The following is a 42,498-nucleotide window of genomic DNA, read 5'->3' as shown; positions in this document are numbered from 1 at the left end:
TCGCACCTGCGCCCGCGCCCGCGCCCGCGGCGGCTGTCGTGCCGCCGGCGCCAACCGAGGGAGAGAAACCGATGAATGCGGTGGCAGAGAAGACGGAGACGGACGAACCGCCGCGGCGGTACGTCACGTTTCGGGTGGCGCAGGAGACGTATGCACTGGACGTGCTGCGGGTGCGCGAGGTCCTGCGCTCCGCGGAGGTCGTGCCCGTACCGGGCGCGCCGGACTCGGTGCTGGGCGTGATCAACCTCCGCGGCAGCATCGTCCCGGTGGTGGATGCGCGGCACCGGCTCGGCCTGGCGCCGGCGCCGCCTGATACGCCGAGCCGCGTCCTGATCATGGAGAGCGGCTGGCAGGCCGTCGGCCTGCGCGTGGACAGCGTGGCCGACGTCACGACGGTCACGGCCGACGAATGCGAGGCGCCGCCGCCGATGGGGCACGGCGAGCAGTCGCGCTGCCTGCGGGGCGTCGTGCGGCGGGACGACGAGTTCATGATCCTGGTGGATGTCGATGACCTGCTGCCGCGCACCCGGGAGGTGACGGCGGAGCCGCTGCGGTGAACCCCTTCCGGCCGCTGGCGCCCGTCGAGCCGGTGTGGCCGCGCAAGCCGCCGGCAGAGCGCCGCGAACGCCGCCGGGAACCCGGCGGCAACCCCGCCGGGAAGGGTCCTGCTGCAGAGGAACCGCAACCTGAGCGACAATCCGACGATGTGAAGCCCCCCGTCCCGGGACGCATCGTGGATGACTACGCATGATTCCGATGAATGATCACCAGGTTCTCGCCGCCGTCGTCATCGTGCTCGTTTTGGCGTTGGCGCTGTGGTTCTCGCTGCGAGGCCTGCGCAAGGCGGAGGACCTGGAGCGACGCCAGGCCTTGCTGGAGGCCGAACTCGGCGCACTGCGTGCGACCGTGGACCAGGCGGCGACCGCCAGTGATGAACTGGCCGCGGAAGCCGGACGACGGCACGCGGCGCTGGCGGCGGAAATGACGAAGATTGCGGAGCAGCAGGAGCAGCTCCGGCTCATGGAAGAGGGCAGCGGGGGCTACAGTCATGCCATCCGCCTGGCGCAGGGAGGCGCGAGCGCAGAGGAACTGGCGCGTGACTGCGGCCTGAACCGGGGCGAGGCGGAATTGCTTGTCTCGTTGCATGGCCGTCCCGACAACGACTGAGGCGGACTCATGCCAGAGTCCCGGCAGGCGCTAGACCATGAGCCTTTTGCAGAGCCGTGCGAGTTACAAGACCGGAAGGCGGATCGTCATCGATCTGCAGAAGGCGGAGCGCGCGCTCAACGACGGTCATCATAAGGACGTCGAACAGCTTTGTGCCGCCGTGCTCGAGGAGCGCCCGGAGAGCGCCCAGGCCTGCCAGGTCATGGCGGAGCTGCGTTTTCGGCAGGATCGCATCGACGAGTGCCTGGCCTGGCTGGAGCGCGCCCGCACCGTCGAGCCGAAGAACCCCCGCAGCCTGAACCTGCTGGGCTGCGTCCTCGATCTGCGGGGTGACCCGGGGGCAGCGGAGGATGCGTTTCGCCAGGCCGTCGATGCGGCGCCCGAATACCCGGATGCGCTCGGCAATCTCGGCCACCTGCTGTTGCGTGCCGGCCGCGTCACCGAGGCAGAGGGGTATTTTCGCCGCGCCATTCTTTTCGACAGGGATCACGGCCGCTCGAACCTCTCGCTGGGCGCCATTCTTCATGCGCAAGGCTTGCCCGCCGAGGCCGTTCCCTACCTGCAGGCGGGAATCCAGCGTGAACTGACGGATCGTGCCGGACAGTACACGCTGGCCGCGGCACTGCGTGAACTCGGCCGGCTCGACGAGGCGATCACCGCGTATCGTCGCCTCGTGGCGGCGGGCGACGAGGACCCGGATGTCTTCAGCGGCCTCGCCTCGGTGCTGGAGGCGATGGGCGAGTTCGAGATCGCGACGGCCGGCTTCGAGTCAGCGCTCGAGCTGGCCCCCGATCATTCCGAGGCGGCGGCCGGGCTGGCACGCATCATGACGGCGACCGGCAAGCCCGACGCGGCGCTGGCCCTGCTGGCGCCGCATGTGGATCGGGGCGACTCGCCCGCCTGCCTGCACATCGCCCGCGCGGGTGCGCTGCAGGTCGCCGGCCGCCGTGACGAGGCGTTGCTCTGCCTGGCCGATCTCGTCAAGCGGCCCGGGTCCGCGGCGGATCTCGTGCCGGCGCACGTCATGCTCGGCGACCTGCTGGACCTGCGCGGCGATTACACGCTTGCCTTCGCCCAGTATCGCCACGCGCGCAAGCTGCGCCAGCGACGCTACGACGCCGCCGCCCAGGAAGACTTTGTCCGGCGCATGATCACCAGTTTCACCCGCGAGACGATGCAGGACATGCCGCGCGGTTCCCGTTCCACCTCGCCCGTGTTCGTGATCGGCCTGCCGCGTGCCGGCGGCGCCCTGCTCGAGAGGCTCATCGCGGCACACCCGCTGGCGTCCGGCGCGGGCGCCCTGCCGCACGTGGACCTGGGCGCGGGCCGCATCGGCCGCTACAACAACGCCGGGCTGTCCTATCCGGAGTGCGCCACCGTGATGCGCGAGCGCGACTTGCGCGAATTGTCCGCGGCCTATCTTGCGCACCTGCTCGGACCGGGCGACCGCGGCCGTCGCACCGTCGATTCCAAGTGGCTCAACTACCTGCACGTCGGGCTGATCGAACTGATGTTTCCCCGGGCCCGCCTGGTGCACTGCTACCGCGCCCCCGTCGACGCGGGGCTCGGCTGCTACTTCCACGCGCAGCCCGAGTTCGGCGAGCCGTTCACCGGCGAACTCGCCGACGTGGGTCATTTCTATGGCCAGTACCGGCGCCTCATGGACCATTGGCGCGCGACCACGACACTGCCGATGCTGGAGCTGGACTTCGACGCCCTGTTGCTCGACCCGGAGACCGAAACCCGCCGGCTGGTCGATTTCCTCGGCCTGCCATGGGACCCGGCCTGCCTCGCCCTGGCCGAACACGCGGCGGGTACCGGCGCGAGTACGCCGCAGCCCCCCCTGCCGGGCATGACGTCGGGCTGGTCGCGCAACTACGAGAAATTCCTCGATCCTTTGCGGGCCGGGCTGAACGCGGCCGGTTATCCGACGGCATGAGGCGCGCGTAAAAAAAGGCGGTGACCCGGGGGTCACCGCCTTCTCGTATCGCGAAGCCGATTTCAGGTCGCGGGCGTGGCCTTGCTGGCGGGCGCCTTCTTGCGCGAGGTGGTCTTCTTCTTGCTCGCGGCGGCCTTCTTGGCAGCAGGCTTCTTCTTGCTGGAGGTCGTCTTCTTCTTGCTTGCCGCAGCCTTCTTGGCGGCAGGCTTCTTCTTGCTGGCAGCGGCTTTCTTGGTCGCGGGTTTCTTCTTGCTCGAGGTTTTCTTCGCCGCCGGCTTTTTCTTGCTCGCAGTGGCCTTCTTTTTCGTCGCGGCCTTCTTCTTGCCGGTCGTCTTGCGCTTCTTCGCGGCGGCGACCGGGGCCGGTGCGCCCGTGCGTCGCGCCCACTGGTTCTCCACGGTCGCCACGGCCCGTTCGATGCCGCTCACGCGACGGAAGTAATCGTAGGCACGTGCCGCTTCGGTCTTCAGCCAGCGCTGGTCCTTGCTGACCGCATCGAGTTCCTGCCGCGCCTCGGCGAGCATCTTCTCGATCCGCTTGGCCTGGGTGGCCGCGGCCTTGGAGCCCTCGTTCACGGCTTTCTGCGCCTGCTCCTGCAGTCGCTTCGCGAGGTCGTTGACCCGCTCGGCCGTCTTGTTGGCGCGGTTGGTGAGCTTGTCGAGTTCGCGCCGCAGACCTTCGTAGGTGCGTTGTGCGGCGGTGAATAATTCATGCCGCGCGTCCTGGAAGGCCTTCTCGATTTCTGTCAGCTGTCTGTCCATTGGATTTCCTTCGCATAGAGCACAGGGCGCGCGGTGCGCCGACCAACTCGCACTATAATCCGTTGCGCCCGCCGTGCCAAAGGTTATCCCTTTCGGATTTCCGTTATTCGATGCGCCGGACGCGAATGCTGCGATTCAGGCCGTCGGGGGAGAGCATGAAACTTCCGAAGGCCGCCCGGCGGATCGTGACGGGACGGTCCGGACCGGCGTAGGCGAATCGCCCGGGACCCTGCTGTTCCCAAACCTGGCCGTTGTCCAGCCGGAAAACCGCGCCGGGTTCCCAGCCAGCGAACCCACCGACGACAGAGGCCGTGATCGAGTCGACGGCGCCTTCCCGGCTGTTCATTTCGTTGCCGAACGCATCCTCCGGTCCGGCCGGCGCTGCCGGCGTGGCGGCCTGCGGAGCCGCTCCCGTGGCGGGCGGTGCATCTGCGCGCGACGTGTCGGCGCCCACCGGCGAGAGCGCTGCGCCCGGCCCCAGTTCCACGAGTGCTGCGGCGAGGCGGTCGTAGCAGCCCAGCCGGGCCTGGTCGTCACGCATTTCCAGGCATTCCAGGAAGCCGCGCATCGGGTTCTCGGCGGCGCCGCTCGAGGCATTCAGCATGAGGGCCGCCGCCAGGGCGGCAGGGATCCATGCCGGGGTAGAGGTGCGGACCGTTCCCTTGATGCTGCGAACGGACCTGGATCTTTCGTGTTGAAGTTTCATGTGTGCCTGGCGATTGAGTTGTCCCGTAAGGGTTGATTCTACAAGGAACGGCCGCGATGAAGTGATCGTTTCCAGGGCGGCCGGCCAACTGGTCTCCGGCCACCGAATGCGACTACAGTATGCCCCCCGCGGCAAAGTCATGACGCCGCATCGCCCATGGCCGAACAAGGAAACCCGGTGCACGACGAACTGCTGGTCACTCACCCGGACGCCGTGGTGCTGCAACGCAAGGGCGTGCTGTACGCGGGGCGGCTGAGCGGCTCGGTGGCGTGGATCCCCCTGGCGGGCCCGGATCTCGTCCTGCTGTTTCCCTTCCTGTCGGGCGCTACGCCCGCCGAGGCCGCGTGCGCCCTGATGACGGGTGAACTGTCGGGCTATATGCCGGCCCCACCGCCCCTGAACAACGTCGTCGCCCGCGTGGACCAGCTGCAGAAATCGGCCGTGCTGCAGCCCGGTGCGCAGCGGGGCGACGCCGGGCGCGTGTTGCAGTTGCCGGCGCCGGGCCAGCCTGCGCCCGACAGCCTGACCGCTTCGTTCAGGCTGCCGGCGAACTTCCTGCTCCGGCTGGTCCCGGGCGGGTTCGAGGTCTGGAACGCGGCCCGGGACCGGAGCTACCGGCTGGGCCTCGATCTTGCCCTGCTGCTGGTCGCGTTCGGCCAGGGACAGAGCCTGAAGTCCGTGGTGCGCGAATGCCGGGCCGTGGGTGACCCCGCGGCGCGGCGCCGTGCCGTGCAGTGGCTCGTCGACGAGCGGCTGGTCGTGCCGGGCCGCGTGTCGTCGTCGGCGACGCCGGACGTCGCGGAGGACGCCGGCCGGGGCCGTGATCGCCCGGTGGGGCCCGAAACGGCCAGCTGGCGGACCCTCGAGCCCGATGGCCGCATCCCGGTCTACTTCGTGCCGCACATGGAGAACCACTACCCGCTGGCCCTCGGGATGATCTTCAGCGCGCTCTCGGCGCATGACGGGGGCGCATTGCTGGAGCGTTACCAGCTGCTGCCGATTTCCTTTCATCCCACGCCGAAGGACATGTTCGACGGCCCCTACCGTAAATTCGGCCCGGGGATCTGGCTGTTCTCCAACTACATGTGGTCCATGCAGAAGAACCTGGCGGTCTCCGAGGCCATCAAGGGGTACGATCCGCGCAACCTGACCGTGCACGGGGGGCCCAGCACGCCCGGATACGACAAGGCCTGCCGCGCTTTCATGGCCCGGTATCCGTCCGTGGACATCGCGGTGCACGGCGAGGGCGAGGTCACGATCACGGAAGTGTTCAGCCACCTGGAGCGGAGCGATGACGGCGGGATCCGCTATCGCCCGGAGGTCCTGTCCGACGTGTCGGGCATCTCCTTCCGCTTGCCCGGCGAGGACAAGGAGGCGATCGCCCGATCGCTGCCCCGGCCGCGGCTGCGCGCGCTGGACCAGATTCCCTCGCCCTACCTGCAGGGGGTGTTCGACGGCTACGAGGGGCGGGTGGACGCCGCGATCGTCGAGACCAACCGGGGATGCCCGTTCGCCTGCACGTTCTGCGACTGGGGTTCGGCGACGAACGGCAAGGTGGTCAAGTTCGACATGGACCGGACCCGGGGCGAAATCGAATGGATCGGCAGGAATCGCGTTCGCGTCCTGTGGATCGCGGATGCGAATTTCGGCATGTTGCGCCGCGACACAGAGATCGCGGAGTGGATCGTGGACGTCAAGCGCCGCTACGGCTTTCCCCAGGAAGTGGTGGTCAATTACACGAAGAACGCCACCAGCCGCCTGGCGGACATCATCAAGACGTTCACCGAAGGACAGATCATCAGCCAGGGGATCATCTCGATCCAGACCAGCGACGCCCGGACGCTCGACGTGATCAACCGGGAGAACATCAAGACGGACAAGTACGACGAGCTGATCGGCGTGTTCGACGAGGCGGGCCTGCCCCTGTCCACCGACCTGATGATCGGCCTGCCGGGCATCACCGTGGCCGCCTTCGACCAGGACCTGCAGCGCTACATCGACGCCGACGTCCAGGTGAAGGCCTACCCGACGCAGCTTTTGCCGAACAGTCCCATGGCGGACCCCGAGTACATCGAGAAGTACCGGATCGAAGTGGACGAAAATGACTTTCTCGTCTCCTGCTTCAGCTACTCCCGGGACGAGCTCAAGCGGATGAAGGCGATCTACGAGGTCTATGTCGCCACCGAGGGCTACGGCGCCCTGCGCTACGTGATGCGCTTCCTGCAGTGGGAACACGGCAAGCGGGCCATCGATTTCCTGCACGAGCTGAACGATGCGGTGCGGCGCGATCCCGGCCGTTTCCCGTCGATCACCTGGGTCCTGGCCTTCTTCAACACCAACAAGTGCATGCCGGGCGGCTGGCGGCGCTTCTATGACGAGGTCCGGCGGTTCATCAGGGAGGACTGCGGGATCGAGCCGGATGCCGCGCTGGAAGTCGTCCTGCGGGCCAACGAGCTGGCCATGCCCGACGAGTCCGTCGTCTATCCGCGGCGCGAGCGACTCCGGCACGATTTCGTCGCCTGGTTCCGCGACCACAACGTCCGCGTGGGCCGCCCGGAGGTGGTCCGGCCACTGGCGAGCTATCCCCCCGGGACATTCGAGGTGGACGACCCCGACGGCATGGCGAGCATCGACCTTGAATACCAGCAGTACGATTCGCACCAGTACTTCTGGGAGCTTCGTTCAGCCGTCGCGCGCTCGCAGTCGAGCGCCGACATCAAGGGGAAGCGGCCGTCGTTCAGCGCCATGGCGTCCTGACACGGTCGCCGCCCGGGGCGCCTCCGCAGCCCGGATCATCCTGTTGCCCAAAAACCACAAACCAGCTTTCGGGTAGGAGAATAAAGCAAATCCGCGCTTTCCCGGCCGTGTGTTTGCCGCAACAATCCAGTTGACGCAGGGTCTCCGCTCGACTAGGCTCCACCTGTCCAATCACCTGGATATCCACGGGGAATGATGCGCTGCTGCGGTTTGGCTTGGCGAACAAGGCAAGACTCCGCTCGTTGAAGCCTTCACTCCGATCATCGTTCTTGGAGGGAATTAGATAATGAAATTCAGACGAGACCCTATTGCTGCCGCAGTGCGTTACGCGCTCTGCGCCACGGTAGCGGCTGGCCTCTCCGTTCCGGTTCTTGCGCAGGCGCAGGAAGAGGAAGCGGCAGACCTTGACCGCGTCACCGTAACGGGCTCCCGCATCAAGCGGACCGACATCGAAGGGGCGCTGCCCGTCACGGTCATCGACCGCGACCAGATCGAAAACAGCGGCTATTCGAGCGCCGGCGAGTTCATTCGCCAGCTGCCGTTCAACAGCTTCGGCTCCTACCGTCCGCAGTCCGGCAGCTCCTTCGCCGGTGCCGCGCTGGTCAACCTGCGCGGCCTGGGCGCCACACGCACGCTCGTGCTGATCAACGGCCGTCGGCTGCCGAAGGCTCCGCAGACCGGCGCCTCCAACGACCTCAACATCATCCCGCTGGGTGCTGTCGAGCGCATCGAGATCCTGACCGACGGCGCCTCGGCCATCTACGGCTCCGACGCCCTCGGTGGTGTCGTCAACGTCATCCTCCGCAAGGACTTCCAGGGTGCCGAGCTCATGCTGGGCGCTGCGGATCCGAGCATTCCCGAGGAAGGCGGCGACCGTACCGAAGGGTCCGTGGTCTTCGGCGCCTCGTCGGCCACGTCGAGCATCATCGCCGGCGCGTCCTGGGACACCCGCGACATCGTGTTCGCGCGTGACTACCCCTGGACGAGCCCGGGTGCGTCGTTCTACGGCAATTCCTTCGTCCCCGTCTTCCCGGGGTACTCGCCTTTCTCGCTGACATCGATCCCCGGCGGCTGCGGTCCGGACACGTTCAACAACCCGGACGCTGCTGTTCCGGTTGGCAGTCCGGGCGGCCTCGCAAACAGCGCAGGTGACCAGTTCCGCTGCGGCTACGACTTCACCCTGGTCTCGGCCGACGAAGCCTCTTTCGACAACAAGTCGGCCTTCGTCCGTGCAGAGCACCAGATCTCGCCCGACTGGACGCTGTACTCCGACATCCTGTATGCGCGCTCCGAGTCGTTCGGCCGTTACGCCCCGGTTCCGGACACCTCCGAGCCCGCCTTGGGCGGTAACGGGATCCCGCTCTCCGTGGACAGCCCGAACAACCCGACCAACCCGGACAGCCCGTTTTTCGATCCGGCCTTCCTGACCCAGCTCCCGGACGGCGAGCCCACCCCGGTGCACTGGTGGCACCGTTTCGACGCCCTCGGCAATCGCGACGACACGACCGGCACCGAAGTGACCGACCTGCTGGTCGGCGCACAGGGCATGATCGGCAATGTCGAAGTGGACTTCGGCTGGCGCGACACGGACAACCAGTTCACGAGCATCGGCCGGAACTATCTCGTCCGTACCACCGCCGCAGACTTCCTGGAGAGCGGTGCATATAACCTGCAGAACCCGCTGGCGAACGACCCCCAGGTTCTGAACTCCATGAAGGCCACGATCTCGCGCATCAGCATCTACGACCAGTGGGAAGCCTATGCCACGGCGGCCTGGGACTGGCTGGAGACGGACGCGGGTGCGGTGCAGTGGTTCCTCGGCGCCGAGTACCGCGAAGAGGTTTACTCCGACCAGTACGATTCGCTGTCCGAAGCAGGCGCCATCGGCGGCTCGGCGGGCAACAGTGCCGGCGGAACCCGCGACGTCACCTCGGCGTACTTCGAAACCCTGATTCCGGTCATCGCCGACCTGGAGATCTCGGTCGCCGGGCGTTTCGACGAGTACAGCGACTACGGCAACGATTTCTCGCCGAAGGTCTCGTTCCGTTGGCAGCCGCTGGCTGAGCTGACGGTCCGCGGCTCCTACGGCGAGGGCTTCCGCGCCCCGAGCCTGGACATCATCACGCAGCTCGACTCGTTCTCCGCCGACCCGGTGTCGGACCCGCAGACCTGCGCCGTGGCCGGGGAAGACCCGGACTGCGAAATCCAGATCAACGGCCTGCGGACCGCCAACCCGAACCTCGAGTCGGAGCAGTCCAAGCAGTTCTCGTTCGGTGTGGCCTACCAGCCCTTCGACTGGATCAGCGGTACCCTGGACTACTGGGATATCGAGATCACCGACCGGATCGCCTTCTTCAGCGCCGGCGTGTTGCTCAACAGGGAGCAGGCCGGGGATCCGGTACCCGCAGGTCTCGGTGTCGAGCGTGACCCGGCCACGGGCGCCATCACGCGCATCGTGCAGGGCTTCGGCAACGAGGGTACGGTCGAAGTCGACGGTATCGACCTCAGCATCACCACCACCTTCGATCTCGTCGGTGGCCGCCTGAGCAACAACCTGACCGTGGCGTACACCAACAGCTACAGCATCGACGGTGGCCGCGACCTGGTTGATGACCCGGGTGTGCCGCAGTGGCGTGCGACCCTGCAGAACGTGTACGAGTACGGCGATTTCGCGTTCGGCTGGAACATGAATGTCATTGCAGACCAGTGCGACGAGATCGATGACGGTGCTTGCATCGGCCACGTGCCGACGTGGGTGACGCACGACCTGCAGGCGAACTACTTCACGCCCTGGAACGGCCGCTTCACGATCGGCGCACTCAACGCCTTCGAGAAGTTCCCGCCGATCGGCGTGGGTTTCACCGACGGACGTGACTACGACTTCAACCTCTACAGTGGTGAAGGTCGCATCGTGTACGCGCGTTACAAGCAGTCCTTCTAGACTGCGCAGTCAAGGGATTTTGACCCTGGGAAAGGCGGACTTCGGTCCGCCTTTCTTTTTGCTTTAAGATCGGTCAATCGAGGGGCGAAGGCGCCATTTGCGTGCCACGGACGTCGCAGCTGCCCGGCTGACCCGGGCTGACCCGGGCCGGCCCGGCCCGGCCCATAACGAGGTGAGCGCACTATCGTGCAACCCGGACAACTGGATCACTGGAGCGAATACTGGGCGAGCGGCCAGCTCACCTCCCTGCCGGCGGACTTCGCCGGCAATTACGACGGCGAGATCGCCGCATTCTGGGAGACGCAGTTCCAGGGCGTGCCCGAGGGCGGGAAGGTGCTCGACCTGTGCACCGGCAACGGCGCCATCGCGTTGCTCGCGGCCGGTTATTTCCTGGCGCAACAGCGGGAGGCCTCGGTCACCGCCGTGGACGCCGCAAAGATCAGCCTGGAAAGCATGGCCCGCAGGCACCCCGGCCGGGAGGCCGAGATCGCCGGGGTCACTTTCATCGACCAGTCCCCGGTCGAAACCCTCGCGCTGCCCGATGCGGAATACGACCTGGTCACCAGCCAGTACGGCATCGAGTATTGCGACTGGGCGCCGGCTGCGGCACAGGCCGCGAGACTGTTGCGGCCGGGCGGGCGGCTGGCGCTGGTTTGTCATGCCGCCTCGTCGGACATCGTCGCGACCATGGCGCAGGAGGCGGGCGATTACGAGGTTCTCGCATCGCTCGGCCTGTTGAAGGGGCTACGGCGTTTTCTCGCCGGCAACCTGTCGTTCAGCCGCTTGCGCAAGCTGCTCCAGGCGTCGCGCGACCGGCTCACGCCCGCTTATCGCGCGACGCGGGCACCCCTGTTCGCCTACGTGATGAAGACGCTGGAAGGCCTGCTGACGATGAACGAGACGCAGCTCCGCGCGCGCCGCATCGAACTCGCCGCCTTCGTGCGCCAGCTCGAGCTGGGCGAGGTGAGGCTCAACGATATGCTCAGGGTCAACCGCGCGATCCACGAGACGCCCGAGTGGTACCGGGTGTTCGAGGCGGCGGGCCTGCGACTGCTCGATTCCCACGAGATCCTGTTTCGTGGCAAGCACCGTTCCGGCCACGCTTATCGTTTCGAGCGTCCCGACAGCGACTGAACGGTTCGCCCGGGGGGGGTTCGCAGCGGCAGGACCTGAACGGCCCGCTGCGCTCGGCGAAATCTGAGCTCGCTTAGCGGGCCATTCAGGCCCTCCCGCTGCTGTGCTTTGCGACAGCTTGGCGCCTTCGGCCCGCCGTTCAGGTCCTGCCGCTGCGGACCCTGCGGACCCTGCGGACCCCGGCGGACCCCGGCGAACCATTCAGGCGCCCTTGCTGCGGGTATGAAAAAGCCCCGGCCTCGCGAACGAGACCGGGGCCTTAAGGGCTGAGCCGCATTTCTCAACGGAAGCGCGGCTGTGAGCATGCTCTCACTCGATGATGCGCAGCTCCACGCGGCGGTTCATCGCCCGGCCGGCTTCCGTCGCATTATCGGCGATCGGTTCGTTCTGGCCGTAGCCCCGTGCAGTCATCCGGTCGCGATCGATGCCCCGGTCCACCAGGAAGTCGACCACGGACTGCGCCCGGCGCTCGGACAGGTTCATGTTGTAGGTCGCGTTCCCCACCGAGTCGGTGTGACCGGCGATTTCCACCCGCACGTCGGGATAGCGCTCGAGGATCGAGACGGCCTCGTTGAGGATGCCGCGATCGTCGCCCGTGATCTCCGACGAGTTGAAGGCGAATGTCACGCCCTCGAGGTTGATGACGGACGTGATCGGACATCCGCGACTGTCAACGCGGGTGCCGGCCGGCGTTCCGGGGCACTGGTCGAGATAGTCAGCCACGCCGTCTCCGTCGGTATCAACCGGGCAACCGGCTGCATCGACGGTGACGCCGCGCGGCGTGCCGGGGCACTGGTCGCGGCTGTCGGGGACGCCGTCGCCGTCCGAGTCCACAGGGGGCGGCGGTGGCGGCGGGGGGGGCGGCGCCGGTTCCGCGCGCTGGGCGACGGGTTGGGCGTAGGGCTGGCCGAAGGGGATCTGGACGCCGACCTTCAGCATCAGGTCGCGGAAGCTGCCCCTGGATCCGTCGGGGCGGTCGTTGCTGTCATGGTCGATCCGGTAACGCAGTTCGGTGCGCAGCGCGATCGAGCCGTTGCTCGTCACGTCGGTCAGGAAGCCCAGCGCCAGGTTGCCGTAGATGGTGTCTTCGTCCAGGCCCGGATCGCTGTTCTTCTTGCTCCAGCCGAAGCCGCCGAGGACATACGGGGAAATGCGCTGGTTACGGTAGAAGACCCGTGCCACGTCGGCGCCCACGCCCCAGTAATCGAGCTCCCGGCCGTTTTCCAGGGCATAGTTGAAGCCATGAAATTCCACGTTGACGTCATCCGTGAGGGCGCGGCCGATCGAGAGAGCGGCGCCGATGTCGTCGTCCACGAGGCGCTCGTTGTCCACCCAGATCGCCGAGGCCATCGGCGTGACATACCACTGCCCGGGTTTCTCGGCGGCCATGGCCGTGTTGCCGAGGAGTAAAGCGGTGGCTGCGGCCGCCGCGACGATTTTCCGTTTCATTGTCTGTGACTCCCTTGACGTAAGGCGCTACCGGCGCCGCGCGATGTTTCGTCGCCTCCCAGGCCACGATTACTCGAATAATAGCCTAAACGCAGGACTTTTCAGGCGTTCCCGGGGCATTTGCAGCATTGCTTTCATGCAGGAGATGCGGCCCCGGGTCCCCGGCAGGCCACTTCAAGGGTAGAATCCCGGCTGACCCGGGGAGTGCGGATGCCATGGCTGTACGTCGATCAAGCGGATCTGCATCGCGCGCCGTCGCGCTGGGGCTGCTGCTGGCAGCGGCGACAGGATGCGCCGCCATCGACGACAAGGCGGATTTCCAGCGCCACTCGATGAGCGACCTGCGCGAAGACCGCCGGGAGCCGGGCCTGCTGGTGTTCGAGGCCAGCACCTCCTCGCTGTATCCCTCGGACAGCGAGGCGGCCGAGGCGAAGCGCATGGAATGGCTGGCGGGCTGGATGAAGCGTTCCGGCTACTGCCCTGCGGGGTGGGAAATCGTCTCGCGCACGGCCATCGATCCCCGGGAAGTGCATGCCAGGCGGCACGATTTGCGCTACAAGGTAAAATGCCTCGGCACAACCGACCAACCGACGCGGTGATGAATGACGATCCAGACAGCTGAATTCGATCTCGACCTGATCAAGCGCTACGACGGCCGCGGGCCGCGCTACACCTCCTATCCGACCGCCGTGCAGTTTCACGACGGCTTCGGGGAGGACGACTACAAGCGCATGGCCCTCGCCAGCAACGGCGAGCAGCCGGCGTCGCAGCCGCTGTCGATCTACGTGCACGTGCCGTTCTGCCACTCGCTTTGCTATTACTGCGGCTGCCACAAGATCATCACGCGCCACCAGCACAGCGCCGATCCCTACGTGGAGCACCTGGTCGAGGAAATGCGGCTGCAGGGCGAGCTGTTCGACTCGCGTCGCCCGGTGGACCAGCTGCATTTCGGCGGCGGCACGCCGACCTTCCTGGACGAGCGCCAGTTCGCCAGGGTCATGGACGGCCTGGCGCGCAACTTCGGGCTGCACCAGGGCGACAACCGCGAGTATTCCATCGAGATCGATCCGCGCAGCGTCGACAAGAACACGATTCCGCGTCTCGCCGAAATGGGATTCAACCGGCTCTCGCTCGGCATCCAGGATTTCGACCCCAGCGTGCAGCAGGCGGTCAATCGCATCCAGGACGAGGAGTGGACGCTGTTTTTGATCCGCCAGGCGCGCGAGTGCGGCTTCGGCTCGGTGTCGGTCGACCTGATCTACGGCCTGCCGAAGCAGACCGCCGACAGCTTCACTCACACGCTCGAATCGGTGGTGCAGGCGAAGCCGGATCGCATCGCCGCATACAGCTATGCCCACCTGCCGCAGATGTTCCGCGCGCAGCGCCTGATTCGCGACGAGGACATGCCCTCCGGCGCGGAGAAGCTGGCCCTGCTGACCCGCACGGTCGAGTTCCTGACCGCGCGGGGCTACGACTACATCGGCATGGACCACTTCGCCCTGCCCGAGGACGAACTGGTCAAGTCGCTGCACAACGGCACGTTGCACCGCAATTTCCAGGGCTATTCCACGCACGCGGAGCTCGATCTCGTCGGCCTCGGCGTCAGCGCCATCGGCAAGGTCGGCCACAGCTATGCCCAGAGCATCAAGCTGCGGCACGACTACTACGACACGGTCGATTCAGGCCACATCCCGATCCTGCGGGGGGTCCAGCTGAACGACGACGACGTGTTGCGCCGGGAAGTGATCCACGCGCTGATGTGCGGCGGACTGGCGGAGATGCGCAAGATCGAGGCGCGCCACGGCATCGATTTCGGGCAGTACTTCGCCCGCGAGCTGGAGGCGCTGGTGCCGCTGCAGGAGGACGGGCTCGTCGAGATGGATGCGGACACGATTCGCGTCACGCCCCGGGGGCGCTTCCTGTTGCGCTCGATCGCCATGCCCTTCGACGCTTATCTCGCCGCACGCGCGGCCGAGCAGCGCTTCTCCAAGGTGATCTAGCCGGGCGGTGGAAACAGCCGGTGGACGACCCGGTCCCCGGCCTCGATCCCGAGCGCCGCGGCGCGCCCGCAGTTGATCTCCAGCACGGCGCGCACCACGCTGCCGGACTCGATGAGGGCGGCGGAATACGGCCGGGTGCAGGATTCGATGCGTGCGATCGTGCCGTCCGCGCGGATGAACAGCATGTCCAGCGACAGGGGCGTGTTCTTCATCCACATGCCCACCCTGCGGGGCGCCTCGAAATCGAACAGCATGCCTTGGTCGGGCGCGAGCTCCGTGACGTGCATGAGGCCGCGCCTGCGGGTCTCGGGTGTGTCCGCCAACTGGACATCGAACTCGTGCTGCGCCCCGTCGCCGGCCTGGATGGCGATGCGCTCGAGTGCCGCCGATGCGGTGTCGCCCGAGGCCAGCGTCATCGTATGGAGGGCGAGCACCAGCGCGATCACGCAGAGGGCGGGGAACAGGTAGCGGCGCATCATGGCTCCTGCTCGTCCTGCTCGTCCTGCTCGTCCTGCTCGGGCCACCACGCCAGGCCGGTGAACTCGAAGGGCGAGACGCGGATCTCGCCCGGCCGGCCGATGGCCTCGATGCCGGCTGCGCATCGTCCCTGGCCGCTCACCCGGTAGCCGTCTTCGATGCCCGGCTCGGGCACGTTCGCCGTGACATCGATCACGCAGGCATGGGCCCCGAGGGTGCCGTAGAAGCGCCCCATGCCCTGGCGCACGATGGTGATGTTGGCCAGCAGGCCTTCACCTGTCGCCCCGCGCTCGAGTCCCGTGATGCCCACCAGGACCATCAGTTCGTCGGCCTCGCGGCTGAAGGCGAGACGCAGGGCGTCGCCGCCCGGTCTTGGACCGCCGTCGCATACTGTTCCGGCGTTCCCCCAGTCGACCTCCGCGGTGAAATCACCGCTGATCTCCAGCTGGAGGTGTCCACCACCACCGGGCAGGCAGGCGACCGGCCCGTCCGTCGCGCCCGCGGGCGTGACCGCGAGCAGCGTCGCCACGGCGAGCAGGAGATGCCTGGTGCGGTGCGGAGTCATCGGATTGGTGCATAGCAACAAGGGGGGGCGAGAATAGTCCTTTTGCGGGGGGTGTCAATAGTCCGACGCCCCCGAAACGCGGCTAATCCGGGGTCAATCCCGGCGATTTTCCTCGCGCATGGAAACATAACTATCTGTTTTTCAAGGGATGGGGCAAGAGAAGGGTCGGAATAGCTAGGCATCTCGCGAGGATTCGGGCTATTCTTCGACTCCGCGCCACCCCTCCCTGTTCCGGCCGGGGGGTATCGATTCCAGGCAGGTCGGCCGCGGGCGCACCGGGATCAAGGGTTCGCACTCCAGGCGATAAGCGCCACCCGATTTCGCGGGTCGCATCGACCCCCAGGTTGCCTTATCTCCGTGTTTCCGGAGCGCCCTGGCCGATCTGCCGCTCATTTGCCACGATGATCGTCACGCCGGCGCTGCCCGTCGGCGAGCCCTCGCCTGACGCCAGGCCGCCGCGTAGGCGTCTTCGTAAAGCGCGGCGGGATGATGCCAGCCGAAATCCCGCGCCATCCCGTTGGCCTGCAGGCGCGCCCAGGCCGCGGGGTCCCGGCGGAACAGGTTCACGGCCTCCCCGAGGGCCGCGGCGAGCGCGCCGGCCGCAGCCTCCTCGAAGAAGAACCCCGTGGCGGACCCGTCGGCGATGCCGGCCGGCGTCGTGCCGATCACGCTGTCCGCAAGCCCGCCGGTGCGTCGCACGACCGGCGGCGTGCCGTAGCGCTGGCTGTACATCTGGGTGAGGCCCGAGGGCTCGAACCGTGACGGCACGGTGAAGATGTCGGCCCCCGCGATCACGAGATGGGACAACGCTTCGTCATAGCCCAGGTGAACGCCGACCCTGTCGGGGTGCAGTGCCGCGAGGCCCGCGACCTGCCGCTCGACGTCGTGCTCGCCGTTGCCGACGAGCACGAACTGCACTTTGTCGGCCAGCAGGGCCGGGGCGGCCTGCACCAGCAGGTCCCAGCCTTTCTGCGTCGTCATGCGCCCCACCATGCCCACGACGGGTGTATCGGGGCCCCGGGCCAGGCCGAAACGGTCCTGCAGTTCGAGCTTGCAGCGCGCCTTGCCGTCGAGCGATGCGGCGGAGAATCGCGCCGGCAGCAGCGGATCGGTTGCGGGATTCCACACGACCTGGTCCACGCCGTTGAGAATTCCCGTCACCACGTCGCGACGGTGTTGCAGGACGCCTTCCATCCCGCAACCGTATTCCCGGGTCTGGATCTGCCCGGCATAGGTCGGGCTGACAGTGCTCAGGTGATCGGCGTACCACAGGCCGGCCTTCATGAAGCTGAGCCGGCCGTAGAACTCGAGGCCGTCGGGCTGGAACGCCTGCGGCGGGATCCCGATCATCTCGCGCAGGCCGGGATCGAAATTGCCCTGGTAGGCCAGGTTGTGGATCGTGTACACCGTGGCGGCCGTCACGCGGGAATCGAAGCTCGCGTAGGCGGGCACCAGGCCGGTGTGCCAGTCGTGCCCATGCAGGATGTCCGGCTTCCAGCCGTCGAGCCCGCGGCCGGTGGCGAAGCGGGCCGCGACCTTGCACAGCACGGCGAAGCGCACGGCGTTGTCGGGCCAGTCCCGGCCCTGGGCGTCGCCGTAGGGCCCGCCCTCACGATCGTAGAGGCCGGGGCAGTGCAACAGCCACATGGGAATGTCGTAGCCGGGCAGTGCGCCTCGAATCAGTCGCGCGCGATCGACGCCGGGCAGGACCTCGAACAGGCGCCCTGCGGCCTTGCCGGCGAACATCTCCTCCGCCGCGCGATAGGCGGGCATCAGGATACGCACGTCGTGTCCCCGCTCGATCAGGGCCTGCGCCAGCGCGGGAACCACGTCTGCGAGTCCGCCCGTCTTGGCCAGTGGCCAGGTTTCGGCGACGACGAAAAGAATCTTCAGCTTGGGAGGCATGGGGCCCGGAGTGCGGATCGATGTGGCAATCTATCACAGCACGGCCGAAACCCGGCCCGGCCCATGGCGGCGCTTCATCCCGCTGCTATGGTAATCGGCAAGACACTCCGGCACGGGAGCACTCATGAAGACGGGCAAACCGGGGCGCTACGTCAGCAGCCTCACACGCGACACCGTCGCGCTGATCCTCGCCGGCGGGCGTGGTTCGCGGCTGAAGGCGCTGACGCTCTCGCGCGCCAAGCCGGCCACCCCGTTCGGCGGCAAGTACCGCATCATCGATTTCCCCTTGTCCAACTGCGTCAACTCCGGCATCCGGCGGATCGCCGTACTGACGCAGTACAAGGCGCACGACCTGATCGTCCACCTGCAGCGGGCATGGGGTTATTTCCGCGGCGAGTTCAACGAGTTCGTCGAAATCCTGCCGGCCCAGCAGCAGATCGATTCATCCTGGTACAAGGGCACGGCCGACGCGGTTCATCAGAACCTCGAATACCTTGCCAGGCACGAGCCGGAGTACGTGCTGATTCTTGCCGGCGACCACATCTACAAGATGGATTACGGCCTGATGCTCGCACAGCATGCCGAAACCGGGGCCGATATCACCACCGGCACGGTGGAAGTGCCGGTGAAGCGCGGCCACGAGTTCGGCATCGTGACCATCGACGACGAAAAGCGCATCACCCGCTTCGTGGAGAAGCCGCCCGAGCCGGAGTCGATTCCCGGCCGCGAGGGAATCGCGCTCGCCTCGATGGGCATCTACGTGTTCAATGCCGACTACCTTGCGCGGGTTTTGCGTGAAGACGCCGCCGACGACAGTTCCGATCATGATTTCGGCCGCAATATCGTGCCGCGCGCCATCGAAGCCGGCGACAAGGTGCACGCCTACGTCTTCCAGGATGCCGAGACCATGGTGCAGCTCTACTGGCGGGATGTCGGCAATGTCGATGCCTTCTACGAGGCCAACATCGAACTGACGCATGTCGCCCCGGAACTGAACCTCTACGACCAGGAATGGCCGATCTGGACCTACCAGGCGCAGCTACCCCCGGCCAAGTTCGTCCTGAACGACGACCTGCGCCGGGGCCACGCGGTGAATTCCATGGTGTCGGGAGGCTGCATCATCTCGGGCGCGCTGGTGAGCGAATCGGTGCTGTTCAGCAACGTCCACGTCGCGGAGCATTCGCTGGTGGAGCGCTCGATCGTCCTGCCCAACGCGCAGATCGGCCGCAACTGCAAGGTCTGCCACGCGATCATCGACGCGGACACGACAGTCCCCGACGGCATGGTCATCGGAATGGACCCGGCCGAGGACCGTCGGCGTTTCTACGTCACGCGCGAAGGCGTGGTGCTCGTCACCCGCGAAATGCTGGAGGCTGAACAATGAAACGAATATTCATCACGCTGCTCGTGGCCCTGTTGCTCCCGACTGTCGGCAGCACTGCCGACAGCGACACGGAATACACCGAGGCAATGGCCCGCGAGCATGCCGCGGACAGCCCCGTCGCCGGGGCGGCCGGCGGCGCCGCCGTCCGCGGCGTCAGCGGCGAGCGCATCGCGTACGAGGGCTTCGCGGGCTACCTGGCGCGCCCGGCGGGACCGCCGCGCGCCGCGCTGGTGGTCATACACGAATGGTGGGGTCTCAACGACCACATCCGCGAGATGGCCAATCGCCTGGCGGCCGCGGGCTATCTCGCGCTCGCCGTGGACATGTATGACGGCGAGGAGGCCGAGACGCCCGAGCGGGCCCGCGAGCTGATGTCGGCGACCATGAGCGACAAGGATCGCGTGGACGCGCATTTGCGCGCCGCCTACCGGCACCTCGAGGGACCGGAGGACATGGCACGGATCGGCAGCATCGGCTGGTGTTTCGGCGGCGCCCTGTCGCTGCGCACGGCATTGCTGCTGCCCGAGCAACTCGATGCAGCGGTCATCTACTATGGTCGCCTCGTGACGGACCCGGCTGAACTCGCGCCGTTACGCATGCCGATTCTCGGTATCTTCGGCGGCCAGGACCAAGGGATTCCTGTGGCCTCGGTGCGCGAGTTCGAAACCGCGCTGGAAGCGCTGGGCAACATGGTGGAGATCGTGGTGTACGACGAGGCCGGCCATGCTTTCGCCAACCCCTCCGGCACGCGTTACCAGCCGGAGGCCGCGGCCGACGCCTGGCAACGGACCCTGGATTTCCTCGCCGAGCACCTGGCCTCCCCATGACATCGACGGCTAGCGCAGTTGCGCGAGCGTGCTTGCGAGCGCCTCGTGCAACGCGGCGGTCCTCGCGGGCAACAGGGCCTGGTTGAGCTCGAGCTCGATGCCGGCATAGCGCGGCCCGAACTCCTTGCGCAGGGCGGCGGTATGCCCATCCGACGTGCCGCGATAGGGATAGTTGCGCCGCACGCGCCAGCCGCGCAGTTGCAGCGACGACTGCCAGCGCCCGCAGAACTCCCGCTCGGCGGCCCGCGCCGGATCGTAAAGCAGTCCGATGTCGGCGTTGCGCCACTGCCCGTCGAGCTCGGGCGTGAAACTGTGGATGGACACGTGCAAGACGCGATGCCCGGCAGCGATCCAGTGCGCTGCCTGCTTTGCCACGTCGGCGCGCCACGGCCGCCACCAGCCGGCGATGATCGCGTCTTTCTCAGGCGCCGGAAGTGGGCGGGTGTACTCGGAAAAGAGGCGCGGATGGGTGAGCGAGCGATTGGCGTCGATGAACAGTCGCGTGATCTCCAGCGTGAAAACGGCATCCGCGAGCGCCGGCGCCAGCGCGTCGCAGGCGTCCAGCGCGCCGGCGTCCCAGCCGCGATGCGACGCCAGCACATCGTCCGCGCCCGCGAAAAGCTGCGCATAGCCCTCCGGCACGGTTCGCCCGCCATGCTCGCAGGTGAACAGCCAGCGCTCGCTTCCGGCTTTCATCGTGCTCAGCGGAACAGCCTGTTGTCCGCGAGACACTGCGCGAGATCCGCCAGGGTGGCGGCGAGGGCCTGGCCCGTGGGCGCGGGTCCGAGCCTGTTCAACAGCCGCCGCGCGAGCGGCCCGGCGGACAGGATGTGCGCGAGGACGGACTGTGCCCCGGGTTCGAAGTCGTCGCGCTGCACCTCGCACAGCTCGCGCCACACGGCCCCGGCGGTGGTCGGGCCGCCGCGGATCCCCAGCATGCGCAGGTAATCCGCGTCCTGGATCCGCGCGGCGTCGCCGTCGCGGACCACGGCGAGGAAAATATCCGCGAGCAGGTCTTCCGGCCACTGCTGTTGCACGGCCAGGGGGACGGTATCTTCCGCCACCAGCCGGCGCAGCAGCGCGACGATGGCGGCGACGACCGCGAGGTCCGCTGCGGGGCATTCCTGGATGTCGATGATACGGATCTCGATGGCGTCGCGGTCGAAGCGGGCGATCGCGCCGCGGGAGTTCAGGAAAAGCGGGTTGAGCAATCCGTCCGGGTCGTGCGGGGCGATGTCCGCGGCGATTCGATCGAACAACGACTGGTAGGCGGCGCGCGAAAACATCGGTTCCGGGATGACTTTCCCCGTCAGCGACGGGATCCGGGCCTGGTTGTGTCGATAGGTTTCCAGGCGCGCATCGAGATAGCCGGTGTAGCGGCCGTCGAGAAAGGGTGAACTCGCCGCCAGCGCCGGGATCAGCGGCAGCGCCAGGCGGATGGCGGCATGCAGCCGGCCGAACTCCTCGTCGCCGGCGAAGGGCAGGTTCAGGTGCGTGCTCTGCAGGTTGGACCAGCCGTGTCCCGCGCAGCTGAAAATACGATCGTAGGCGGCGTAGATTTCCCCCCCGCCGTGTGCCCAGATGCGGGTTTCCCCGGCCGGGTTCATGAGCGGATGCGCGCCGGTGCCGAGCAGCATCGCGCCCATGGGCCTGAGCAGGCGGTTGGCCTCGAGCACGTCGTCGTGGAAGCGCTTGTCCAGGCCGGCGAGGCCAGGCGCGGGACCATTGGTCTTGAGTTCGACGAGGTGTGCGACGATCTCGTTGGACCACGCGATCGGTCCTCGCTCCACGTCTTCGACCCAGCGGGGTCCGCCATCCGCAGCACGCAGCAACTCGTCGGCGATCGGCCGCACCGCCAGGGTCCGGCGGTCCACGATCATGAATTCCATCTCGATGCCGAAGCCCTCGAACAGGCCCAGCGGAGCGGGAGGCGTCATTTCGGTTCGCCTTCCCGGCGTGCTTCCACCCGGCGGCGCAGGGCGGCGATGATGGCGTCGTAAAGCGCCATGCCGAGCACCTTGTCCTCCACGCCGGCCTCGATGCTGGGGTTGTCGTTGATCTCGATGACCATGGGCCTGCCGTCGATTTCCTTGATGTCGACGCCGTACAGCCCGTTGCCCATCAGCCGGGCGGCCTTCACTGCGACCTGGACGACGGCCTGGGGCGCATCCTCGACGGCCAGCGTTTCGTACTGGCCCCAGACGTCGCTGCGACGCCGGCTGCCCCAGTTGTAGATCTGCCAGTGCCCGCGCGCCATGAAATACTTGCAGACGAACAGCGCCTCGCCTTCCAGGACGCCGACCCGCCAGTCGAATTCCGTCGGGGCGTATTCCTGGCCGATCACCAGGTCCGAAGCCTCGAGCATCTTGTCGGTGAGGGCGAGGTATTCCGCCTCGGTGTTCGCCTTGGCGACGCCCTGCGAGAACGAGGAGTCGGGCACCTTGAGGACGCAGGGCAGGCCCAGGCGCTCGAGCGCTTCGCGGCGTTGTCCGCGCTGGATGATTTCCGTGCGTGGAATCGGGATCCGTGCGCCCTTGAGCACCTCGGCGAGGTAGACCTTGTTCGCGCACCGCAGGATCGAATCGGGATCGTCGAATACCGCGAGTCCCTCCGCCTGCGCGCGCCGGGAGAAACGCCAGGTGTGGTGATTCACCGAGGTCGTCTCGCGGATGAACAGCGCGTCGAATTCCGCGAGCCGCGGGTAATCGTCGCGGCCGATGAATTCGACGCCGAAACCCTGGCGGCGCGCGGCCTGCACGAAACGGGCGAGCGCCTGCTTGTCGGAGGGCGCCTCGCGTTCCTCAGGGTTCACCAGGATGGCGAGGTCGTAACGCGACCGATCGCTGCGCTCGGGCGGGTAGCGTTTGCGCTGGAAATAGCGGCTGGCCGCGGCATGCATGAACTCGAGATGGCCTTCCGGGATCTCGTCCAGCGGCATGGCGCGCACGCCCCGCAGGCTCCACTTCTGCCCGCGGCTGAACTTGGCGCGCAGAAACGGCACCGGGAACAGCCGGAACAGGGCGCGCGCCAGCGCCTGGTGCTGCGCTGCCAGGTTTTCGCCGAAATAGATGGACAGCATGAAGTCGTCCGACTTCAGCCGCGCCAGGCTTTTCTGGATGAGTTCCTCGACGTCGTTGGGGATGAAGCGCACGAAGCCCGGCGCGTTCAGGTCCTGGATGGTGCGCACGTCGGGGAGCACGCGGTGGCCCCGGGCTTCCGCGAGCAGGGACACGTAGTAGCCCCGCGTCTGGTATCCGTAGGACCGCGCCAGGTTGAATACGCGCACGCCGCGGCCCGGCCAGGCTCGCGCCGGCGCCAGGTAATCGCTCACGGAGACGACTTCGGCATCGTCGCCGGCCAGCGTCCATGCCCTGGGATCGTCGACCACGATGAGGCGTTTCATGGCAGCGGGTCCTCCGAGACCACGAGCAGGTTGGCGTCGTAGGTCATGACGCCGAGCAGGATGGCGCGAATGAGGCGTTCGACCTCGACGTCGTAGTAGTGGCTGTCGTCGGCGAGCGGGTTGCCGATGAAAGGGTCGGCGACCCGCACCCGGCGCCCCTGGCGGCCGCACAACACGACGAAATGCCCGGTCGGCTCGCCGCGCAGGTCGTCGTAGATACTGCGATTGTGGCGGTTGGTGTATTCCCGGCGGCTGTCGTAGAGATACGTGGCGGACAGGCCGGTGAGCACGGGCAGCCCGGCATCGAAAGGTATGTCCAGGAGTTCGGGCGTCAGGTCGTCGAAGGCGATCTCGCCCCCGAGCTCGAGGAAACGGATATAGGCCCGGCTGGCGGAAGTGAATTTCTTGCCGTGCTTGTATGCCAGCTGTGCCTCCAGCTTCGTGGCCAGCTCAGCTGGATCGGCGCCCCGCCAGGAGGGGTCGAAAATCTTCAGGTGGTAGCTGTACAGGCGCGCGCGCAGGCCGCGATTCAGTGCGTGTATGCCGAGAGAAACGGCCAGGGTGCCGCCGTCGGGGAGGCCGGGCACCTCACCGATGATCTGCTCGAGCGCCATCGCGCGGTCGAGGTTGCGGTAGACAGCCTGGAGGCAGGTGGGGCCGCAGGTCACGTCATCCGGCTGTGGCTGCATGCGGATGTCGAGGAACGGATGAGCGGTCACGGGGAAGGCCTGCGAGCTGCCTGGGTGCCGCAATCTTGCGCCTTTCCCGCCGGCCGTCAATGGGCTTGGTCGCTGGCCGTGACGACCCCCCGACAGGCAGAATCGGGACATGGACCAGGAGCGTGAATTCCGGGAACCGCCGCCGCGGGGCATCGCGGGCCATTGGCGCCAGCTGGCGCTGCCTGCGCTCGGCATTGTCGCGCTGATGAGCTTCCTGGTGATGGCCCGGCCGCCCAGCGACCTGTACCTCTGGCGGGTGATCTTCCAGTTCGGCCACATTCCCCTGTTCGGCTTCGCGGCGCTGCTGATGCTGCGGATCGTGCGCGTGTTGCGAGCGGGCGCGGCTCCTGAGAGCCTCAACTTCCTCATCGCCCTGCTCGCCACTGCCATCCTGAGCCTGGTCTCCGAGGCCGCACAGGTCGTGCAGCCCGGCCGTTCCGTGAATATCGGTGACGCCCTGAACAATCTCACCGGCGCTTTGTGTTTCATCGGCATCGCGGCCGCATCGCGGCCCGGCCTCTGGCGGACACTCGGGCGGGACGGCCTCATGGCGGCCCGGCTGGTGCTGATCGGGGCGAGCCTGGCGCTGGCCCTGTCGGCGATTCCGCTGCTGACGATGGCCTGGAGCTACGCCATGCGCCAGGCCGCCCTGCCGGTGGTGGCGGACCTCGCCGCGTCATGGCAACAGCCGTTCCTCAGCGTGGGGCGCGCCGAGGCGATCCCCGTGCCCCGGCCGGAAGGCTGGCCGGCCGAAACGGCAGGTCCCGTGGTCCGGCTCACCTTTCTCGATGCGCCCTGGCCCGGCTTCACGGTGCGCGAGCCCTATCCCGACTGGTCGGGTTACGAGGCCTTGCGTTTCCGCGTCTGGTCGGCGCTGGAATCTCCCGTCGAGATCGTGCTGCGCGTGGACGACACGCATCGGGGCCGATCGCACGCGGATCGCTTCAACAGCAGCTTCATCGTCTTGCCGGGCATGAATGATTTCTCGGTCCCGCTGGAGACGGTCGCGCGCGGCCCGCGGGAGCGCACGCTGGATCTCGCCGACATCAGCCAGTTCGTCCTGTTCAGCCGCCGGCCCGAGGAGCCCTTCGAGCTTTATTTCAGCCGGGTCTGGCTCGAATGAGCCGGCCGGCATTGCCGCGGTGCCCGCACGGCATTAGGGTAGGCCGCAGTCGCACGCCGGCGACGCGAGGAGAGCAGCCAGTTTGAACAGAGCAGATCCCAGCGAGGTCCCCGAACGCGTTCCGGTGGCCGGTACCCGGAAAGGCCCGGGGGCCCGCCTCATGGTGCTGTATGGCGCCATGGTGCTGTTCCTGCTGGCTCTGTTCGGGCTCAACAAGCCGCGCAACTGGCTGGAACTCACGCTCCATGAACTGCGCGAAGTGTTTTTCTTCGGTTTCGCCGCGCTGGTGATCCTCGAGCTGACGGCGCTGCTCGGCCGGCGCTGGATCCGTAAGCGTTCCCTGTATTACGTCGTGGCGATCACCCTCACGGCGGGACTCGTGCCGGTTTACGAGCTGCTCGTGCCAAGCGATCCGGAGGCGCCCCTGAGAGGGCTGCAGAGCCTGGTCGCCGCCCTGGGGTTCCTCGCCCTGAGCGCCTCGCTGGATCGCGGGCTGAAGCGCGAGCACAGCTGGCTGCGCGGCTGGCCGCGCCGCTCCATCGGCTTGTTCGCCACCCTGTTGATCGTCGGGGTGCTGCACCCACTGCTCCCGGTCTTCGCTTCCTATGCGGGGCGGGCGGGGGCCTTTCCGGTGGTCGTCGATCTCGCCAGCGACTGGCAGGCGCCCTTTGTCGAGGTCGAAGGGGCGGAGTTGTTCGTCGGCAAGGGCCCGGACGAGTGGTCGCGGCGTGCCGGCCGCAAGGTGGCGCTGCTGCTGTTCGACGGTTCGGCGGGCGGCGGGGTCATGGTGCAGGAACCCTACAAGGACTGGACGGGCTTCGCCGCCCTCAAAGTGAACATTTTCTCGACGGCGTCACGCCCGGTCCGCATGCTGTTCCGCCTCGAGGACAGCAGCCGGCGCCTGCCGCCGGAGGAGCGCATCGACTATCCCCTGCATGTCGTGCCCGGCACCAATGACTTCGTCATTCCGCTCGAGGCCTTTTCCGTCGCGCCGTCGGAACGGGAACTGAACCTGCAGAAAGTCCGTCGCGTGGGCCTGTTTCTCGACGAGCCGGCGGAGCCGTTGCGGATCTATTTCCACCGGATGCGTCTCGTCGAGCAATGAATTACCGGCACGCTTACCACGCGGGCAACTTCGCCGATGTCCTGAAGCACGCCGTCACCGCGGCGATCCTGCTCCGGATGCGCGCGCGTCCCAAGCCGATGTGCTACCTGGAAAGCCACGCCGGGGCCGGCGTGTACCGTCTCGATGCGCCCGAGGCGCGACGGTCCCGGGAGGCGGACGGCGGCATCCTGCGGATGATCCCGGTCGCACCGCACAGCGACGCACTGGCCGCCTACCTGCAGGTGATCGCGGCCTTGCCGGAAAACCAGGCCGCCCTGCTGGCCTACCCCGGTTCGCCCCTGCTCGCCGCGGGACTGCTCGGCGACGAGGATCGCGTCGTGCTCACCGAGGCCGTGCCGGAGGAGGCTGATGCCTTGCGCCGGCTGTTCCGGCACGACGAACGGGTTGCGGTGCATTGCCGGGACGGCTGGGAAGCCCTGGGCGCGTTGTTGCCGCCCACGCCGCGCCGCGGCCTGTTGCTGATCGATCCGCCCTACGAGGCGGCCGACGATTTCCGCAAGGTGGCCGCGGGGCTGGCCCTGGCGCGCCGCCGCTGGCCGGTCGGCGTGCTCTCTGCCTGGTATCCGATCAAGGACCGGCGCACCCTCAGGCCGTTCCACCGGGAGCTGGAAGAAGCCGGGCTGGGGGGCGTGCTGCGGGTCGAGCTCTCGGTTCGCCCGGACGACAACCCGGTGTCGCTGAACGGCAGCGGCATGGTGATAGCCTCCCCGCCGTGGGGGCTCGAGCAGGATCTTCGGGAGCTGGTCGATGAACTCGGCGAGTCGTTGCGCGAGTCGGCCCCGCCGAGATGCCTGGTGGACTGGGTGGTGGTGCCGGCGACGGAGCCGCGCTGAGGTTTTCCACGCGCCGCGGGCTCGCCGTAGCGAGACCCACGTCACGGTGTCGGGATTATGACGCGCCTATTCTTCCCGAGGGACACAGGGGAAGTGGCATGACAGATTTCAAGCCTTTGGCGGAAAGTTACTGGGTGGAACCGGGGCGCCTGCTCGCCGGAGAGCACCCCGGTCACTGGGACCAGGGCATCGTGCGGCGTCGGCTCGTGGCGATGCTCGACTCGGGGATCCGGTTGTTCATCGACCTGAGCGCGCGGGAAGACGCCGTGCACCCCTACAAGGCGCAGCTGGAAAAACTCTGCCGCGACCGCGGTACGACGGCCGAATATCTCTGGCAACCCATGCCCGAGGACGGCGTACCGGAACATTACGCGGACGTCGTCTATATCCTGCGGGCCATTGCGCAGGCTCTCGAGGCGGGCGAACGCGTCTATGTCCACGGCTGCGACGGCGTCGGTCGCACTGCGATGATCGTCGGTTGCTGGCTGGTCGAGCGGGGTTTCGATCCGGAGGATGCGCTCGAGGAGCTCGCCCGCCGTTTCGCCACGATGGCCAAGGCGCGGATCTACCGTTCGGCCCCGGCGAGCGCGTTCCAGGCGGAATGGGTCGAGAACTGGGAGCCGCGCCTCGCCCTGCGCGGCGAGCACAGCGTCGCGTCCTGAACGTCGTCCGCCGAGTGCCGCTCTCCTGCCGCCAAGGCGGGATCAGGCGCGCGCGCTGGAATCGATCTCCGGCATCGGCAGGCCCTCGGGGACTTTCTCGATCGTGAGACCGCGAAAGCCGAGCAGCGCCGCCACGAAGGGATTCACCAGGTTCAGGAAGCACCACGGCAGGTAGGCCAGGGTGGCGACCCCCAGCGTGGTGGCCATGTAGGCCCCGCAGGCGTTCCACGGCACCAGCGGCGATGTCAGCGTGCCCGCATCCTCGATGGTGCGCGACAGGTTTCGCGCCTTGATCCGGCGGCGGCGGAACTCGGCGCGGAACATCCGCCCCGGCAGCACGATCGCGACATACTGGTCCCCGGTGACGATATTGGTCCCGATCGAGGTGCCGATGACGGCGGCGATCAGTGCGCCCGTACTCTGTGCGACCCGAATCACGCCCTGGATGATCCGCTGCAGCATGCCGGCATGTTCCAGCACGGCACCGAGCGCCAGGGCCGAGATGACCAGCCAGATGGTGGTGAGCACGCTGCTCATGCCGCCGCGCGACAGCAGGTCGTCGACCACCGGGTTGCCGGTGTCTGCGCTGTAGCCGTCGAACAGGCTGATCCATGCGCCCTTGAGCAGGGCGAGCCCCTGGCCGATGTCCGGCGCGCCGCCGTAGGTCGCGACCAGCCCCGGCTGCAGCAGCACGGCGAATACCGCGCCCAGCAGGGCGCCGAACAGGACGACCGGCAGCGCGGGATAGCGTGCCAGCGCCAGCCCGAGCACCACGACCAGGGGGAGGAGTGTCCAGGCACTGAGATTGAAGTGCGTCGCCAGCACGTCCGGCAATTCGCCGAGGGCGAGATCGCCCGAGGGGCCGGCGCCGAGCAGCCCGACGAGAGTGAAACCGGCCATCGCGATGACAAACGACGGCCCGGTCGTATAGGTCATGTGGCGGATGTGGGTGAACAACTCGGTGCCCGCGACGGCCGGGGCGAGATTCGTCGTGTCGGACAAGGGCGACATCTTGTCGCCGAAATAGGCCCCGGAAATCACTGCGCCGGCCGTGACTTCCGGCGACATCCCGAGGCCCTGGGCGACGCCCATCAGGCCGATGCCGATGGTGCCCGCCGTCGTCCAGCTGGAGCCCACCGACACCGAGACGAGCGCGCAGACCAGGCAGGCGGTCGGATAGAAGATCGACGGGGAGAGCAGCTGTACGCCGTAGTAGATCATGGCTGGCACCGTGCCGGACAGGCTCCAGCTGCCGATCAGCGCGCCGATGGCGAACAGGATGAGGATCGCACCCATGGCGGTCGAGATGCCCTTGACGATCGCCTCGAGAATGTCGGCCCAGCGCTCGCCGTTGTAGATCGCGATCGAGGCGGCGAAGGCCGCGGTGATCGAGAGCGCGACCTGGTTGGCGCCTTGCGACGAATCCGCGCCGAACAGCCAGATCGACATTGAAAGCAGCGCCACGAGCAGCCCAACGGGGGCCAGCGACTGCAGCAAAGAGGGAATGCGCACCGCGCGGTTTTCTTCTGGCTTGCTCAATCGCCGGCTCCGGACCGCTGTGCGCGAAGCCCGCAGTATACGAGCGGGCTTGCGACAGGCAAAACGGCGCCGCTCAGATTCGTGCGAGCAGGTAGTCGCGCATCTCCACGCGCGCCCTGAGGCGCTGGCAGAGGAGAAAACTGCCGCCGAGCTTGCGGTGGAGGACCGCCGTGGATGCCGGCGGATTCCGGTATTCGCGTGAGCGGAAGACGATGTTGAGGCCCGCCGCCGCGGCCCGTGCAGAGAGATCCGAGGCGCCGAAGTCGTAGGCCCCGTCCGTCGTCAGGGGCTCGCATACCATCATGATGAGATCGACCACGAGTTGCTGGTGCCGTTCGGAGTCGCTGCTGCGCATATAACCGATCTCGGCGGCATGGCGCGCCACGCCGGCCCGGTCGTTGTCGAGAATCGCCCGGGTAATGCGGCGGTAGCGTTCCACGAACTCCTGCGGAAACTCCACCGCAGCACCGAGGTCGAGCAGGGCGATCCTGCCGTCGTCATGGCGGTAGAGATAGTTGCCGAAGTTCGGGTCGGTCTGCATGAACCTGAACTCGTAGAGTTCGCGGAACGTCAGGTCCTGGATCGCCACTGCGATGCCGTCGCGGATGTCCTGGTCCACGTCCTCGCGCACCAGTTGCTCGAGCGGCTCGCCCTCGATCCAGTCCATGGCGAGAACGCGTTTCGTGCTGAAGTCGCGATGCACACGCGGGATGATGAAGCGGTCGTCGTCGCCCAGCAGCTCGTGATAGCGCTCGAGGTTCGCTGCCTCGGTGAGGTAGTCGGCTTCCTGGCGCAGCTGTCGCTTGGCCTCGTCGATGATGTCCGACACGTCGAGCTCGCGCGGCAGCAGGCGCGCCATGTTGAGGAACATGGCGAGGTTGTCCACATCGCTGTCGATGCTCTTGGCCACCCCGGGATACTGGATTTTCAGCGCCATGACACGACCGTCGCTGGCGACCGCGCGATGCACCTGGCCGATCGATGCAGAGGCGGCGGGCTCGTAATCGAGCTCGGCGAAGCGCTCTTCCCAGCCCTTGCCGTACTCGCGGCCCAGGAGGCGCTTGACCTGCGTCTGGGGCATCACGTCGGCGGAGGCGCGCAGCACCGCCAGGGCCTCGGCGAACTCCGGCGGAAGCACCTGGCTGCTCTCCATCGACAGCAACTGCCCGAGCTTCATCGCGGCCCCCCGCATGTGGGCGAGGCGCTTGGCGAGCCGCGTGGCGTTGGCGCCCGACAGCAGGACGGAAGTGGCTGTGCCCGTGGCCTTGCCCGTGGCCCGCCGGAAGCCCTCCGCGAGCCCGCCCATCGCCATGCCGCCCGCCGTGACGCCCATGCGAAACAGCCGTCCGGTGCGCGTCACGGGAACGCGGGATTGGCGGCGGCCGGAGGGTGGTTTGGGCTTGTCGCTCACGGACGTGAGATTAGCACGACGGGTGCCCGCAAAACCTTGGCGCAGGTCCGCTTCAGGACTCCCGGCCGGGCCACGCGCCCGTGTCGACGACGTCGCGATAGGCGTGCCATGTTGCATGACCGAGCCAGGGGAAAAGCACCGCGAGCCCGACGAAGGCCGTGGCGAAACCGATTCCCGTGAGCGTGACGATGATGGCGAGCCACACCGCCATGGCGGGCTTGTTGCGCAGCGAGGCGTTGATGCTCGTGACGACCGCGGTGACGGTGTCGGTCTTGCGGTCCATCATCATCGGGATGGAGAAGGCGCTCGCTGCGAAGGTGATGGCGGCGAAGATCGATCCCACGGCCGAGCCGATCGCGAGAAAGCGCAGCAACTGGCCGGTGTCCGGCTGCGATTGGACGGGAAAAAAGACATGCACCATGGAACCCGCGCGCGCCCATACCAGGAAAACGACCAGCAATATGAGCGCGAACACCATGCTGTCGCCGATCGTCGCGCGCGCCACGTCGAAGCTGCGATCGAAGGTCGGCACGCGGCCGCGCTCGAGTTGCCAGCTGATGGCATAGAGCGCGATGGCCAGCAGGGGGCCGACGAAGACGAAGCCCGACAGCAGCGACAGGAGCATCAGCCAGCTGCCCAGCCAGAGCGCCAGCAGGCTGACGGTCCATGACAGGCCGAGCACCACGAGGCCCCAGCCGAGACTCTGTCCGGGTGCCGCTCTCAGGTCGCGCCAGCCGGCCGCCAGCCAGCGGAACGGTGCATCGATCGACACCCGGCGGCACGGTGCGACGAACGGCAGTGCATCGCCGGCATCGTCATCGGGGGGTCGCTCAGGATGGTCGCTCACGTGCTGACCTCGGTCGCGGCGGTCACCGATCTATACCACAGGCGGCCGGGAAACTCAGGCAGCGGTCGCGTCGATGCGAATCGTGTTGCGGCCGCCGCGCTTGGCGTCGTAGAGGGCCCGGTCGGCGCCGCGCACCAGGTCCACCGCGCTGGCGGCGCGGCGCGCACCGTCCATGTGCGTGGCCAGGCCGATCGAGACCGTGGCCCGGAAACGCACGCCGGCCGGACCTTCGTGGACTTCCTGCGCCACCGCGGCGCGCAGGCGTTCGAAGACCTGCTCGGCCTGCTTGAGGCCCGTGCCGGGCAGGAGGGCGACGAACTCCTCGCCGCCGTAGCGCATGATGAAGTCGCGTTCGCGCAGGTGCTCCGAAAGCACGCTGGCGACACGCGACAGCACCGTGTCGCCGACCTGGTGGCCATAGGTGTCGTTGACGGCCTTGAAGTGGTCCAGGTCGATGAAGCCGATCGTGAGCGGCCAGCCGCTCTCCGTCGCCATGACGAACTCGGTTTCGAGCACCTCGTCGAAACGACGCCGGTTCAACAGCCCGGTGAGGGCGTCGCGGCTCGCGCTCTCGCGCAGCTGCTTGGTGGTGCGTTCCATTTCCTGCACCTTGCGCTGCTGCTCCGTAACTTCCTGGATGAGGTGCAGGTTGCGTGCTGCGAGGATCTCGCGCGCCTGGTCGATGACCCCGGCCGCCTTGCGGGCCGAAATGATCTCCGTGTCGTACAGCGACGCCACTTCCGGGAGCACCTCGGCGACCTCGTTGAGCAGCGGTTCGATGGCGCTGTGCGGGATGCCGAGCAGGCGCGCTGCGCCATCCGCCACGCGGTCCGTGCCGGCCTGCCGGTCCTCGCCGAGAAACAGGTCCGCGACCTGTCCCGCCACGGCGACGCATTTCACGAACAGCGCATCATCGCCGCTGAGATTGACACTCTGCGGGTCGTGCACACCGGACGCCACCGTGGCCATCCGCTTGGGCAGTCCCCAGTTGGTCATGAGCCATTCGCCCGCCTCGCCATGGTCCGCGCCCAGCGAGGCGCGCTCCTTCTCCAGCAGGTCGTCGTGATCGCGGGCTTCCATCACCAGCGGCCGATAGACCTCCGGCATGGCCGCATCAAGCGCAAGGATGCCGAGGTCCTGGAGCAGTCCGGCGAGAAACAGTTCCTCGAGATCGCGCATGTTCAGGTGTGCGCCGAGCAGCCGCGCGGCGGACGCCGAGATCAGCGCGCGACGCCAGACCATCTGGGTCACATGGGCGCCGTTGGGGCCGTCGGTGAGGGCCTCCGCGAGCGAGAAGCTCAGCGCGACGGTCATGGTGGCGTTCAGCCCGATGACGACGAGGGCCTGGCGCAGGTTGTCGCTGCGCCGCCGCTGCGCGTACAGGGCGGAGTTGCTGGCGCGCAGTACCCGACTGGCCAGCGCGGGATCCCGGGCGAGCAACCGCGAAAGGGCGGTGAGATCGACATTGGGGTCGCGACCGAGCTCCACGATCCGGATGGCGATTCCCGGCGGGCTCGGTAGGTTCGGGCAATACTGCAGTGCTTCGCGGATTTCTGGGGTCATGACAGCCTGTGCCGGGGGAGGCGCGGTCGCGCTACCGTCTTTATGTTTTCGGCCGCCAGACCGGAGTCTTTACGCCGAGTCGCTAATTTAACTCAGTCTTAGCCCGGGAAAAGTAACCGTCGCCTCCAGTCCGGTCAACCCATACCGGGACCGTCGCAGCAGACGCTACGGGCCTCGATCGTTCAGCTTCGGTTCAGCGATAACCGCCTAGGCTGTTATTGAGCCTGCCGGACCACAAGTGGTGCCGGCAGCCCTGAGAAACATGGAGAAGCGCGATGAACAAGAACCTGAAGCTGAAGTCGGCGGTCGGCGCCTTGCTGGTCTGCCTGGCCGGGAGCGCGAGCGCGGCGGGCCCTCGGGGCACGGATATCGACTACGCGCGCGTCGTGGATGTCGTGCCCATCGTGCAACGCGTCCGGGTCGAGACCCCCGCTCGCGAGTGCTGGCAGGAAACAGAGTACCAGACGGTGCGCCATGAGACGCGCGGTTATTCGCGGGGTGACGGGCGGGTGCAGTCCGCGGCCCCGACGATCGCGGGCGGGATTCTCGGCGGGGTCATCGGGCGGCAGTTCGGCAGCGGCAGCGGCCGCGACGCCATGACCGCCGTGGGCGCGCTGGTCGGCGCGTCGATGGCTTCGCAGGCGGCGCACAACGAAGCCTACGGCCGGAGCAGCCGCCACGTGGCCTACGAGGAACGCCCGGTCACGGTGGAGCGCTGCCGCACGACCGTGAGCCACCACGAAGAGGAGCGCGTCGAGGGTTATCGCGTGACCTACGTCTATGCGGGGCGCCAGTACCAGACGACGATGGCCGCGGATCCCGGCAGCCGGATTCCGGTGCGTGTCACGGTGGTGCCGTCGCGAGGCCGTTTCTAGGGCGCTTGCATTCGGGTCATGGGGATTCCACCCTTGTGGCTGTCGAGGCGAGCGAACAGACCCCCTGATGCAAAACGACTCCAACCCGGGCCGCCACCGATTCCGCCGATTCCAGGCGGCGGTGGCGGCATTTTTTCTTGCCGCTTCGTTGGCCGTCACGGCAGCCACACCCGCCGTGGCCGGCGTCGCCGAGACCGGTTCCCGGCTCGCCCAGGGCTACGAACACGTGCCCCGGGTCCGGGAACGCATCGCCCAGCGCCAGGAACGTGTCAGCCTCTCCGAGGCCATCCGGCTGGTCGAGCAACGCAGCGGCGGCCGGGTATTGCGCGCGGAGACGCGCCGGGAGAAAGACCGCACCGTGCACCGCATTCGCGTCATCACCGACGATGGCCGCGTGCGCACGTGGGAAGTGGACGCCGAGAGCGGTCGGGTCCGATGACTCGGGTGGCGGCACGGCGGGCGGGCCGCGGAACCGCGAGGGGGTAGCCGGGATGCGCGCATTGCTGGTCGAGGACGACGAAACCCTGCGCCACGGCCTCGCCACCGCCATGCGCGCGGCGGGCTGGCAGGTCGATGAGGCCGCAGACGGCCGGGAGGGGCTCTATCTCGCCGAGGAGACCGCGCCGGACGTGGCGGTGGTGGATCTCGGCCTGCCGCAGATGTCCGGCATGGAGCTGATCGCAGCGCTGCGGGGCGACCGGCGGGACCTGCCCGTGTTGATACTGACGGCGCGTGACCGCTGGCAGGACAAGGTCGCGGGCCTCAAGGCAGGGGCCGACGACTACATGGTCAAGCCCTTCCATACCGAGGAACTGCTCGCGCGCCTGGAGGCGCTCGTGCGCCGTGCCGCCGGCTGGGCGCAGCCGGTGCTGGATTTCGGTGCGCTACGCTTCGAACCCGCGGCGCAGCGGGTCGAACTGCACGGCGCGCCGGTCGAACTCACGAGTTTCGAATATCGCCTGCTGGAATATCTCGTGCTGCGTGCGGGCCAGGTCGTTTCCCGCGCCGAACTGATCGATCGCCTGTACGACCAGGATTTCGACCGTGACAGCAATACCGTGGAAGTCTTCGTCGGCCGGCTGCGGCGCAAGCTCGACCCCGAGGGGACGCTCAAGCCCATCGAGACACTGCGCGGACGGGGTTACCGTTTCGCGCTGACGCCCGCGGGCGGGAGTTGATTCCGGGGTGGCGAGGGAATCGCTGCGACATCGCGTGCTGCTCAGCCTGGGAGTCGCGCTCGCGGTGTTTTTCGGCGCCACCGTGATCGCGCTCGAATGGAGTCTCGCCCAGAGTCTCGGCCGCGCTCGGGACGAGGTGCTCGATACCCAGCTGATGGCCCTGATCGCGGTGGCCGAGCCCGTGGAAGGCGCGCACACCCTCGACGTCCCGGAACCACCCGACGGCCGCATGCGAACCCCTGCATCGGGGCTTTACGCCGAGATCCGCGATGCACGTGGCGCAACGGTCTGGCGTTCGCCCTCCGCGCTCGGTATCGGCTTCGATGCCCCGCCCGGCGGGGCGCCGGGCGCCAGGCAGCGCTGGACCGATGACGGCCGGGAAGGTCCGGGCCTGGCGGCGGGCAGCATGACCGTGGAGTGGGAGTTCGACGACGGGGCCACGGCCGCGTTCCGTTTCGTGGTGGCGCAAAGCCTGGCGCCATGGCGGGACCAGCAACGCGCCTTCCGGCTCGGCCTGGTGGGCTGGTTCGCCATCCTGGCGATCGCCACGCTTGCCGTGCTCGCCGTGGTGCTGCGCCGGGTGATGCGGCCGCTGGGCCGGATCGAGCGCGAGATCAACGAAATGGAAAACGCGCGCCGGGAACGGCTCTCGACCGACTGGCCGGAGGAGTTGCGCGGCGTGGCCACCAATCTCAATGCGCTCCTCGGGCGTGAACGGGAACGGCAGCGCCGCTACCAGGAGAGCCTGGCCAACCTGGCCCACAGCCTGAAAACGCCTCTGGCGGCGATCCGTACGGTGCTGCCGGAGACCGGCGAGCGCCCGCCGGAAAATCTCGATGCCGTTCGTGGAGCACTGGCGCGCATGGACGAGATCATCGGTTGGCAGCTGCGCCGCGCTGGGGCGGTCGGTGCCGCGGACGCCGTGGGGATCGCGCCGGTGGCCGTGGCGCCGGTGGCGGTGGATCTCGCCGCCACGCTCGACAAGGTGTATGCATCCCACGAGCTCCGGTGCGAGCTCGACATTCCGCCGACGCTGCATTTTCGCGGCGACCAGGGCGACCTGCAGGAGATGCTCGGCAACCTGCTGGACAACGCCTGGAAATACGGTCGCCGCCGGGTTCGTTGCCTTGCCCGCGCATCCGCCCCGGGCTGGCTCGAGCTGCGCGTGGAGGACGACGGTCCGGGCCTCGATCCGGAACGCGCCTCGGAGGCGCTGGCGCGCGGCGCCCGCCTCGACGAGAGCCGTCCCGGCCAGGGCATCGGGCTCGCGGTGGTCAACGAACTGGTGCGCGCCTACGGCGGGGAGGTCGCCGTCGAGCAGTCATCCCTCGGGGGCGCCGCGGTGCGCCTGACGCTGCCCGCGGCCTGACCGCTCAGCGCTTGCGAGAGGCCGGCTTGGCTTCAGAGGACCTGTTGGTCCGGGCTTTTGCGCCGGCGGGCTTCGCGCCCGCGGGCTTGGCCGCAGCAGGCTTGGCGGCAACCTTCCGGGTCGTGCGCTTTGCCGTCGGTTGCTCTTCGATCATCTCGATGAGCTGGCGCCACGAATAGCGCCGCGAGGGCGCCTTGGCGTTCTTGCGGAAGTAGTAGAGGCTGCCGGCGGAGATCAGGAACCGGCCTCGCAGGTTGTCGTCGTTGTCCGTGACCCTGACCACGATGTCCAGGCCGGCTTTCCGCGGGGTTCTCGCCATCCGGAGATTCCTTTTTCTTTTCTCATGCGGCCGAGGCCGCGGCAGCCGACAAGGTTAACCCAAGCGGGCCAGGGCTGCGCGGGTCCGGTCGCTCAGCTGCCGCTGTGCCCGGGTCGGCTGCTCGAGGCGCGCCATTTCTGCCAGCATGGCGGACAGGTCGGTGAGTTCATCCACGTCGGTGAGCAGCGGCAGCTCGCGCCAGGCGCCGCAAGCGGCCATCGCCTCCCGGAAGCCGTCCGCCGTGTCGTGGCATCCGCAGGGGGGTTCCGTCCACGCCGCGGCTGCCGGCTGCCGGTTGCCGCCCAGCATCCAGAACCCCCCGTCCCGGGCGCGCCCCATGACCATGCGCGGGGCCTCGGCGGCCAGCCATTCCATGGCGATGCGCAGGTCGGCTGCGTCCAGTTGCGGCGTATCGGCGCCGAGCAGCAATGCATAGTCGTGCCGCGCGACGAGCTCCGCGTGCACCCGGCCCATGCGCGCGCCCAGGGGGCCGTCGCCCTGGGCCAGGCGAGGCAGGCCGGACCACGCGTCGTGTGCCTCGGGATCGGCTTCGGCGACCGCCCAGTACGCCGTGAGGCCGTGCAGGCCGGCGGCGACGCTGGCCACGGCGGCGGCCGCGAGCCGGTGCCAGCGGGCCGCTTCGGCATGACCCAGTCTCGCAGCGAGGCGGGTCTTGACCGGAGAGAAGCCCGGGGTCTTGACGAAGATCGCGACGCCGCCGTTCATGTCACGGCCGGTCGCGCGTCGCGGCCGACGATCGTGCGAAGCGACGTGCCTGTGTCACGGTCAGGCCCGCGTGGCGCAGCGTGGTGCGCATCCAGCCGTGTTCGGCATAGCGCCGCCCGCTGGTCCTGAGCGCGACGCCCAGCGGCGCGAGGCGGATCTTTGCGCGACGCGCGGCCCACACCAGGGCGTGATCCTCGCCCGCGTCCAGGGATTCGTCGAAGCCGCCGATGGCATCGAACAGCCGCCGCGGCAGCAACAGGCCCTGGTCGCCGAAGGGCAAGCCCAGCCAGCGACTGCGCAGGCGCGCCCCGAGCGCGTTCAGCCGCGTCAGCCAGGGACCGTCCGCATCGAACTCCAGGTCGAAATACCCGAGGGCCGCGCGTCCGGAAAACGCCAGCGCCGCGTTCGTGGCGGCGGCGTCGAGGCGTGAATCGGCATGCAGGAACCAGAGCGTTTCCCCTTGCGCGGCGGCCGCGCCCGTATTCTGCTGCCGCGCCCGCCCCGGAGCCGCCTCCCGCCAGTGCGCGGGGATCCGCAAGCCGTGATCCGCCGGGACAAAGTCGCGCGGGGACTCGCCGGTGACGGCCACCAGGATCAGCTCCGCGGTGTCCTCGAGGTCCGCGAGGTCTTCGAGCAGGCCGCGCCAGGCCGTTTCGCCCGGCCCGACGGGAATGATGATCGACAGCTTCAGCCGCGCCGCCAAGCGAACACCCGTTGCGCCATGCGCAGCGCGCCCTGCGGCGCATGCGCGCGCTTCCACACGCCGGCCACGTACTTGTTGGCTTCCATCATGGTCGGATAGATATGGATCGTGCCGAGCAGCTTGTTCAGCCCGAGCTTGTATTTCATCGCGAGGACGAACTCCGCGACCAGGTTGCCTGCCTCCGCGCCGACGATCGCGGCGCCCAGGATGGTGTCCTTCCCGGGCCGGGTCAGCACCTTGACGAAACCGTGGTCGGTGCCGTCGGCGATGGCGCGGTCGAGGTCGTCGATGCCGTATTTCGTGACTTCGTAGTCGATGCCCCGGGCGCGCGCCTCGTCCTCCGAGAGCCCGACCCGCGCCACTTCGGGCTCGGTGAAGGTGGCCCAGGGGATCACGCGGTAGTCGGCGCGGAACGACCAGAACGGCGCCAGCAGGCCGTTGATGGCGGCGTACCAGGCCTGGTGGGCCGCGACGTGCGTGAACTGGTACGGCCCCGCGACGTCGCCGCAGGCGTAGATGTTCGGGAAGTTGGTGCGCAGCCAGCCGTCCACGGCCAGCGTCTTGCGCTCGTCGAGCGTGACGCCGAGTTCCTCGAGACCGAAGCCCTCGACATTCGCGCGCCGCCCCAGCGCGATCAGCAGGCGATCGAAGGCGAACGCGACCTCTTCGCCGTCGCGCTCACAGATCAGCCGCTGCCCGGTCTCGTCCGTCTCGACCCGCACGGCCCGATGCCCCGTGGCGAGGTGCAGCCCCTCGGCTGCGAAGCGCGCGGCGACGGCGGCGGCGGCGTCCTCGTCTTCGCGCGGCAAGAGCCGCGGCGCCATCTCGACGATCGTCACCTCGCTGCCGAGCCGCGCGAAGCTCTGCGCCAGTTCCGCACCGATCGGCCCGCCGCCGAGCACGACGAGTCGCGCGGGCAATTCGCGCAAGCCCCAGATCGTGTCGCTGGTCAGGTACTCGATCGCGTCGAGACCCGGGAGCGGCGGCACCAGCGGCCGTGCGCCGGTCGCGAGCACGATGCTGCGGGCACTCAGGCGGCGGCCGCCGGCCTCCACTTCCCAGGGCGACACGAGCCTGGCCTCGGCTTCGATGACCTCCACGCCGAGGCCGGTGTAGCGTTCCACCGAATCGTGCGGCTCGATCTTCGCGATCACGTCCTGCACCCGTTCCATGATCCGGCCGAAATCGACGGCGATCTCCGTGTCCTCGAGGCCGTAGCGCCCGGCGTCACGCGCTTCGGCGACCAGCCTCGACGAGCGTATCAGCGCCTTGGAGGGCACGCAGCCGGTATTCAGGCAGTCGCCGCCCATGCGGTGTTTCTCGATCAGCGCGACTTTCGCTTTCACGGCTGCGGCGATGTAGGCGCTGACGAGCCCTCCGGAGCCGGCGCCGATCACGAGGAGGTTGTAGTCGAACTTCTTCGGCTTGTCGTAGCCGCGATAGACGCGCCGGCCCTGCAGCCACTGCGCCAGCCAGCGCATCAAGAGCGGCATGACGCCGATCAGCACGAAGGCCGTCACGAGACCCGGCGAGAACACGTCCGCGGGCGAGGAGATCTGCGCCAGCTGGGTGCCCGCATACACGTAGACCAGCGTGCCCGGCAACATGCCGAGCTGGCTTACCCAGAAAAACGTCCAGGTGCGCAACGCCGTGAGTCCCGCCAGGAGGTTGATCATGAAAAAAGGAAACAGCGGCACGAGTCGCAAGGTGAACAGGTAAAAGGGTCCGTCGCGCTCGATGCCGGCATCGATGGCCTTGAGACGCTCGCCATAGCGATCGCGCAGCGGCTTGCGCAGCAGGAAGCGCGCGACGAGGAACGCCAGCGTCGCGCCGACGGTGCTGGCGAAGGACACCAGCACGGTCCCGTGCAGCAGGCCGAACAGTGCGCCGGCCGCCAGCGTCATGACCGCCGCGCCGGGAATCGACAGCGCCACCACCACGACGTAGCCCGCGAAATAGGCGAGGGACGCGACCCACGGGTGGGCGCCGGTCCAGGCCTGCAGTTCCGCATGGCGCGCCTTGAGTTGCTCGAGCGTCAGCGCATCGCCGGCACCCGAAAGCCAGAGGACCACCAGCAGCGACAAGATCGCCGCGGCCGCAAGCCAGCGCCAGCGCGCTGCAGTCATTTTCATGGTTTTTGCCCGTCCATTCGCAAACGATGAGTTTACGCAAGAGACCCCGCAAAGGCGGCAAAAATTACGCCGGCGGCTCGCACCAGGCGGCGCGGGCCCGTGCTAGGCTCGCCGCGTGGCAGTATTGTGGCAGCTCGATTCCGCCGGCACGCGCTACGAGGTGCGCAGCCACGGTGCGACCCGGCGCCTGTTCAGCGACGGGGTGTTCCATTCCGCGTGGAACCCGCGGACCGGCCTGACCGGTCGTGCCTGGGACCTGTTCCTGGCCGCGGCATTCACGCGCTCCGCGCCGCCGTCGCGCATCCTGGTGCTGGGCATCGGCGCCGGCACCGCGCTGCTGCAGTACAGGCGCTTCATCGATCCCGTCACGCTCATCGGCGTGGATCTCGATGCCGTGCATATCGAAGTCGGGCGGCAGTTCTTCGGGCTCGATGCGAGCGCCGCAGAACTGTACGAGGCGGATGCCCGCGACTGGGTGGCTGCCTGGAACGGACCGCCGTTCGACCTGGTGGTAGACGACCTGTACGGCCAACGCGACGGCGAACCCGAGCGGGCCGTGCCGATGAACGGCCAGTGGGCCGCGGCGTTGTCGCGCCTCGTCGCACCGGGCGGTGTGCTGGCGGCGAACTTCATTTCCGGCCGGGAGTTGCGCGCCTGCGCGCAGCTCAAGACCGTGCGGGCGCGAGCGCCCTATGCCGCCGGTTTCCGCCTGCAGGGGCCGCGTGATCACAATGTCGTGGGCGTGTTCTGCCGGGAGGCGGCCAGTTCCGCCGCCACGCGGGCTCGGCTCCGCGCGATTCCACAGCTCGACGATCGTCGCGCGGGTGGAGGCCTGCGGTATGCGATGCGCAGGCTCTGGTGAAGCCGATCCGGCCGTGGCCCGGACAACCCCCGCTCAGGAGGCGGTTTTCTCCCGGGAGCGTTGCGACGCCGCGATCATCCGCGCAATGGCCAGCCGGACCCCCGTTTCCGCCAGCAGGTTGGGCAGGCGGGCCAGCGGCGGGATCGCGAGGTGACTCTGCAGGTGAAAGAACTCCACCTGCGCATCATTGGCGGGATCGATCTGCCCGGCATCCCGGATCCGGCCGAGCGCGATTCCCTCGGCGATCCGCGCACAGGTGTAGCTGAGCGCCAGCCTCGTCTTGCGGGGTGACGTGTCGCCCTCCGCGGGCGTGACCAGCAGGCGGTTGATATCGCGGACGTCGTCGCTGATGGCCGGGGGAAGGCCCCATTCCGCCATCAGCAGGGCGCCGATGACGGCCGCATTCGCGCCCAGCGCGAATTGTTCGTTGGCCGTGCGATCGAGCAGGCCGAGCGGCCACTGGTCGATGGCCACGCGCGGCGGCAACAGGCTGGGCATCGCGAAATCGCCCAGGAAGGTGAGCACGGTCTGCGTGGAGGCTGCGCCGACGTCGCGTACCCCCAGCTTGGGCCCGAGCAATGCGCACAGTTCGGCCGCGATCGTGCCCGCGTCGAACAAGCGGGCGTGGAAGGCCTGCAGCTCGGGGTCGTCGCTCGCAAAGGCCTGCTCGAGCGTGAACTGCAGCGCCATGTTGCGCACTGCGTTCAATCCCAGGTAAGTCACGGCGTGCGAGACGCTGACGATGGGCGAGGACAAGCCGTAGTACGCGGAGTTGACCCGGCCGATCACCTTGCCCGACAGCAGGGGCTCGTGGGTGACGAGTTCCGTGAACTTGCGCGTGTCGGCGTCGGCGAGGAAGTCGGGCGACATGAGCTGTTGTGCCGAGCGTGGCGGCAACGCGACCGTGGACAGCTGGCCGAGGAGTTCCTCGCGCCGCTGCGGCTCGAGATCATCGACCGTCAGCAGGGTGAAATCCTGCAGCTGTTCCGGGAGGACGGCTTCGTCCAGTTCGGAACGCGCGCCCGCCTCGAGGATCGCGGCGATGGCGGGGATCGGCCCGCCCGGTTCCGCCGGCACGGTCACGGGCCGGGCGACC

Annotated in this window: 39 protein-coding genes; 20 read left to right on the top strand and 19 right to left on the bottom strand. The window is 67.9% G+C overall.

The features are described 5' to 3' along the window. From G6032_RS02895 to G6032_RS02880, 4 genes are all read left to right on the top strand, one after another. On the top strand, positions 1 to 557 hold a 557-nt coding region (locus G6032_RS02895; RefSeq protein ID WP_346763744.1), incomplete at its 5' end, for a chemotaxis protein CheW. Then, positions 554 to 751: a hypothetical protein gene (locus G6032_RS02890; protein ID WP_165280635.1), complete on the top strand. Its 198-nt coding sequence runs from the start codon at positions 554 to 556 to the stop codon at positions 749 to 751. The genes G6032_RS02895 and G6032_RS02890, both read left to right, overlap by 4 nt. Continuing rightward, the gene (locus G6032_RS02885; RefSeq protein ID WP_165280634.1) at positions 748 to 1,167 is read left to right on the top strand and encodes a DUF2802 domain-containing protein; all 420 of its coding nucleotides are present in this window, start codon (positions 748 to 750) and stop codon (positions 1,165 to 1,167) included. The genes G6032_RS02890 and G6032_RS02885 overlap by 4 nt, the downstream gene beginning before the upstream one ends. Before the next feature lie 37 nt (positions 1,168 to 1,204). After that, entirely contained in the window at positions 1,205 to 3,106 is a 1,902-nt protein-coding gene (locus tag G6032_RS02880; protein WP_165280633.1) for a tetratricopeptide repeat-containing sulfotransferase family protein, read from the top strand. 62 nt (positions 3,107 to 3,168) lie between these two features. Here G6032_RS02880 and G6032_RS02875 read toward each other — a convergent pair whose 3' ends face one another. Continuing rightward, entirely contained in the window at positions 3,169 to 3,867 is a 699-nt protein-coding gene (locus G6032_RS02875) for a hypothetical protein (RefSeq protein WP_165280632.1), read from the bottom strand. Between the two features lie 103 nt (positions 3,868 to 3,970). Further along, positions 3,971 to 4,471, bottom strand: coding sequence for a hypothetical protein (locus G6032_RS02870; RefSeq protein ID WP_165280631.1), 501 nt, complete (start codon positions 4,469 to 4,471; stop codon positions 3,971 to 3,973). 258 nt (positions 4,472 to 4,729) lie between these two features. Here G6032_RS02870 and G6032_RS02865 point away from each other — a divergent pair, with 258 nt between their 5' ends. From G6032_RS02865 to G6032_RS02855, 3 genes are all read left to right on the top strand, one after another. Then, a complete protein-coding gene (locus G6032_RS02865; protein ID WP_165280630.1) occupies positions 4,730 to 7,330 on the top strand; it encodes a radical SAM protein in 2,601 nt (866 codons plus the stop codon). A gap of 286 nt (positions 7,331 to 7,616) precedes the next feature. Beyond that, on the top strand, positions 7,617 to 10,271 hold the full coding sequence (locus tag G6032_RS02860; protein ID WP_165280629.1) for a TonB-dependent receptor: 2,655 nt from the start codon (positions 7,617 to 7,619) through the stop codon (positions 10,269 to 10,271). A 186-nt stretch (positions 10,272 to 10,457) separates the two neighbouring features. Continuing rightward, positions 10,458 to 11,405: a class I SAM-dependent methyltransferase gene (locus G6032_RS02855; protein WP_165280628.1), complete on the top strand. Its 948-nt coding sequence runs from the start codon at positions 10,458 to 10,460 to the stop codon at positions 11,403 to 11,405. A 309-nt stretch (positions 11,406 to 11,714) separates the two neighbouring features. Here G6032_RS02855 and G6032_RS02850 read toward each other — a convergent pair whose 3' ends face one another. Next, entirely contained in the window at positions 11,715 to 12,854 is a 1,140-nt protein-coding gene (locus tag G6032_RS02850; protein ID WP_165280627.1) for an OmpA family protein, read from the bottom strand. A 215-nt stretch (positions 12,855 to 13,069) separates the two neighbouring features. On the opposite strand from G6032_RS02850, the gene G6032_RS02845 reads away from it, so the two are divergent. Further along, positions 13,070 to 13,453, top strand: a complete 384-nt coding sequence (locus G6032_RS02845) for a hypothetical protein (RefSeq protein WP_165280626.1) — start codon at positions 13,070 to 13,072, stop codon at positions 13,451 to 13,453. A 3-nt stretch (positions 13,454 to 13,456) separates the two neighbouring features. Continuing rightward, the gene (gene hemN / locus G6032_RS02840; RefSeq protein ID WP_165280625.1) at positions 13,457 to 14,854 is read left to right on the top strand and encodes an oxygen-independent coproporphyrinogen III oxidase; all 1,398 of its coding nucleotides are present in this window, start codon (positions 13,457 to 13,459) and stop codon (positions 14,852 to 14,854) included. Here hemN and G6032_RS02835 read toward each other — a convergent pair. From G6032_RS02835 to glgA, 3 genes are all read right to left on the bottom strand, one after another. Then, entirely contained in the window at positions 14,851 to 15,333 is a 483-nt protein-coding gene (locus G6032_RS02835) for a DUF192 domain-containing protein (protein ID WP_206211771.1), read from the bottom strand. The genes hemN and G6032_RS02835 overlap by 4 nt on opposite strands. Further along, entirely contained in the window at positions 15,330 to 15,896 is a 567-nt protein-coding gene (locus G6032_RS02830) for a hypothetical protein (RefSeq protein WP_165280624.1), read from the bottom strand. Before G6032_RS02830 ends, G6032_RS02835 begins: the two co-directional genes overlap by 4 nt. Before the next feature lie 408 nt (positions 15,897 to 16,304). Then, complete coding sequence (gene glgA / locus G6032_RS02825; protein ID WP_240901929.1) at positions 16,305 to 17,801, bottom strand: glycogen synthase GlgA; 1,497 nt, start codon at positions 17,799 to 17,801, stop codon at positions 16,305 to 16,307. A 124-nt stretch (positions 17,802 to 17,925) separates the two neighbouring features. Here glgA and glgC point away from each other — a divergent pair, with 124 nt between their 5' ends. Together glgC and G6032_RS02815 are read left to right on the top strand one after the other, a co-directional pair. Further along, positions 17,926 to 19,185, top strand: coding sequence for a glucose-1-phosphate adenylyltransferase (gene glgC, locus G6032_RS02820; RefSeq protein ID WP_165280623.1), 1,260 nt, complete (start codon positions 17,926 to 17,928; stop codon positions 19,183 to 19,185). Then, positions 19,182 to 20,012 carry a dienelactone hydrolase family protein gene (locus tag G6032_RS02815; protein ID WP_165280622.1) on the top strand — a complete coding sequence of 277 codons (831 nt, stop codon included), beginning with the start codon at positions 19,182 to 19,184 and terminating at the stop codon, positions 20,010 to 20,012. The genes glgC and G6032_RS02815 overlap by 4 nt, the downstream gene beginning before the upstream one ends. 9 nt (positions 20,013 to 20,021) lie before the next feature. Here G6032_RS02815 and G6032_RS02810 read toward each other — a convergent pair whose 3' ends face one another. From G6032_RS02810 to G6032_RS02795, 4 genes are read right to left on the bottom strand one after another with little or no spacing between them, the layout of a single operon-like run. Beyond that, positions 20,022 to 20,708: an N-formylglutamate amidohydrolase gene (locus tag G6032_RS02810; protein ID WP_165280621.1), complete on the bottom strand. Its 687-nt coding sequence runs from the start codon at positions 20,706 to 20,708 to the stop codon at positions 20,022 to 20,024. A gap of 5 nt (positions 20,709 to 20,713) precedes the next feature. Beyond that, on the bottom strand, positions 20,714 to 21,949 hold the full coding sequence (locus G6032_RS02805; RefSeq protein WP_165280620.1) for a glutamate-cysteine ligase family protein: 1,236 nt from the start codon (positions 21,947 to 21,949) through the stop codon (positions 20,714 to 20,716). Continuing rightward, positions 21,946 to 23,415: a RimK family protein gene (locus G6032_RS02800; RefSeq protein ID WP_165280619.1), complete on the bottom strand. Its 1,470-nt coding sequence runs from the start codon at positions 23,413 to 23,415 to the stop codon at positions 21,946 to 21,948. The genes G6032_RS02805 and G6032_RS02800 overlap by 4 nt, the downstream gene beginning before the upstream one ends. Further along, on the bottom strand, positions 23,412 to 24,134 hold the full coding sequence (locus tag G6032_RS02795) for a hypothetical protein (RefSeq protein ID WP_206211770.1): 723 nt from the start codon (positions 24,132 to 24,134) through the stop codon (positions 23,412 to 23,414). Before G6032_RS02795 ends, G6032_RS02800 begins: the two co-directional genes overlap by 4 nt. 109 nt (positions 24,135 to 24,243) lie before the next feature. On the opposite strand from G6032_RS02795, the gene G6032_RS02790 reads away from it, so the two are divergent. From G6032_RS02790 to G6032_RS02775, 4 genes are all read left to right on the top strand, one after another. After that, positions 24,244 to 25,257, top strand: coding sequence for a VanZ family protein (locus tag G6032_RS02790; protein WP_165280618.1), 1,014 nt, complete (start codon positions 24,244 to 24,246; stop codon positions 25,255 to 25,257). Positions 25,258 to 25,339: 82 nt separating this feature from the next. Beyond that, positions 25,340 to 26,362 (top strand): hypothetical protein, encoded by a 1,023-nt coding sequence (locus tag G6032_RS02785; protein WP_165280617.1) that lies wholly within the window; start codon positions 25,340 to 25,342, stop codon positions 26,360 to 26,362. Beyond that, positions 26,359 to 27,216 (top strand): 23S rRNA (adenine(2030)-N(6))-methyltransferase RlmJ, encoded by an 858-nt coding sequence (gene rlmJ / locus G6032_RS02780; protein ID WP_165280616.1) that lies wholly within the window; start codon positions 26,359 to 26,361, stop codon positions 27,214 to 27,216. The genes G6032_RS02785 and rlmJ overlap by 4 nt, the downstream gene beginning before the upstream one ends. Before the next feature lie 98 nt (positions 27,217 to 27,314). Then, positions 27,315 to 27,878, top strand: a complete 564-nt coding sequence (locus G6032_RS02775) for a dual specificity protein phosphatase family protein (RefSeq protein ID WP_165280615.1) — start codon at positions 27,315 to 27,317, stop codon at positions 27,876 to 27,878. A 42-nt stretch (positions 27,879 to 27,920) separates the two neighbouring features. On the opposite strand, the gene nhaC is transcribed toward G6032_RS02775, so the two are convergent. The 4 genes from nhaC to G6032_RS02755 all read right to left on the bottom strand — a co-directional run bounded on the left by nhaC (position 27,921) and on the right by G6032_RS02755 (position 33,238). Next, complete coding sequence (nhaC, locus tag G6032_RS02770; protein ID WP_165280614.1) at positions 27,921 to 29,417, bottom strand: Na+/H+ antiporter NhaC; 1,497 nt, start codon at positions 29,415 to 29,417, stop codon at positions 27,921 to 27,923. Positions 29,418 to 29,490: 73 nt separating this feature from the next. Beyond that, on the bottom strand, positions 29,491 to 30,828 hold the full coding sequence (locus tag G6032_RS02765; RefSeq protein WP_165280613.1) for an AarF/ABC1/UbiB kinase family protein: 1,338 nt from the start codon (positions 30,826 to 30,828) through the stop codon (positions 29,491 to 29,493). Positions 30,829 to 30,880: 52 nt separating this feature from the next. After that, the gene (locus tag G6032_RS02760; protein WP_165280612.1) at positions 30,881 to 31,675 is read right to left on the bottom strand and encodes a DUF2189 domain-containing protein; all 795 of its coding nucleotides are present in this window, start codon (positions 31,673 to 31,675) and stop codon (positions 30,881 to 30,883) included. 54 nt (positions 31,676 to 31,729) lie between these two features. Beyond that, positions 31,730 to 33,238 carry a GGDEF domain-containing protein gene (locus G6032_RS02755; protein WP_165280611.1) on the bottom strand — a complete coding sequence of 503 codons (1,509 nt, stop codon included), beginning with the start codon at positions 33,236 to 33,238 and terminating at the stop codon, positions 31,730 to 31,732. A 275-nt stretch (positions 33,239 to 33,513) separates the two neighbouring features. On the opposite strand from G6032_RS02755, the gene G6032_RS02750 reads away from it, so the two are divergent. The 4 genes from G6032_RS02750 to G6032_RS15875 all read left to right on the top strand — a co-directional run bounded on the left by G6032_RS02750 (position 33,514) and on the right by G6032_RS15875 (position 36,660). Next, positions 33,514 to 34,113: a glycine zipper 2TM domain-containing protein gene (locus tag G6032_RS02750; protein WP_165280610.1), complete on the top strand. Its 600-nt coding sequence runs from the start codon at positions 33,514 to 33,516 to the stop codon at positions 34,111 to 34,113. Between the two features lie 67 nt (positions 34,114 to 34,180). Then, positions 34,181 to 34,552 carry a PepSY domain-containing protein gene (locus G6032_RS02745; RefSeq protein WP_165280609.1) on the top strand — a complete coding sequence of 124 codons (372 nt, stop codon included), beginning with the start codon at positions 34,181 to 34,183 and terminating at the stop codon, positions 34,550 to 34,552. 52 nt (positions 34,553 to 34,604) lie between these two features. Continuing rightward, complete coding sequence (locus G6032_RS02740) at positions 34,605 to 35,291, top strand: response regulator transcription factor (protein ID WP_165280608.1); 687 nt, start codon at positions 34,605 to 34,607, stop codon at positions 35,289 to 35,291. 7 nt (positions 35,292 to 35,298) lie between these two features. After that, complete coding sequence (locus tag G6032_RS15875; RefSeq protein ID WP_165280607.1) at positions 35,299 to 36,660, top strand: ATP-binding protein; 1,362 nt, start codon at positions 35,299 to 35,301, stop codon at positions 36,658 to 36,660. Between the two features lie 4 nt (positions 36,661 to 36,664). On the opposite strand, the gene G6032_RS02730 is transcribed toward G6032_RS15875, so the two are convergent. Genes G6032_RS02730 through G6032_RS02715 form a run of 4 tightly spaced genes read right to left on the bottom strand, consistent with a single transcriptional unit; the run spans position 36,665 to position 40,540 of the window. Continuing rightward, a complete protein-coding gene (locus tag G6032_RS02730) occupies positions 36,665 to 36,979 on the bottom strand; it encodes a hypothetical protein (RefSeq protein WP_165280606.1) in 315 nt (104 codons plus the stop codon). A gap of 54 nt (positions 36,980 to 37,033) precedes the next feature. After that, on the bottom strand, positions 37,034 to 37,705 hold the full coding sequence (locus tag G6032_RS02725; protein WP_165280605.1) for a DUF2064 domain-containing protein: 672 nt from the start codon (positions 37,703 to 37,705) through the stop codon (positions 37,034 to 37,036). A 1-nt stretch (position 37,706) separates the two neighbouring features. Next, on the bottom strand, positions 37,707 to 38,408 hold the full coding sequence (locus tag G6032_RS02720; protein ID WP_165280604.1) for a glycosyltransferase family 2 protein: 702 nt from the start codon (positions 38,406 to 38,408) through the stop codon (positions 37,707 to 37,709). Next, positions 38,393 to 40,540, bottom strand: a complete 2,148-nt coding sequence (locus tag G6032_RS02715; RefSeq protein ID WP_240901928.1) for a bifunctional TVP38/TMEM64 family protein/FAD-dependent oxidoreductase — start codon at positions 40,538 to 40,540, stop codon at positions 38,393 to 38,395. The genes G6032_RS02720 and G6032_RS02715 overlap by 16 nt, the downstream gene beginning before the upstream one ends. Positions 40,541 to 40,655: 115 nt before the next feature. Between G6032_RS02715 and G6032_RS02710 the strand changes: the two genes are divergently transcribed. Beyond that, a complete protein-coding gene (locus G6032_RS02710; protein ID WP_165280603.1) occupies positions 40,656 to 41,402 on the top strand; it encodes a class I SAM-dependent methyltransferase in 747 nt (248 codons plus the stop codon). A 33-nt stretch (positions 41,403 to 41,435) separates the two neighbouring features. Here the strand turns inward: G6032_RS02710 and G6032_RS02705 are convergent. After that, a partial coding sequence (locus tag G6032_RS02705) for an HDOD domain-containing protein (protein WP_165280602.1) occupies positions 41,436 to 42,498 on the bottom strand: 1,063 nt, incomplete at its 5' end.

It is taken from the genome of Wenzhouxiangella sp. XN24, assembly GCF_011064545.1.
Taxonomy (GTDB): domain Bacteria; phylum Pseudomonadota; class Gammaproteobacteria; order Steroidobacterales; family XN24; genus XN24.
Note: the sequence above shows the minus strand (reverse complement) of the source record. Positions and strands in the feature narration are given on the sequence as shown.

Coding starts and splice junctions, on each gene's coding strand:
- G6032_RS02715 (WP_240901928.1), bottom strand. CDS start 40,540: ATGAAAATGACTGCAGCGCGCTGGCGCTGGCTTGCGGCCGCGGCGATC.
- G6032_RS02800 (WP_165280619.1), bottom strand. CDS start 23,415: ATGAAACGCCTCATCGTGGTCGACGATCCCAGGGCATGGACGCTGGCC.
- G6032_RS02730 (WP_165280606.1), bottom strand. CDS start 36,979: ATGGCGAGAACCCCGCGGAAAGCCGGCCTGGACATCGTGGTCAGGGTC.
- G6032_RS02835 (WP_206211771.1), bottom strand. CDS start 15,333: ATGATGCGCCGCTACCTGTTCCCCGCCCTCTGCGTGATCGCGCTGGTG.
- G6032_RS02870 (WP_165280631.1), bottom strand. CDS start 4,471: ATGCTGAATGCCTCGAGCGGCGCCGCCGAGAACCCGATGCGCGGCTTC.
- G6032_RS02750 (WP_165280610.1), top strand. CDS start 33,514: ATGAACAAGAACCTGAAGCTGAAGTCGGCGGTCGGCGCCTTGCTGGTC.
- glgA (WP_240901929.1), bottom strand. CDS start 17,801: ATGCCTCCCAAGCTGAAGATTCTTTTCGTCGTCGCCGAAACCTGGCCA.
- G6032_RS02745 (WP_165280609.1), top strand. CDS start 34,181: ATGCAAAACGACTCCAACCCGGGCCGCCACCGATTCCGCCGATTCCAG.
- G6032_RS02810 (WP_165280621.1), bottom strand. CDS start 20,708: ATGAAAGCCGGAAGCGAGCGCTGGCTGTTCACCTGCGAGCATGGCGGG.
- G6032_RS02725 (WP_165280605.1), bottom strand. CDS start 37,705: ATGAACGGCGGCGTCGCGATCTTCGTCAAGACCCCGGGCTTCTCTCCG.
- G6032_RS02860 (WP_165280629.1), top strand. CDS start 7,617: ATGAAATTCAGACGAGACCCTATTGCTGCCGCAGTGCGTTACGCGCTC.
- G6032_RS02865 (WP_165280630.1), top strand. CDS start 4,730: ATGGCCGAACAAGGAAACCCGGTGCACGACGAACTGCTGGTCACTCAC.
- G6032_RS02830 (WP_165280624.1), bottom strand. CDS start 15,896: ATGACTCCGCACCGCACCAGGCATCTCCTGCTCGCCGTGGCGACGCTG.
- G6032_RS02845 (WP_165280626.1), top strand. CDS start 13,070: ATGGCTGTACGTCGATCAAGCGGATCTGCATCGCGCGCCGTCGCGCTG.
- G6032_RS02875 (WP_165280632.1), bottom strand. CDS start 3,867: ATGGACAGACAGCTGACAGAAATCGAGAAGGCCTTCCAGGACGCGCGG.
- glgC (WP_165280623.1), top strand. CDS start 17,926: ATGAAGACGGGCAAACCGGGGCGCTACGTCAGCAGCCTCACACGCGAC.
- G6032_RS02880 (WP_165280633.1), top strand. CDS start 1,205: ATGAGCCTTTTGCAGAGCCGTGCGAGTTACAAGACCGGAAGGCGGATC.
- G6032_RS02790 (WP_165280618.1), top strand. CDS start 24,244: ATGGACCAGGAGCGTGAATTCCGGGAACCGCCGCCGCGGGGCATCGCG.
- G6032_RS02850 (WP_165280627.1), bottom strand. CDS start 12,854: ATGAAACGGAAAATCGTCGCGGCGGCCGCAGCCACCGCTTTACTCCTC.
- G6032_RS02815 (WP_165280622.1), top strand. CDS start 19,182: ATGAAACGAATATTCATCACGCTGCTCGTGGCCCTGTTGCTCCCGACT.
- G6032_RS02805 (WP_165280620.1), bottom strand. CDS start 21,949: ATGACGCCTCCCGCTCCGCTGGGCCTGTTCGAGGGCTTCGGCATCGAG.
- hemN (WP_165280625.1), top strand. CDS start 13,457: ATGACGATCCAGACAGCTGAATTCGATCTCGACCTGATCAAGCGCTAC.
- G6032_RS02740 (WP_165280608.1), top strand. CDS start 34,605: ATGCGCGCATTGCTGGTCGAGGACGACGAAACCCTGCGCCACGGCCTC.
- G6032_RS02775 (WP_165280615.1), top strand. CDS start 27,315: ATGACAGATTTCAAGCCTTTGGCGGAAAGTTACTGGGTGGAACCGGGG.
- G6032_RS02885 (WP_165280634.1), top strand. CDS start 748: ATGATTCCGATGAATGATCACCAGGTTCTCGCCGCCGTCGTCATCGTG.
- rlmJ (WP_165280616.1), top strand. CDS start 26,359: ATGAATTACCGGCACGCTTACCACGCGGGCAACTTCGCCGATGTCCTG.
- G6032_RS02755 (WP_165280611.1), bottom strand. CDS start 33,238: ATGACCCCAGAAATCCGCGAAGCACTGCAGTATTGCCCGAACCTACCG.